This window comes from Anaerosphaera multitolerans (assembly GCF_004006535.1).
In the GTDB taxonomy this organism is placed as follows: domain Bacteria; phylum Bacillota; class Clostridia; order Tissierellales; family Peptoniphilaceae; genus Anaerosphaera; species Anaerosphaera multitolerans.
In genome coordinates this window covers 1-56,760 of sequence record NZ_RLIH01000011.1, presented here as the reverse complement: position 1 = coordinate 56,760, position 56,760 = coordinate 1, and the positions used below count along the sequence as shown (strand labels likewise).

Below are 56,760 nucleotides of genomic sequence, written 5' to 3'. Positions count from 1 at the left end.
GTAATCTTTTTCCAACGTATCTAGGCGGATATAATTTAAAGACAAATTTAAAATATCCTCCAACCTTTTTAATTCCTCATAAAATCCTTTTTTATCAGCCACACTTTCTCCCATTATTTTTAACGAGGTAATTGGAGTTTTCATTTCATGTATCCATTCCTCAATAAATTCACGAGATTCCTTTAATTTTTCATTATTATATCTTATTTCCCTTACCATATCCTGACTTGAAAGTTTCATAAGGTCAAAATACATAGCACCCTCTTCGCTCTTTGGTCTCTTTACCAGCTCGTGAATATAGTAATGATGCTCTATATTGCTTACTAGATTTTTTAATTGTTCCCTTTCTTTCTTAAAAGATAGAAATTTTAATCCAAAATATATAAAATCAAAAACAAAGTATAAAATTATTGTCAAAAGGAACATTTCCAACTTAGCTCCCGACAAAACCATTAAAACTGAAACTAAAACTCTTGTAATCCAAAGGTAAAAGATAATCTCCCAATTATTTTCAAAATATTTTTTTAACAAAACCTTATCCCCTCACCTCTAATAGACTCTATAAAATTCTCATCAGATATCTCTGCCAATGATTTTCTAAGTCTACTCAAACTTACGTTTAGAGCATTTGGATCAACATAGTTTCGATTTTCCCAAAGATAATCCATTAACTCTCCTCTATCTACTACTTCACCTGCTTTATTAATTAAATAGAAAAGCAGTTGAAACTCTATAGATGAAAGCTCCAGAACTTCCTTTGAATTGAGATTTTTTATAATTTGTTTATCTATTTCCAATTCTAATTCTTTATAAATTATTGACTTTCTGTTTTCCATTGACTGTGATTTTAACTGCCTGTCAATCCTTGCAAGTAAAATATCCATAGAAAAAGGTTTTTTTATATAATCATCTCCGCCTATATTAAGCGCCTCTATTTCGCTCTTTTCCGAATCACGTCCTGTAATAAACAAAATTGGAATCTTTGTTTGTTTTCTTAAATTCATACACAACTCAAAGCCGTTATAACTTCCCAAGTTTATATCTAACAAAATAAGATTAGGCATAAAGTTATAAAATTCTTTTTTAAAATTTTCTATATCCTTTAAAATATGTGCTTTGTAATTATTTTCCTCTAATTTTTTATATAAATTTTCAGCAAGATTCACATCATCTTCAATTATTAAAATTTTATCCATACTATTCTCCAATAAACTTAGCTATTAAATATTATTAATTACATATAAGAATATCAATCAACTACTTTATAATTTAATTAAGTTAAACTCTTCCTTTAACTTCTTTATAACTTTCACCCCAGCTATACATTGAATCCAACACAGACTTTAAGCTGTAACCTGTTTCTGTCAGACTATACTCAACCTTAGGAGGAACTTCAGCATATACTTTTCTATTTATGAGGCCCTCTTCTTCCATTTCCCTTAAATTAGATGTTAATACCTTTGCAGAAATGGAACCGATGGATTTTTTTAATTCACCAAACCTCTTAGTCCCTTCTAACAAATCTCTTATAATTAAAACTTTCCACTTATTTCCAATTAATGATAATGTCACTTCTACAGGGCAATTAATTTTTCTATCCATAATACACCTCCATTAGTATCATAAGGTAAGTAAGGAACAAAATTGTTCCTACTTTACAAATATACTATACGGATATATTATAACATTATAGAAATGGTTTTACATTATCAAGGAGGGTTATTATGAAAATTGCTGTTATCGGCGCTAATGGAAAAGCAGGTAAACTTATTGTAAAGGAAGCTATTAGCAGAAATTTAGACGTAACTGCCATTGTACGAGGAAAAAATAATAGCGATGCTCAAAAAAGTATTTTAAAAGATTTATTTGAATTAAAATACGAAGATTTAAATGATTTTGATGTTATAATTGATGCCTTTGGAGCATGGACCCCTGATACTTTACCACAACACAGCACTTCTTTAAAACATCTTTGTGATATTTTAAGCGGTAAGGATAATAGGTTGTTAGTAATAGGAGGAGCGGGAAGTCTCTATGTAGATAAAGAGCACTCAAAAATGCTAATGGATACTGAAAATTTCCCAGACGACTTCAAACCCCTAGCTTCCAATATGGCTAAAGCTCTTGATGAGTTAAGAAAAAGAGATGATGTCAATTGGACTTACATCAGTCCAGCTGCTGATTTTCAAGCTGACGGAAAAAGAACTGGAGACTATATTTTATCAGGTGAGGAATTTTCCACTAACTCAAAGGGCGAAAGTCAAATCAGTTATGCTGACTATGCCATTGCAATGGTAGATGAAGCTATAAAGGGAAAAAACATTAAAAAAAGAATATCTGTGCTAAGTAAATAAGAAGTAAGTTCAAAACTTACTTCTTATTTTAATGTTAAACCACTTATAATTCCTATTACTAATAGATGTAGGGGATAGTATATATAAAATATCCATTTGCTGAAAGGAGAACTGCTTCCCCTTTCCCCATTATAGTATTTAAGTAAAATTATAGGAATAAAAAGTCCGAATTCTGAAAGCATGCTTTTATACATTGGCAAATTGCTTATAAAATCATCTAAACCCAAATATACAATTCTGAAAGGTATATATAAGTAGTTTATTAAACTGCTCATTAAAATTATTATTAAATAATAAAACGATTGGTTTTTAAAATCACCATAGTAAAAGTCAAAACCCATCATAATAACTATCCCTATTACAGCCCAATCTCCTATTGAGGAAAGAGCTAAAAGTAAAGATATCACTCCTACCTTTAATAACACATTATTCACTGTTTTATTTACATGGATTGCCATAACTCCTAAACATATGGTGTAAATCACATTTAGATCAAAAAAATTAATATTTCCTATATTTCCATAAGCTCTAAAAAGCATAAAGGGAAAGTAACTGACAACTGCAAAGATGCCAAGTCTCATTATGTATCTCTTTAAATTACTTGTACGATGGTATCCTTCAACTGCCATATAAAACATTACAGGTCCTGTAATCCTTCCTACAAAATGCATTACTATTCCCAGCCAATGTTCATAGGGTATAAAAGCAGTTGCACAGTGGTCAATTGTCATTGCAATAATGGCAATTAATTTTAATTGATAATTTGTTAAACCTCTTTTTTCAACAGTTAATTCCATCCTCTTCTCCCTTCTACTACACTGTCACAGTACTCTACTCTTTAAAAGACATTTTAGCAAAAAAGAATTAAACATTTTCCGTTTAATTCTTTTCCCCACCTTTGTATTTTTTTTCTTCTCTCGTTAAAAGATAATTTGCCATATAGGCTGAAACTTGAAGCGACAACATTCCTATAATGGCTCCGAAAACACCTATATAATCCCTAAAGATTATTACTATAGCCACATAAATAAAGGTTATAAAATATCTTAAGAGAAAATACAATTGATTTTTTAAATTAGCCTGTTTCTCCTCCATACTTACAATTTTATTTATAGATTTTTCCATGGACACAACTTTGTAAATAGATAGGAGTGTTCCTGTAACCAGCCCCAAGGAAAACTTGTCCATAGGCTCAAATAAATAAAACTTGTTTACTATAAAGGCCAAAGCCAAAAATATAAAAATCAAAGCTATTAAACTATAAATCATAAGTTGTGCCGTTCTTGACAATTTTTTAAACCAATTCATTTTTCACGGTCCTTTTTAGTATTATCATATAGATTTTTAAATGCGGCCATTATCCCAAAAATCGTACCGATTATTAGCAATAGAGGGCTGGTGCCAAGCTTTTTATCTAGAAAATTTCCTGTTATAAATCCTATTATAATAGAAAAAACTATTGAAAATGCAATTCTTGACATTTTTCCCAAGGCCTGCAAAATCTTCCTGTTATTTTCCTCTCTATTGCTCATCTCAATCCTCCTCAGGATAGTAGGTTGAATCGGAAATATTCTTTCCATGTACTAGAGAACTGTGTAATGCAAATTCAGCTCGTTGAATATCCAAATCAAATTGAACTTCTTTTAAGTAGCTTTCCTTTAATTTCTCAATGTACTTGGCTTTTAAACTTTCCGCTTCTTCAGGCAGTGCTGCAAATTCAGCCAGTATTACAAGCTTTTCTTCCTTTACCAGTAGCACTCCGCCTTCAATTAGATATTCCTTTTTTTTCTCTTTATTGGAAAATTTAACTATACCGTCTTTTAAAATCAATATACAATTTTGATGCCCCGCTCTTATTCCCATATCACCTTCTTCAGTTCTTACTAAAAGAAAGTCAATAGGCTCTTTAACTGCTGTCTCTGTAGGAGTTATAATGGAAAAATCTATAGTTTTCATTTAATTTCCTCCTTTTTCCACCTCTCCACTTTCTTTAAAGCGTTCAACCACCTGGTCAATAGTTCCTGTATTAAAGAAAAACTGCTCAGGAATATCATCGTGTTTCCCGTCTAAAATTTCTTCAAAACCTCTAAGAGTTTCCTCTAAAGGCACGTATTCTCCCGGAGTTCCCGTAAAGTTTTCTGCGGAGAAAAAAGGTTGAGATAAAAATCTTTGAATTTTTCTAGCTCTTTCTACAGTTAATTTATCCCCATCAGAAAGTTCATCAATCCCTAAAATAGCAATAATATCCTGTAAATCCTCATAGTGTTGAAGTACTTTTTGAACTTCACGCGCAATGTAGTGGTGATGATTACCTAAAATCATAGGATCTAAGATTCTGGAGCTGGACTCCAAAGGATCTACTGCGGGATATATTCCCTGTTCTACAATTCTTCTAGATAGTACCGTAGTGGCATCTAAGTGAGTAAACGTAGTAGCAGGTGCAGGGTCAGTAAGGTCATCTGCCGGAACATAAACTGCCTGTACGGAAGTTATGGATCCCGTCTTAGTTGAAGCTATACGCTCTTGAAGCACTCCCATTTCATTGGCCAATGTTGGTTGATAACCCACTGCACTTGGCATTCTTCCAAGAAGTGCCGATACTTCAGAACCTGCTTGAACAAATCTAAATATATTATCTACAAAGAAAAGTACGTCCTGATCTTCCACATCTCTAAAATATTCAGCCATAGTAAGACCTGAAAGAGCTACTCTCATCCTTGCCCCCGGCGGTTCGTTCATCTGTCCAAAGACAAGAGCCGTCTTATCTATTACGTTGGATTCTATCATTTCATGGTATAGGTCATTTCCCTCTCGGGTTCTCTCTCCAACTCCTGTAAAAACCGAATATCCTCCGTGAACTGTAGCTATGTTTCTAATTAACTCCATTATTAAAACGGTTTTTCCAACTCCCGCTCCTCCAAAGAGTCCAATCTTTCCGCCCTTTAAATAAGGACAGAGCAGGTCAATGGCCTTAATACCCGTCTCCAATACCTCAGTTCCCTCAGACTGTTCTGTTAAAGAAGGAGCCTTCCTATGAATTGCCCACCTTTCCTCTGTCTTAGGTGCACTTCCACCATCTACAGTTTCTCCCAATACGTTGAAAATTCTACCGAGAGTATTTTCTCCCACGGGCACTGTTATTGGTGAACCTGTATTAATAGCCCTTACTCCTCTTGGCATCCCCTCTGTAGGTCCCATGGCAATACATCTAACCATACCGTCTCCCAGCTGTTGCATTACTTCTGCAACTACTATGTCATCTCCATTTTCTATATTAACTGCATGACTTATTGTGGGAACTCTATTTTCTTCAAATTTTATATCTACAACAGCTCCGATAATCTGTGTAACGTGTCCAACAGAACTTTTTACCATCTGTTTCTTCCTTTCTAAGTAATGGCACTTGCACCATTTACGATTTCAATAATCTCTTGAGTAATGGCACCCTGTCTCAACTGGTTATATTCTAAAGTCAACTTGCCTATAATTTCATCTGAATTTTTAGATGCCGAATCCATGCTCATAACTCTGGCGCTTTGTTCCGACATGGAAGCGTCTATCATTGCTCCAAAAATTATTGAAGCCAAGTAATGAGGAACTATCTCCTCAATTAATTTTTCAAACTTTGGCTCCCACATATACTCAACTTTCATTCCCTCTTCTTGCTTTACATCTATGGGTAAAAGTTTTTCTGCTACGGGATATTGGTCTATCATGGATTTAAATTCCGTATAAACCAAGTAAAGCTGAGTTATTTCGCCCGTTTTATATAAGTTGCAAGCACGTCTTGCTATTACGTGAGCTTCATCGTAGAAAGGTCTTTCTGAAACGCCTTGGTAGTTAGCTCTCATTTCTATTCCCGCTCTTTTAAAAGCGCCCACTATTCTTCTACCAATTCCTATTACGGAAACTTCCTTAAAATCTCGGGCAACTTCAATGGCCTTCTTTGCCACATTTATATTGTAACCGCCACACAGTCCTCTGTCGCTGCTAATTACAATTAAACCCACTTTCTCCTCTTCGCTTTGAATAAAGTAGGGATGCTCCAGTTTCTCGTTGCTGGATACTATGGAAGTCATTATTTCTCCAAAGTTACTTATATAATCTCTCGTGGTTTCCGCATAATCCATTACACTTTGAACTTTGGAAGATGATACCAGTTTCATAGAATTGGTAATCTGTTTAGTTCCTTTAATTCCCCTAATTCTATTTTGTATACTCTGTAGTGTTTCCATTTCATCCCCCTATAGCGTATAACTTCTGTTAAATTCATCTACTACTTTTTTAAGTTTTTCTTCCGCATTTTCAGAAAGTTCTCCTCTTTCTCCAATTTCTTCAAGCAAATCCCAGTCCCAAGTTGCCACATATTCCAATAATTTTTCTTCATAATCCACTATATCTTCCCTTGGGATTTCTTTGGGAATTAATCTATTGGTAACTACATAAAATACCACTATCTGTTTTTCTATATCCATTGGGCTGTACTGTTCCTGTTTTAAAATTTCCACTATTCTCTCTCCATGTTCCAGACGTTCCTTAGTAGAAACATCTAAGTCGGAACTGAATTGTGAAAAAGCTTCCAACTCTCTATATTGAGCAAGTTCCGTCCTAATGGGTCCTGAAATTTTTTTCATAGCATTGCTTTGAGCGGCACCCCCCACTCTGGACACGGATAACCCCGGATTAATTGCAGGTCTATTTCCCGCATGAAAGGCGTCAGATTCCAAATATATCTGCCCATCGGTAATTGATATTACATTTGTGGGAATATAGGCTGACATATCGCCTCCCTGTGTTTCCACAATTGGCAGTGCAGTCATAGAACCTCCTCCATACTTCTTGGAAAGCTTTCCGGCTCTTTCCAAAAGCCTTGAATGTAGATAAAAAACATCTCCCGGATAGGCCTCTCTTCCCGGAGGTCGCCTTAATAACAAACTCATTGTACGGTAGGAAACCGCATGTTTGGAAAGGTCGTCAAATATTACTAAAACATCGTCCCCCGACTCCATCCACTCTTCTCCTATAGCAGCTCCCGAATAAGGTGCCAAGTACTGAAGCGAAACGGGATCCGCCGCACTTGCAGATACAATAGTTGTATATTCCATAGCTTCATGTTCTATTAATACATTTATAATCTCAGCCACCGTTGAAGTTTTTTGTCCTATTGCCACATAGATACACTTTACGCCCTTACCCTTCTGATTTAATATTGAATCTATTGCAATGGCAGTCTTACCTGTCTGTCTATCTCCAATAATCAGCTGTCTTTGTCCTCTTCCTATGGGAACCATGGAATCTATGGCCTTGATTCCCGTTTCCAAAGGAGTATCTACACTGCTTCTTGTAATTACACCCGGCGCCACTCTCTCCACAGGTCTGAAAACAGAAGATAAAATCAATCCCTTTCCATCAATTGGTTCTCCCAGCGCATTGACAACTCTTCCCAAAAGTGGATCTCCTACAGGAACCTGCACCACATTTCCGGTCCTAGTTACCAAATCACCTTCAACTATCCCAACTTCACTTCCCAAAAGTACAGTTCCAATATTGTCACTTTCAAGATTCATAGCAATACCGCTTACTCCGTTTTCAAATTTTAAAAGCTCACCTGTTACAACTTCTTTTAAGCCTGAAACTCTTGCAATTCCATCTCCAATTTCCAAAACTCTTCCGGCTTCATGTACTCTTGGCGACGTATCAAAGGATTTAATTTCATTGCGAATTAATTCACCTATATCTGATGGATTTAATTTCATAATTAAAAATACACCCCTTTGTACAATTGCTCTTTCATTCTGGATAATTTACTCTTTATGGAATTGTCTATTACCTTATTGTCTATAATAATTCTAAGTCCTCCCAACAAACTGGTATCCACATGATTTACAATTTCAATTCGCTTGTTAATTTCACCGGAAAGTTTATTTTCCAAATCACTCATCTGTTTTTCCGTTAAGGGTATGGCTGAAATAACTTCTCCATGAACTATTTTTAGTTCCTCTCTCACCATTTCAATAAAAATGTACAAGGTAGGAAGTATATATTTTTCATCTATAAACTTAAAAAATATCTTTAACTCCTCAGGAGTATCTTCAGTTACTTCAAATTTTTTAGTCTTTAAAATTTCCAAGGCCTCTTCATAAATCTCTTCAATATTGTCCTGCTCTCTGGCTATTTTCATTAAAACTTCCGCATACTGTCTACTTAATTTAGCCATAGACCCTCCTCCCAATCTCCTAACATCTCTTCAATTAGTTGATTTTGAGTTTTTTCATCTATTGAAACCTCTACAAATTGACTTGCCATTAAAGTAGACAACTCAATTAATTGTTTTTTCATATCATCTTCTATATTCTTTCGTTCTTCCTCTATTTCCATAATAGCATGGTTGTAAATATTTTCCGCCTCTTCCTTGGCCTCCATTAAAATATGGTCACTACGCTCCATTGCTTTTTTATAGGCGGTAGAAAGAACTTTCTCCCTTTCGCTGTCAATTTCCTTTAAAAGTTTTTCATATTTTTCCTTTAATTCTTCTGCTTCATCTTGACTGGCACGTGCATTATCCAATCTATTCTTTATGGTTTCACTTCGTTTGTCCAAAAAATTCCGCACAGGCTTGTACAATATAAAAGTAAGTACAAATATTAACACAATTAAATTAATTACCTGTGGAAGAATGGCTTTTAAAAGTTCACTATCAAAAGATATAATGTTTCCATCTGGTAAATCAGCTGAAGCATTCATTATTACTGAACTAAACATTATACTTAACACTTTCATACCTTCTTTCTAAGCTAAAATAGCAGTGAAAGGATTGGCCAAAAGAAGTATTAAGGCTACAATAAGTCCGTAAATTGAACAGGTCTCAGCCAAAGCACAACCTATTAGCATGGTACTTGTAATATCTCCTCTTGCCTCTGGTTGACGACCAACTGCCGCAGCTGCATTTCCCGCAGCTATTCCCTGTCCCAATCCTGAACCCAGTCCTGATAACGTTGCTATTGCTGCTCCTAAAGCAGACATTCCCATTACAAATGCTCTTCCATCCATAGTTATTTCTCCTTTTCTAAATTGTAATTAATTTCCCTTTTGTTGAATCATCGTCATACTAAGTACTGTAAAAATAAAGGCCTGAAGCGCTCCTGCAAATATGTCAAAGTACATATGCAGTGCGGAAGGCAGTACAAAGCTTAAAAAATATGGAATCATATGATAAACTAACCCCAAAATTATAACTCCGCCTAAAATATTTCCAAACAACCTAAATGTAAGTGATAAAATGTCGGAAATTTCCGATATAAAATTAATTGGTAGGAATACGGGATAAGGCTCTATAAAACTTCTTAAATAATGTCCCCTTTGTCTCTTAATACCGGTAATATGTACCAATACAAAAGTACTTCCCGCCAATACAATAGTAGTGGATAAATCAGCAGTAGGTGGTCGTAAACCAATTAACCCGCTGTAGTTTGAAATTAAAATAAAGGCAAATACGGCAAAGAAATATCCCCCGAATTCACGATAATCTTTACCCATGGTATTAGTGGTAAATTTATCCATAACCTCCACTAAACTCTCAACAATATTTTGGAACCCCCTGGGCACTTCTTTAAAATTTTTAAGTTTTATTCTTACAACTATTGCAAAAAGTATTAAAATTGCCATTACAACCCAAGTTGCAATAAGAGTATCCGTTAAATAAAACTTAACACCACCTATTTCAAATAGCACCGCTAAATTCCTATTGGTAAAATCCAAGCTATCACCTAATTTCTATTATTTTTCTTAAGTATATCCTATTTCCCGCCCAAATAACATAAAGAAACTGTTAAGATTTACCCACTCATGCTATAATTATTATGATTAAAAATTGAAAGGAGTAAATTTAATGACTCAAATTCCTTTAGATATTAGCAAGGTAAAAGAGGAGAAGGAACCCAAGATAAATCCAAAGACTATGAACTGGATAATAACTCTTGGACTTATTGTATTGCTTTTAATTGTAACCTTACCCCTTCGCGGAATTTTAGACAGTACAAGTCTAATACTGGTATATACATTGGTAGTACTGGTTATTTCAAATTTAACCACAGGTCACTTCTACGGTTTTTTCTCAGCAATAGTCTGTACTTCCCTCTTTGATTATTTTATTAACTATCCTCAAAACGCCTTTGAGTTTTCAATAAAATTTCCTATAACACTTTTTATAATGCTTGCGGTGAGTTTGGCTAACAGTGCCATAACTGCACATTTAAAAGATATATTAACTTTATCTAAAAAAAGAGAGGAACAAACTTTAGTTATAAATGAAATTTTTCAGGAGCTTGTTGATTCAACAGATGAAAAGGACATTGTAAACATTGCAAATCAAAATCTTGCAGCTCACCTTAAACGATCTGTAATTTTTTATTTGGGAGAGCCCAGTGAAGCAAACTCCTATGTAACTTCTTTTCCAAAGGACTTAAATCCACAGGCCTTTAAAGAAATTTACGAAGTCAGATCTGCAAAATATGCCTTTGAGGAGGGTCGTCCCGCAGGATACGGAACAAATTATAACGGCGACAGAGAAGTTTATTACGCACCCATAAATAGTGATGTGGATTATGGAGTAGTTGGAATATCCTGTCATAACAAACCTTTAAAAGAAGATGATTACGACTTTATAAAATTAGTTCTTTCCCAAGTTCTTTTGGCGCTGGAACGTCAACATTCCCAAAGGCAACAACAGGAATCGAAGTTTGAAACCGAAAGAGAAAAAATGAGAAACAACCTATTAAGATCTGTCTCTCATGATTTAAGAACACCTTTAACCAGTATTTTAGGAGCTAGCGAAACACTTTTAGACGACAGTATTGAGTTTGATCGCAAAGAGAGAAAAAATTTAATTTGTAAAATTAAAGAAGAAGCTCAATGGCTTTCACGTATTGTGGAAAATTTACTTGCCGTCACTCGCATTAGCGATGAAAAAACCTATATTAAAACTGTACCGGAAATGGCTGAAGAAGTAATTGAACAAGCTGTGAGAAATATTCAAAAATGGTATCCCGATTGGTCTATTCATGTAAAAACACCTAAAGAACCTATATTTATACCTATGGATGCAACTTTAATTTCTCAGGTTTTAATAAATCTGTTGGAAAATGCAATTAAACATTCTTCTCCAGATGATTTGATTTTTGTAAATTTAAAAGAAGAGGACAATTATGCCCTATTTGAAGTTAGCGACAACGGCTCAGGTATATCTGAAGATCTTTTGGAAAATCTCTTTGATACACCTGTTACAGGAGCATCACGCTCCATTGATTCCTCAAGCGGCGCAGGCATAGGACTCTCTATTTGCAGCTCCATTATAAGAGCTCACGGAGGTAACATATCAGGTAAAAATAAAGAATCAGGTGGTGCCACTTTCTCCTTTAAACTTCCACTATTAAAAGAAGAGGACAAAAATGAAGCTGAAAAAGAAAATCCTAATAATTGAAGACGATCCTTCTATAACTCAGATTTTAATTTTAAATCTAAAAGGACATTACGAAGTTATAACTGCAGAAAATGGCACTCTAGGTTTTGATAAGTTAATTTCAGAAAGAGCGGATTTAATATTACTTGACTTAGGCTTACCTGATATGGATGGTATGGACCTTTTGGCAAAAATTAAAAAGGATTTCGATACCCCTTTAATTGTAGTATCTGCTCGACAAACGGAAAAAGACATAGTAGAAGCTTTGGACTTGGGGGCCAATGACTATGTAGTAAAACCCTTTGGCACTGAGGAACTGTTGGCGCGAATTCGAAGAAGTTTAAGACACTATTCACCTGAAAAAAGAACCTATGAAGTAGGGGATTTTGCCATTGACTTTGATAAACGACAAGTAAGTATGAAAGGAAATCAAATTCATTTAACTCCCATTGAATACGGCATTGTAGCCTTTCTATCTTCAAAACCCGGCAAGGTCCTAACTCATAATCAAATTATAAACAAAGTATGGGGACCCTATGAATCTGATAATCAAATTCTAAGAGTAAATATGGCAAACATACGCAGAAAAATAGAAAAAAATCCTGCAACGCCCACATACTTTATTACTGACGCCGGTATAGGATATAAAATCATAGATGAGAATGATATAAAATAGAAGTAGACATATTATATGCCTACTTCTATTTTATCTTATTTCTTTCTCACTACTAAATTATCATTTTCAACATCTATTAAAATAGTTTCATTATCTTCAATAGTTCCCTTAATAATCATCTTGGAAATTTCAGTTTCAATATTTGATTGAATAAATCTTTTAACAGGTCTTGCACCATATTGTACATTATAAGCTCTATTTAAGATTAAGTTAAGAGCATCTTCCGTTTCCTCTATTAAAATATTTCTATCCTCAAGTTTTATTTCAATTTCCTTAATTTGAACTTCAATAATTTTAAATATTTCATTTCTTGAAAGCGGTTTAAACATTACAATCTCATCAACTCTGTTTAGAAATTCAGGTCTAAATCTAAGTTTCATTTCGGAATCTACAGCCTCTCTCGCCTCAGAAGTGATATTTCCATCTACTCCAATTCCATCTATTAAATAGGAAGATCCAATATTTGAAGTCATTATAATTACAGTGTTTTTAAAGTCCACTGTCCTACCCTGATTGTCTGTTAATCTTCCGTCGTCTAAAACTTGAAGCAAAATATTAAATACATCCGGATGAGCTTTTTCAATTTCATCAAAAAGTATTACGCTATAAGGCTTTCTTCTAACTGCCTCAGTTAGCTGTCCTCCTTCATCATAACCAACATAGCCTGGAGGTGAACCGATTAATCTTGATACAGAATGCTTTTCCATATACTCACTCATATCAATACGAATCATATTTCTTTCATCGTCAAAAAGTGTTTCAGTTAAAGCCTTTGCTGTTTCAGTCTTACCAACTCCTGTAGGTCCCAGAAATATAAAGGAACCAATAGGTCTATTCTCACTTTTAAGTCCTGCTCTCGCCCTTAAAACCGCATCTGATACTACTTCCACAGCCTCATCTTGTCCAATTACTCTTTCATGTAAGGTATCGGAAAGATTTAAAAGCTTCTCTCTTTGACTTTGATTTAATTTTTCAACAGGGATACCCGTCCATCTTGATACTACTTCGGCAATTTCATCTTCTGTAACTTCCTCTTTTACCATGGAATCTTCGCCCTCTGTCTTCTCTTCAGCAGACTTTAACTCCTCTTCAAGTTTAGGAAGTTCACCATACTTCAACTGAGAAAGTCTTTCAAGGTCATAAGCTCTTTCAGCTTCTTCTATTTCATGTTTAATGTCATCAATTTGCTTTTTTATGTCCTTTACTTTTTCAAGTTCTTTCTTTTCACTTTCCCATTTAGCTTTTAAAATATCAAATCTGGACTTATCCTCTGAAAGTTCCGCCTCCAAATCTTCCAGTCTTTTTTTAGAAGCTTCATCAGTTTCCTTTTTAAGAGCTTCTCTTTCTATTTCAAGTTGTAATATCTTTCTTCTAATGTCATCTATTTCCGTAGGCATAGAATCTATTTCAGTCCTAAGCATTGCGCAGGACTCGTCCATTAAGTCTATAGCCTTATCAGGTAAAAATCTATCGGAAATATATCTATCTGAAAGAGTTGCAGCTGCTATTACAGCAGAATCGGAAATTCTTATTCCGTGATAGATTTCATACTTCCCCTTTATTCCTCTTAAAATTGATATTGTGTCTTCCACAGTCGGCTCTGAAACTAAAACTTTTTGAAAACGTCTTTCAAGAGCAGGATCCTTTTCAATATACTTTCTATACTCATCTAATGTAGTTGCGCCAATGGCGTGTAGCTCTCCTCTTGCCAGCATAGGCTTTAACATATTGGAAGCGTCCATTGCACCTTCAGTTTTCCCCGCTCCCACAATGTTGTGGATTTCATCAATGAACATTAAAATTTCGCCGTCGCTTTTTTCCACTTCTGCAAGCACGGCTTTAAGTCTTTCCTCAAATTCCCCTCTGTATTTTGCACCTGCAACTAAAGCTCCCATATCTAGAGAGAATATAGTTTTATTTTTTAAACCCTCAGGTACATCCCCGCTAATAATCCTTTGAGCAAGACCTTCAACAATGGCAGTCTTACCTACACCAGGTTCACCTATTAAAACAGGATTGTTCTTAGTTCTTCTAGATAAAATTCTAATTACATTTCTAACTTCCTCATCTCTTCCAATTACCGGATCGATTTTTCCTTCCTTTGCTTCCAAAGTTAGGTCCCTGCCGTACTTTTCTAGAGAATCATAAGTTCCCTCAGGATTGTCACTTCTAACATTTTGATTTCCCCTGATTTTCTTTAAAGCTTCTAAGAAACCCTCCATATTTAAATGATACTTTGCAAATATTTTAGATGATTTAGTATTTTTTTGTGATAAAAGCGCCATATAAATATGTTCCACAGACACATAGTCATCACCAAACTGCCCTGAATATTTCAATGCTTTTTCCAAAACTTCAGAATATTCCTTTGATGCATATTGCGTACCTCCACTTTGTTTTGGAAGTTTTGCAATTTCATCATCTACATCCTTTAAAAACATTTCCATTGCAATACCTAAGTATTTTAAAATCTTAGGTATTAAACCATCTCTGTCTTGAATCAACGCTCTGTGAAGATGAATTTCCTCTATTTGAGGGTTGCCATACTCAGTTGCAATTGATTGAGAAGCTTGCACTGCTTCAATTGATTTTTGAGTAAATTTTTCAAAATTCATAACATCACTCCTTACTGTTTTCTATAACTATTCTTTAAATCTTCATAAATTTTTAATTGTTCTTCTGTTAAATTTGTAGGATTTACAATATTAAACCTAATATACAAATCCCCCACATTCCCTGCCAGGTTTTTAAAACCCTTGGAAGGAATTCTCAGTTTACTTCCACCTTTAAATCCTTTCGGAATTTGTACCTTTATCTTTCCACTTAAAGTAGAAACCACTATTTTATCTCCCAATGCAGCTTGCCAAGGATAGATTTCCTCTTCCTTAATAATATTCAACCCATCAAGAGATTCCGTAGTGGATGTGTAAACATCTATTTTAAATAAAATGTCTCCTGTTATTCCATATTTATCCGCTTTAACTTTTATTTTCTTACCGGGTGTAATGCCTGCGGGCACTTTCACCGGTATTTCCACATTTTTACCATTTAAGGAAAGTGAAACATTTCGAGTAGTTCCATGGTATGCTTCATCTAAAGAAATACTTAAATCAGTATTATAACTTTGTCTTTGAGCTGACCTCCTTGACTTCCTATTACTTCCACCTAAATCTGAAAATATGTCGGAAAAGCTAAATCCACTTCCCGTACTTTGCTGATTTGATGAGCCGAAGAACATTTCAAAGAAATCAGAAAAATCTCCACTTCCACCACTGCTGGTATAAGTGTATCCAAATTGTGACGGATCAAAGTTTGCGCCATTTGCAAAATCATAATTTGAACCAAAAGTATCATACTTCTGTTTTTTATCCGGATCAGACAATACCTCATAAGCTTCATTTATTTCCTTAAATTTTTCTTCTTTTTTTTCATCCCCCTTATTTAAGTCAGGGTGATATTTTTTTGCAAGTTTTTTATAGGCTGATTTTATTTCCTTAGCACTTGCATCCTTACTTACTCCTAAAATTTCATAGTAATCTCTATATTCCAAATAATCACTTCCTTAACGTCAATATTTTTGACCTTCTTTGACCTTAATTTATTATAACCCATTCCTAGACCAAAATCAATAGCAATAAGGAACATTTTAAAAATATTTTTCCTGTTTTCCTCTAGGTAATTTGCCTATTAATATCCATTTTTAAAAATTCCAAATAATCTAAAACTAAAAAATTAACTATCTTTAAATATACTATTATCATTTTTCTTTTACCCCTTTAAAAAAAATCTAATAAACATTAATGTTCTAACTTTTGGTCTGAAACTAATACTTTATACTTTAAAATATGTTAAAAAGTAAAATGTAGCCCTAAATTATTCTTAATACAATAAATAGACATAAACAAACGTAAAATTAATTTTTCTTAATTTAAAGATAAATAATTATTTAAAATCTAAAACTTCCCATTTTTCAAGAAATTTTTAAACAATTTCAGTAAATATAAATTTACGTAAATATAATTTGAAATCGGTTATAATTTACCTAATAAAGCTATGTTTACATTTGTAATTCACTTTTGTAAATATAGCTTTATTAGATATATACCAACATATTTTATCTGAAAATATATTTTAAAGGAGGTAGTTAATAAAATACTTAAAGCATCAAAAATTTAATATAAGGAGAGATATTATGAACACAGAAAAAAATCTTGAGAATTTTAAGTTTACACCGTTCCAAAAATTTTTAAATGCACTGGAAAGACTTGGTAATAGGCTCCCCACACCCTATTCAATGTTTTTTGTGCTCTTTTCAATTACCGCCATTGCTTCATTTCTCGTAAGCCTAACGGGAATTGAACTTTTAAATCCGTCTAATGGTGAATTAGTAACTCCAAACAATTTTTTTAGTAGAGATGGTATTGTATGGATACTTCAAAATCTTGTTACAAACTTTACAAGTTACGCTCCTCTGGGGTTAGTTCTCGTAATGACTTTGGGAATTGGTCTTTGTGAAGAAGTAGGGCTTATGAATGCGTTTATTAAACGTGTAATGTCAAATGTCCCCAAAAATATAGTTCCTTTTGCCGTTGTTTTCGTGGGATTATTTGCAAATATGGCCTCTGACTCATCTCAGGTAGTTATACCTCCGCTAGCCGCAATAGTATATTTAGGAGTAGGTAAACATCCAATTGCCGGTATGCTTACAGGGTATGCCGGAGCTTCAATGGGATACGCTTCAAACTTTATGCTTTCAGGAACAGATGCGTTAATGAGTGGAATAACTCAAGCAGTACTTCCAGGAGTTTTGCCGGAATATGTAATGGATGTAACTGCTAATTGGTACATAAAAATAGCATCATCTGTCATTTTATCCATCGTTTATGGTTTTGTATCCATATATTTTATTGAACCTAGACTTGGAGAGTACAAACCAAATGGAACTTTGGGTAAAATAGATACATCTGAAGGTAAAGTTACAAAAAAAGAAAATAAAGCTCTAAGGAATACAGCTATATCCTTAATTATTTTTATTTTTATAATCGCAGTTGGAGTTTTTAGCGGGCTACTTAAAACCGAAGACGGAAAAGTCATCGGCTCACCATTACTTACAGGAATAATTCCTTTGATTTTTCTACTGTTCACTATAACAGGTTTAACCTATGGAATAAGTATTGGTGTAATAAAAAGGGAAGCTGATATTCCAAAAGCTTTAACAAAACGTATGTCAAATATGGGTTCTTATATAGTTATGGTATTTATGGCTTCACAATTTATCAGTTTATTTAACTGGAGTAATTTAGGTACCCTTTTATCCATAAGTGGAGCAAGAGCGTTGGAGTCTATAGGACTTAATGGAATACCTCTAATAGTCTTGTTTATACTTTTAACTGCTCTTTTAGACTTTTTAATAATGTCGGGATCAGCAAAATGGACAATTATGGCTCCTATATTTGTTCCTATGTTTTCATTACTTGGAATAAGTCCCGCTTTTACGCAATTAGGCTATAGAGTTGGAGATGCAGTTTCAAACGTTATGTCTCCTACTAATCCTTTCTTATTTATGATGCTCAACGAAGCACAACAAAAATATGACAAAGACATTAAACTTGGAACATTTCTATCTTGCCAATTTATGTTTTTTATAGCAGGATTCATAGCATGGTCTGTAATAGTTATTGCTTGGATGCTTTTAAATCTTCCTATTGGTCCGGGCTTTAGCGTCTATCTATAATATTTTAAAAGATGTAGACTCTACATCTTTTTTTATTGACGTTTATTACATTCATTATAATTAAAAATTATTATAAATATAAATTATTCTTATTACATTTCATTAGTTTTTCCTTTCTATTAGGGTATTAAAGTAATAATGATATAAATTTAAGGAGGTACTATGAACAGCTTAGTAAAAGAAATAGAAGGACTGGTGGACGTAAATAAGCAAACCTATGAAGAATTGTCCGACTTTTTGTGGAACAACCCTGAAACGGGTTTAGTTGAATACAAATCCGCAAATAAGATTAAATCACTTCTTAAGGAAAAAGGATTTTCTATAGAAGATAGTGTAGGTGAAATTGAAACCGCCTTTATTGCAACCTACGGTTCCGGAAAACCCATAATAGGTCTATCTTGTGAGTATGATGCCCTTCCGGGTCTTAGCCAAAAATCAGATACCTTTGAAAAATGTGCTGTCGAAGAAGGGGCTCCGGGTCATGCCTGCGGACATAACCTACTTGGAAGCGGTGTAGTGGGAGCTGCTTTAGTAATTAAGGATTACATGAATAAACACAATTTAAAGGGAACTATAAAAGTGCTCGGAACACCTTCAGAAGAAAGAGATTCCAGTAAAGTCTTTTTAGGAAGGGACGGATATTTTGACGATTTGGATTTAGCTCTGACATGGCACCCTGAATCTACAAACAGAATTTGGGATGGCGGTTCCTTGGCTAATACTATTGCAGTTTTTAACTTTAAAGGGAAATCAGCCCATGCTGCAGCTGCTCCTCACCTTGGACGCTCTGCCTTAGATGCAGTTGAACTTATGAATGTAGGAGTTAACTATTTAAGAGAACATATTATTCCTGAAGCAAGAGTTCACTACGCTTACTTAGATGTGGGAGGAAATGCACCTAATGTAGTCCAGCCTACTGCAAGTATTTATTATTTTATTAGAAGTCCAAAAATTGAAGATTCTACAGAAATCTACGAGAGGATTATAGACGTTGCAAAAGGAGCTGCTCTTATGACTCAAACTCAAGTTGAAGTAAATTTAAAAGTCGCATTGGCAGACTTTGTTCCGAACCGCGCCCTATCAAAAATTCTCTATAACTCCATAGTTGAATATGGGGTCCCGAAATTTGATGAAAGAGATGCTGAAGTTGCAACTAAATACTTTGAAACCTTTGATCCTGACACCAAGAACGCAGGGATTAAAGCAGTTGAACAATTCTATGGAAGAAATGATTCAAGGTCCATGCTCCAAACTCATCTAGCTTCAAAAATGAGACCTTATAACGGAGAATTTGGAGAGGTAGAGGTTATAACTTCCGATGTCGGAGATTTAAGTCATTATACTCCAACTGCTCAAATGTTTATGGCTACTGCCGCCATTGGAACACCTTTGCATTCTTGGCAAATGGCTGCACAGGCCAACTCTTCTCTAGGAAAAAAAGGTCTTGAAGCAACTGTAGGGGCACTCAGCCTAACAGCTATAAAAATCCTTGAAAATCCATCTCTAATAGATGAAATTCAAAAAGAATTCAAAACAGAAGTTGGCGAATATAATACTACACTTCCTAGAGAAATAAAAATACGTAATCCAAAATTAGAAGATTAAAGGAGAAATGTTATGACTAATAAGAATCAATCACCTTTGAAAAAGAAACAAAAGGGTAATATTAACCCCTATATGCTATTATTTACAGTTATTGTTGTCTGTGGGCTATTAAGTTTCGTAGTAAGCCCCGGAGCCTATGATAGAGAAATTATAAATGATAGAACAGTTGTTGATCCCAACAGTTACCATGTAGTTGAAAGAACTCCCGTATCATTTCTAGACTTCTTTAGAGCCATTCCATATGGATTAATAGGTTCAGGTAATGTTGTCTTTTTAATACTTCTCGTTGGAGGAGTAATTGAAATTTTAAATGAAACAGGTTCTCTTGGAATGGGAATTCATAAGATAATCCAGCTAACAGGAAAGAAAGACAATAACTTAATTATCTGGATATTTATGATTTTCTTTTCAATTCTGGGAGGTTTTTTAGGATGGGTTGAAGCAGCAATACCTTTTGTACCAATAGTGGTACCGATTATAATATCCCTTGGATACGATGCCATGACTGCCGGCGCAGTAGTTATATTAGGACTTTTAGTTTCCTTTGCCGTGGGACCTACAAACGTATATACTGTCGGAATCGCCCACGATGTAGCTGAACTTCCAATGTTTTCAGGAATTGAATTCAGACTTGTAGTTTACATAGTCTTCGTTCTAACAGCAATTCTTTATACTTCAAGATATGCAAAAAAAGTAAAACGAAACCCTGAATTATCTCTGACAAAAGATGTAGACGTAAGCAGACACAAAATTGACTTTTCTCAATTTGAAGACAAAATAATGACTACTGCTCAAAAATTTTCCCTACTTACACTGTTAATCACTTTTATTGTAGTAATGTATGGAATGTTAAAAATGGGATGGAATATAAATGATATGACGGCAGCTTTCTTAGTCTGCGGTATAATCGTCGCAATTATTAATAAAATGGGAGTCAACAAGACTGTTGATACTATGTTGGTTGGAATGAAGGGTTCCCTTGGCGGAGCTATGATAGTCGGAGTTGCACGTGGAGTACAGTGGATTTTAGAAACAGGTGGAACTATTGACCCGATAATCCACGGACTTGCTGAAATGATTTCAGGATGGCCTACTTTTGCCTCTGCCATAGGTATATTTATAGTAGTGTCACTGTTAAACGGATTAGTTCCTTCAGGATCCGGTAAAGCTGTTGCACTTATGCCTTTAATAATTCCTCTTGCCGATTTAGTTGGAATTACAAGACAGACATCAACGCTTGCCTACCAATTCGGAGATGGTTTGACTAATATGGCATGGTTTACTTACGGTACACTTTTAATGTTTCTTAGTATGGCAGATGTGCCTCTTAAAAAATGGTATAAATTTATAATGCCACTCATGTTAATATTAACAGTGTATATTATATTCTTCCTGTTTATCGCAGTAAAAATAGGATATGGTCCATTTTAAAAAAGGTGTGGAAATCCACACCTTTTAAATTGCAAAAATCAGAAGTAATAATATTATCCAATCATATAGCACATGTACAATATAAGTAACAGTTAAATTTTTAGTCCAAATATAACCTAGGGACAACGCAAATCTTATAGTGGCAATTACTACTAAACACTGAAATAAATTATAGGAATATGTCGGCAAATGAAGTATTCCAAAAATTTCAGAACTTAAAAACCAAGCAATAGTTAAAGCAACTTTCTTATTTGTTTTATATTTTAACTTGTTAAATATAAAGAGAAAGGGAATCAAAAAAAGGATTTCTTCTCCTAAAAGTTGTAATATGCTTATAAAAAAATATATTACTACCTTATCTTTACTTAGCATATCTATAATTGGATTATCATTCATTGACACACTTAACTGCGAAACTAAAAAAGCTGCCGCATAAGTAAATAATAAAACTAAAAATATTTTAAATAAATCTCCAAGCTTTAAAGGTTTAAAAACTTTTCTCCAAAATCTTTTATCAAGTAAGTATAGTGAAACAAAACATCCTGCTACAAAAAATACTATGGCTATTATTATATTTTCAACGATACCGCCTACAAATATTAAAAAGAAAGTTAAAAACAAAAGAGTTAACGAAAGAAACCATCTTAAATTTGAAACATTTCCAAAGGGAAAGTCCGTATAATCCTCTGTCCTTATTAAATTTTCATCCATTACTCCACCTCGAAACCAGTATAGCTTATTATAAATAAATCTGCAAAACGAAAAAATTTAATAGATGCTAATATTCTTTTCCTCTTATAATTCTAACTGAACAAAAATAAATTATAAATATTAAAATTACAAAAACTATAACTGCAATTAAAAGCAGAGTATATCCGGTAAATCTTAAATTCCCTGAAAAAAAGGAATAATCTACTTTTATAAGCGTTGGAAATAAGTTTAAAATTAAAAATATTATTATCGCTAAAAGCCCAATTAATAAAACACCAAATAGTAAGAAAGGAATTAAGACCTTCCTATCTCCAAACTTATATCTTAAGGGAATATACAGAGCGTTGATTAAGGTACATACCATATGAAGTAATAAAATATTTAAAATAAAATCCAAATGAAAATACTCAGTCCTACCCTTAACTATTAAATAAGCCAGTAAATGAATAACTAAAGCCAGCAAACTAAAGCCAATTAATATTATAAATTTGGAAAGTACAATTTTAGAATGCTTCACGGGAAGAATACTTAAGTAACTTTCCGTTTTGGAATCAACTTCTAAATTAAATACGGCCATTATCACATTACTTATTACAAAAATGTCCATTATTATAATAGCTGTTGCGGCATTTCCTAAAGCAATTAAAATCAAGTAAAAAATTATAAAAAACATATTATAGAACTTCGCCAATTTAAAACCGTTAATATAACTTCTTAAATCTTTATATAAAAGAGCTTTTACCATATAATCTCCCTCTTTGTTCAACTCTAGATCTATAGTATTATAAGTAAAACTTATAATACTATAGATCTTATTTTTATTTCCTAAAAAACTACAAAAATAAATATATCCATATTGAAAAACTCCTACCTGCTGTTTTTGAGTTATTAAATATCTTATGGTTTTCTATTATTAAAAATTACTTCTAGAGCTTAAATATCCTATCTCTCAACTTAAGACTTTGTTATTCCTAATATTCTTTAGCTTCCAATATTTTTATTGATGATAAATAAGAACCCGCTAATACTGCTAAACATAAAACTAACAAAGCTGATAAAATCATAAAATCGTTTGGCTTGATATTTGGAAATAATTTAATAAATCCCATTACTCCCAAAACTATAACTCCCACTACTGAAAATACTATCACTATAAAAGGAACAGCACTTTTCTTATATCCATACTTAAATAAAATCGGAAAGTATAAGGAATAAATAGTTGTTATGGTAATTTGACTTATAATTATAGCTATATAATCATCTAAACCGTAATTTCTAAAATTTTTTAAGATTAAAAAAAATATACTGTTAACTATGAGAGCGAAAACTCCCATAAATGCCATTATCATAAATTTGGAATTCACTATAGTAGTTTTTTTTAGCGGTGCCGCGCTTAAATAACTTTCTCCCTGACTTTCTCCTTCTAAACTGGATATTCTTGAAAAAAAACTAAAGAGAAATATATTTAATATCATTGAACCCTGGCCACTGTCACCTAAAATTAAAAAACCAAGATACACTACTACTAAAAATACATAGTAGATACTACTACCCTTTGAGGCATTTATAATATTTTTAAAGTCTTTATATATTAGTGATTTAATCATTTTCATCCCTTACTTTCTTCCAAAATTTTTATTGACAGTTTTTGACAACTAAAAAAAGTCAATACGCTTAAAATTAAAATTGAAACCGTTACATATATATTAAAATTTTTAATAGATTCTATTATATTTAAAGTCGTAAATCCTTTCATATTTACAAAGGTGTAGATTAAAACTATGCTGAAAAAAAGTATATAAATTAATTGAGTAACGTTCTTAACCCCGAACTTAAATATCAGTGTCAGAGTAATAAAGCCGAATATTGATAAAGCTGCTGTACTCAATAAAGAAGTATAAATCGCCGATATAATATCCATATCTGCTAAACTCATTAAAATTAGAAATAAAAATAGAATCAAGTAGACAAATAGAGAAAGTAGATACTTACTCTTTACATATTCGGCAGTTCCGGCAGGAGTTACTCTTACATAGTCCAAAAATTTGCTTTCATCATCATAGTATATTGATGCATAGGAAGTATAGAAGATTGCAAATATGAAAATGCTTTTAAATATACTTGCTGCATATTCATTGAAATTCACAGTTAAAATATTAAACAAAACCGGCATAAATCCTATCACTATAGGAATCATAAATCCCTTCCAATTATTCTTTAACAAGTAAATATCTTTTAAAAGTAAAGCTTTCACAATACCACGCCCTTTATATAGAAGACCATTATTTCATCTAAGCTAACTCTATCTACAATTGCATTGGGATACTTAATTTTAAAACTATCCTTATTATTAATTAAAGCTTCCACACTGTATTTTTCTCTCTTAACTCTCTCTACAAAGGAGCTGTCTACTTCTTTAAGTTCATCTTCAGAACATTTTAAAATTCCATAATTTTCCAATAATTCGTCCTTTTCTTTGCTTAAGAGAATCTTACCATTGTCAATAAAGGTAATGTAATCGGCAATTTTTTCCAAATCTGAAGTTATATGAGAAGAAATTAAGATAGTATGTTCTTCATCTTCTATAAATTCGTAAAAGATTTCCAAGATTTCATCTCGAATTACAGGATCCAAACCTGAGGTCGGCTCATCTAAGATTAATAACTTAGGTCTGCTTGCAAGAGCACAGGCTATCTTTGCCTTAACTTTCATTCCCTTGGAATACTTGTTTAATATTTTATCTTGAGGAAGATTAAATTTTTCTACAATATAGTTAAAATATTCTTCATCCCAGTTTCTATAGATACCTGAAAGTACCCTTCCAATTTCTTTTATAGTCAAGTAATTACTTAGAAAGGCATCGTCAAAAACAACTCCAATATCCTGTTTAATCTCCTCGTTAATTTCTCCGCCCAGTACTTTAATATCACCCTCATATTTAATCATTGATAAAATCGCTTTTATAATTGTGGTCTTGCCCGCTCCGTTTTCACCAATTAAACCCATTATAGTTCCCTTCTCCACATTAAAGGAAACATTCTCCAGCTTAAAGTCTCCGTAGCTTTTATATAAATTTTTAACTTCTATTGCATTTATTGCATTTATTGCATTTATTGCCTTCATTCTATTCACCTCTATAAATCAAACTTAAAATATCAATTAACTCCTCTAAAGAAATTCCCGCGCTTAAAGATAAATCTACTGCTTCATTTAATTTACCTTCTATTTTTTTTAAAATTTCCTCTTTTATCATTTCGCTGTTCATTGTTGATACGAAGGATCCTTTACCCTGAGCCGTATAGATAAATCCCTCAGCCTCAAGGTCATTATAGGCTCTTTTAGTAGTAATAACGGAAATTTTTAAATCCTTTGCAAGACTTCTCATTCCCGGCAAAGCATCTCCACTTTTCAATTCACCACTCATTATCATATTTTTTATTTGATTTTTTATTTGTTCATAAATTGGTACTTCACTCGAATTCGATATGATTATATTCATTATTTTCACCCACTGTATATACTGTATATACACATTATATGCATTACCTATATATCTGTCAACATATTTTTAAAATAAAAAAGGAACTACCGAAGTAATTCCTCAATTGATTTTACTTTATATTGTTTTCTATAATTCTGACTATTAGTTTTGATGCTAACCGCATAGACTCAACAGGTATCAGTTCAAATCTACCGTGAAAATTATATCCTCCTGTAAAAATATTAGGTGTAGGAAGACCCATATAGGAAAGTCTTGCTCCATCAGTTCCGCCGCGTATAGGTTGAATTAAGGGCTCTATTCCCAACTCATCCATGGAATTTTTAACTAACTCCACTATTTCCATATGAGGTTCTATCTTTTCTCTCATATTGTAGTAGGTGTCTTTCAATTCCAAATCAATTCTATTACCATACTTTAAATTTAGAAAACCCACTATATTTTGAATCAATTCCTTCTTAGCTTTAAATTTTTCCATTGAGTGATCTCTAATAATGTAGGACATTTCCGTACAATCCACATTGCCCCTCATTTCATTTAGTAAAAAGAAACCCTCATAGTCTTCAGTATACTCAGGCTTTTCATTTACAGGCAACATAGATTCAAGTTCCATCCCTATTCTAAGAGAGTTAACCATTACATTTTTAGCAGTTCCCGGATGGACATTCTGACCGCTTATTTCTATTTTTGCAGATGCGGCATTAAAATTTTCATACTCTAATTCTCCCAGCGGACCTCCATCAATTGTATAGGCAAAGTCGCAGTTAAAATATTCAACATCAAAAAAATCTGCACCCCTTCCGATTTCTTCATCAGGTGTAAAACCGACCCTAACTTCACCATGTTTTATATCGGGATTATTTATTAAATACTCCATAGCATCTAATATTTCAGCAATACCCGCCTTATTGTCAGCTCCTAAAAGCGTATTTCCATCAGTGGTAATTAATTCCTTACCAACTAAATCCTTTAAAAAGGGAAATTCTTCTTCGGTCATAGTATAATTTTCATTTAATTTTATGTCACCGCCTTTGTAGGTAAACTGTCTAGGCTTTACGCCTTTCCCGCTCATATCAGGTGAAGTGTCAAGATGCGAAATAAATCCTATAGTTGGAACTTTTTTATCTATATTTGACTTTAAAGTCCCATAGACATAACCTTTTTCATCTTCCACAACGTCAGTAAGTCCTATGGCTCTCATATCTTCCGCCACTATTTTAGCTAATTGAAGTTGTCCCTTTGTGCTGGGAATACTATCACTTTTCCCGTCTGACGTGGTTTCAACTTTTACATACCTCTTAAATCTCTCAACTATATCCACTTTATACCTCCCTTTAACTTCTACTACAAACTAATATAAATTCATTATAATATATAGAGTTTCAGTTCATCAATAAATAAAAAACCTCCCCTGAGGGAGGTCATGTTAATTAGATAATTCCTCTATTAAATTTACACATTCAATGGCAGATACAGCCGCATCAAAACCCTTATTTCCTGCCTTTGTTCCTGCACGCTCTATGGCCTGCTCTATGGAATCGGTAGTAAGTACTCCAAAAATCACAGGCTTTTCAGATGCTAAACTTACTTGAGCTACACCCTTTGCAACTTCGGCACTTACATATTCAAAATGAGGAGTAGACCCTCTTATTACCGCTCCTAGACAGATTACAGCCGAATATTTTTCCAGCGAAGCACATTTTTTAGCAATTAAAGGAATTTCAAAAGCTCCCGGAACCCAACAAATATCTATTTCATCTTCTTCCACTCCATGCCTTGTAAGTGCATCAACAGCACCTGATACCAATTTCCCCGTTATAAATTCGTTAAATCTACCTGCCACTATAGCATACCTTTTACCTTCTGATAATAATTTACCTTCAAATTTTTTCATTTCTTCCTACCTTTCCATGTTAAATTCCGACAAAATATGTTCCATTCTTTCCGCCTTTGTTCTTAAATAAAATTCATCGTGACAGTTGGACTTTATTTCTATAGGTACTCTTTCCTTAATAGCAAGTCCGTACTGTTCCAAATGATATACCTTGTCAGGATTATTAGTTAGAAGCCTAAGCTCCTGAACTCCCAAATCACTTAGTATCTGAGCTCCTATATAGTATTCTCTTGCATCTTCAGGAAATCCTAGAGCTAAATTGGCATCAACTGTATCATAACCGCTGTCTTGAAGAGAATAAGCCTTTAATTTATTAATCAATCCTATCCCTCTTCCCTCCTGTCTCATATAAAGTAAAATTCCCCTTCCCTCTTTTTCAATTTGTTTCATAGCTTGATGTAATTGATCTCCACAATCACATCGAAGGGAACCGAAACAGTCTCCGGTTAAACATTCCGAGTGAACTCTGCAAAGTACGTCTTTTCCATCTGAAACATCGCCTTTTACCAGCGCCAGGTGGTGTTCACCGTTTATTTTATTAACATAACCATATACTTTAAAATCACCAAATTTTGTAGGCATATGAGTCACTATTACACACTCTACTAAATTATCGTAATTCTTCCTATACTCTTGAATCTGCTCAACTGTTATAAAAACTAAATTATGTTCTTTTGCAAACTCACTTAAGGCCTTTCCGCGCATCATCTCTCCCTTATGATCCATAATCTCACAACAAAGACCACACTCTTTAAGGCCGGATAATCTCATTAAATCAACAGTTGCCTCTGTATGTCCGTTTCTTTCCAAGACTCCGCCCGCTCTTGCAACTAAAGGAAACATATGGCCTGGTCTTTTGAAATCTTCCGCCCTTACTCCCTCTTCAACTACTTTTCTAGCTGTAAGTCCTCTTTCCACTGCTGAAATTCCCGTAGTCGTATCAATATGGTCAATGGAAACAGTAAAAGCGGTACCGTGAGAATCCGTATTATTCCTAACCATTTGATTTAAATTTAAATGAAGAGCTAAACTTTCACTCATAGGCATACAAATCAACCCCTTGCCATAAGTTGCCATAAAGTTTACGTTCTCAGTTGTGGCAAACTCAGCTGCAACTATTAAGTCCCCTTCATTTTCCCTGTCTTCATTGTCTGCCACCAATATAATTTCACCTTTTTTCAAAGCATTAATAGCTTCTACAACCCTATTCATACTATATCCTCCTAAAAATCATATTTCTTTAAAAACTCCTCAGTAATTCCCTTTTCCTTGGTATCATCGGCTTGAACCATGAGTTTCTCCACATATTTTCCTATAATGTCACACTCAACTGTTACGATATCTCCTTCTTTTAACTCTTTTAAATTTGTTTCTCTTAAAGTTTCAGGAATAATTGAAAGCGTAAATATATTTCCACTTATTTCCGCAACAGTTAAACTAATTCCATTTACTCCTATTGAACCCTTTGAAACTATATACTTCACATATTCGGAAGGAACAGAAATCTCCAAGAGAAATAGATTATCTCCATAGGTTATTCTCTCAACTCTACCCCCGCAGTCCACATGTCCCTGTAAAATATGTCCTCCCAACCTATCTGTTGGAAGTAAGGCTCGCTCCAAATTTATAAGACTTCCCGGAGTTATGCTATGAATACCGGTTAATTTTGCAGTAACATCCATAATATCAGCCTTATAATAATTATCTCCATATTCCACTACAGTTAGACATATGCCATTAGTAGATATGCTGGCGCCGATTTTAATATCCTCCAATACCTTGTTACACTGAACTTTAATTCTGTAACCCTTACCATTCTTCACAACCTCTTGAAGTTTCCCAACCTCTTCAATTAATCCCGTAAACATTTTCTCCTCCCAACAAGTTTTATATCAGGTCCAACTTTCTCAACAGAAGAAAATTCCAATTCCATTGCATCCTTTAAACTTTCTATTCCAATTCCCTCAATGGAACTCCTCGCTGCTTTGCCACCTATTAACTTAGGCGCAATATAATAAACCACTTCGTCTACAAATCCGCTTTTAAGAAAACTCCCATGGACCTTAGAGCCTCCTTCAACTAACAGCTTGTAAATTCCTCTTTTATAGAGTTCCTTTAAAATTTCCACTATACTTAACCCGCCATATTCATCCCTATTTACCTTTACAATTTCCGCTCCCCCAGCTTCCAAAAGTTTTTTCTTTTCAATATCCAAAGACGAAGTAAAAATAATAGTTTTTGCATTATCTTTAATATTTAATATATTTGCATTAAGAGGTACTTTAAGATTGGAATCCAAGACAATTCTATTTGGATTTTCTCCAACTCCACTTCTATTAGTAAGACTTGGATTATCACCAAGAACAGTTCCTATCCCCACTAAAATCCCATTATATACAGCTCTATACCTATGGGAATCCATTCTTGACTCCTCACTTGTAATCCACTTGGATTCTCCCTTTGAAGTTGCAATCTTGCCATCTAAACTGGTCGCAGATTTAAGCAGTATATAGGGCCTTTTTTTGCTCATGGAGAAGAGAAACTCTTTATTCAACTCGCTACACTTTTCCTTTAAAACATCTAAAGTAACCTCTATTCCCCTGCTCTTTAAATATTCTACGCCCTTTCCCCTAACTAAAGAATTAGGATCTAAACAGCCCACTACTACTCTTTTAATTTTTGCCTTCTCTATTGCAAGTGTACAAGGCGGTGTCTTACCAAAATGGCAACAGGGTTCCAAGGTAACGTACATTGTCGCTCCCTCCGGAGATTCTCTGCAATCTTTTAAAGCCTCAATCTCTGCGTGGTCTCCTCCAAAATTTTTATGATATCCTCTCCCAATACATTCTCCCTCTTTTACAATTACTGCTCCAACTATGGGATTTGAGCCTGTATATCCCCTACCTTTTAAGGCAAGATTTACAGCCTTCTCCATCCATAATTTATCTTTTTCCAATCCATCCACTCCTTTAAATTAAGGGCAAAAAAAATAGAGTTCTCCTCAGAACTCTACTAGCATCAAAAAAAGACTACACCTAATAAAAAATAATTATTAAGCTTTATCTTATTTCTCCTCCCATCCGGACTATACCGTCGGTATCGGAATTTCACCGATTCAATCTTTCGAGTTGTGGACTATCACCACCGGTGAGGAATTGCACCTCGCCCTGAAGAAATTAAATTAATATTCAATTGAATTATAATATATCACTTTATAAGGCTAATGTAAACCCTTTCTCAACAATATGTGCTTTCATATAAAATTTGAGATCATTAATTAACTATTTATTTCACTTTTCAATAAGGAATATTTAAATACGGGTATAAAATATTTATTTAAAAACACTCTATAACCTTTTAAAATTATATAATTATTTTCCTTAACCACTGTTATACTATACTTTTTTTTATCTTCACTGACAGTCATTGAAAATGGACCTCTATCTAAATTTCCAAGTAAGTTCTTATTCTCTTTTAATATTTTTATTAACTCATCTTTTTTCATTATTACACCAACTTGTCTTTACAACTAGATTTTAAAATTTTTTATTATTTACTCTTTGCCTTAACCCCCTTGTCCTTTAGTTCAGGAATTGCTCCTCCCGCCACTGCCCATAAGTATAAACTTGCAACACTACCATAGGGACTATACCTTTTTTTATATTTTCTAAAAGTCTGCTCTGTTACTTCTCTATGACCGTAAAGCATTCTCAAACCTCTTACTATTGCCAAATCTCCATAACTTAAAACATCAGGTCTTTGCAGCCCGAAAATCAAAATCATCTCCGCAGTCCAAGGACCGATACCCTTTAACTTAACAAGCTCACTTATAATCTCCTCATCACTTTTAAAAATTAAATTTTCAATATCAAACTCTTTTAACCTGACTTTTTCCGCAAAGTCCTTAATATACTCGGCTTTTCTAAAAGTTATACCGTTGCTTTGTAAATCTTCAACACTTGTACTTGAAATTGTAATTTCATTAATCTCTCCCAGGGAATTTTTCATTCTATTCCAAACAGTTCTCTGAGCTGCCGTTGAAATTTGCTGTCCAACTATATGGTGAACTACGGAAGAAAATATATCTTCATCTACCTCACGCCTTATAAATCCCACTGTATCTATAACATCTGACAGTTTTTTATCTTTTTCCTTTAAATGATTTAATTCCTTTTCCCCATATTTAAAATACATTGTCCACCTCATTATTTTTTGTTTTTAAATTCCTGAAAGAATATTAAAAATATACAACATAACAATATAAATCCTATTATAAAAACCAGAACCGGTTTATATCTAGCTAATTCCATTATAAATCTTTCCTTTATTATTTCTTAAATAGAATTATAGCACAATTATTTAGTTCTCTAAAAAATAAAGGGAGCGGCTATACCACTCCTAGTAATTTTTCCTTATTAAATAATTCCTCGAATATCTGAAATGTTATTTAACTTTTCCCTCTCTGCATAGTCTCTCATTTTATCTATTATATCCAAGGAGATTGAAGGCTTTATAAAACTTGCTGTACCTACTTGTACAACTGTTGCCCCGGCCATTATAAATTCCACCGCATCTTCCCAAGTGGTTACTCCTCCAAGTCCCATTACAGGTATCTTTACCGCCTTTGATACTTGGTTTACCATCCTTAGAGAAACTCTTTTAACAATATATTTTTACTTAAAACTATAGCTATTAGAGAGGCAATCTCTTTATAAATCAAAATATTTTATAATAAAAAAAAGACGGGTACTCCCGCCTTTATTAATCATTGTTGTCATTCCAGTCATTTTCATTCCAGTTATCGTCATCCCAGTTGTTATTATCATCCCAATCGTTATTGTCGTTATTCCAATTATTGTCCCAACCGTTGTCATCGTTCCAATTGTCATTCCAATCATTATCCCAGTTATCATTATCGTCATTGTCCCAATTATTATCATCCCAATCATCGTTATCATCCCAGCTTTGTTGAACCGGAATATTAACTTGAACAGGTTGTTTCTGTTGAGTAGGAATATTCACATAATCGTCATCAATATCATCAACTTCCATTTCCAAAACTTTCCCTGTTACGGCATCAACTTCATATTCGTATTTTTTACCATTTTCTATAAACTCAATTTCATACTTTCCGTCATCAATGTCGTATTCTTTTTCAATAATAGTTATATTATTTTTATTTAAACTGCTTTTTAAAATTTCTTCAGCCTTGGTTTTATTTACATATCCTTTATCTCTATACTTCTCACTGTAATCATCATTATTAATTTCTAAAACCTTTGAATTCAATTTCCTCTCAGCAACTAATTTATTTATTTCCTCTGCAATTTCATTTAGAAATTCATCTTTTATTTCCTGAGAATTAGGCTCTAATTTAATTACTATATTTTTTCCGCTTCCATCTTCATTTACTTTGAAATATCCCTTTTTATTTATTTCCTCTACAAGTTCTCTTATAACTTCCTTACTTTCTTTTCCAACATAACTCTTATACTCATTTAAAATATTTTTCCCATCATCGTTTACACCTAAAAGCTCCACTACTTTTCCATCTTTATCATAATTTAACTTAATTTCAGGATTAACACTTAGAAGTAAACTTCCCACTACCTTAGTATTCTCATCTACTGCCTCACTTTTTAATTCTTCTCCCTTACAGCCTACAAGACCTACTAATAACAATAAACTTGCTAAAACAACTGTTAAATTTTTTAAACTTTTCTTTTTCATTTCCATTCTCCTTTTTGTTTTTTTAATTCCTGTTATTAGTAGTATACGAAGGCGGTTATTTAAAATCGGGGTCGAAATAAAAAAATTAAAAGTTTTTAATCGTTATTGTTGTTTTCCTCATTATTATTATCTCCATAATAATTATTTTCAGTTTTTACATCATTAAAGCTATTGTTATAGTTATAGTTATTGTCGTTGTCATTATAATTATTGTCATTATAGTTATCATTATCGTTATTATCATCGTTATAATAGTTATCGTTGCTGTTATCATAATCATTACCATGATATCCATCATTTATAACCTTTGGTGAACTGCGAATAACATCTTCTTTTCTAGTTGGTTCAGTGGATTTAACTGTGTTACTTGGTTCTACAACGGGTATGGTTATAATTTTTTCTTCATTTCCTTCTATATCTTCCTCTTCAATAAAATCTTCATTATATATTTTTATATTCCTATTCTCTAAATGTAAATTTAAATTATCTATAATATTACTTTCAACTTTATCTTTCCACTTGGCATTCTTTGATATAGTCACTACAGAGATTTTTCCGTCATCTTTTAAAATTTCTCTTTCTAAAGCTCTGTCTGCTAAGTCCTCTATAACTTCAATATCATTTTTGCCCTTAATGTCATAATCTCCTATAAGCTCTTCGCCGGATTTATTTTTCCCTTCTAATTTAAGAACTTTTTCCCTCTTGTTTAAAGTTATAGCCACACTTGGATTTATTTTTAAGTTTACAGTACCATAAGGCATAAAATTTACCCTATAGACGCCTATTGCAACTATACAGATACAGGCTACTGAGGCTAAAAGAGAGAATATTCTGCTATTTAATTTTCTTTCTTTTACTTCCAGAGGAACAATTTCCTCTACGGTACTTCCAACTTCATAATTTAAATTTGCCGCCCTTAAAAATCTTCCTTCCTCATCTAGTGCCACTACATAGGCGGGATGTACCTCAACTATTAAATATTTCATTCTCTCTCACCTTCTTTCTTTTGCGCAATTTGATACAAATGACCTCTAATAATTTCATATCCATTTGAAAAAGCTAAAATAATGGCCATTATATACTTCCTATGACGCTCTATAGTTTTCTTATTTATATTTGAACCCTTTGCCAAATCCGTTATGGGAAGTTTTTTACTTTCTAAAAGTCTATCAATTAAAACAGGCTTTTCTATAGCATGTCTTAAAACCTCTTGACAGGCTTTAAGAGTTCTTTCCTGTTTGGGACAGTGCTCCGCCACCTCTACAAAGGAAAGTCCAAAACTTTTTAATTGTTCCCCAAATTCTTCAATTTCCCTTTGAGTTGCCTCTCTGTTTTCTCTCTCAACTATTTCATTACGCTTATCTTCTATATTTTCAATTAATTCTTCATCCTCTTCATTAATAGTTGTATTTAAGGAAAGAGTCTCCTTATTTCGTTTTTCTTTTCTATAAAAGTCAATTAATCTATTCTTTATACTCCTCGAAGCATACTTAATAAAATTTCCTCGGGAACTATCATATTGTAAAATGGATTCATAAAAAGCAAACATGGCAATGGACAGTTCATCGTCTTGTCCCTCTACCGGTATCTGTCCTATAAACTTAGCTGTCTCAGCTCGTATAAAGCCCATGTACTGACTTATAAATTCATCAGCAGCTTGAGAATCAACTTTCGCCTTATGTATTTTTTCGACAATTTCATGTTCTCTTAACATAATCTCCTCCCTTAAGTAGAATACGAAAGATTTTTCTTATTTTCAAGGTCTAAAGGAGATTATTTAAATAAAAGAGAAGTAAAACACTTCTTTAATATAAAAAATTAAGAAGTCCCCGAGGAGGGGGACTTCTTAAAACATAATTAACAAGAGGAATAATTTATTGAGTTCTCAATAAACTAGCTTCATAATAATGTAGTTCTGTGCAATTTTTATAAAATACATGTGTAAATTTAATTAAAAACTTCAAAGATTTCCCTAAGGATTTCTAAAAAGTTTCTAAATTGTTTCTATGGGATTTGGCGGTGCTTTCTTTAAAACCTCAAACTTCCCCTCACTATAGCTTGCTATGTTAAACTCTCCGTTTCTTCTAACCCTGTTGGACCAAAAATTCTCTATGGGTACATTTTCCATTAAGTTAAAAATAGATATAATAGTTACACCGTGACTGACAATTAAAATTTTTTCATCAGTGCTTTTAAAGACATATCTTTCAAAAAACTCCCTAACCCTTTTATTTAAGTCATAAAAACTCTCGCCGTCTTTTCTTTTATATTTTTCAGGATTTTGATGATAGGTTTTATAAAGTTTATCTTCTTTAATATCTGTAAAAATTTTTCCACTCCAACTTCCCACATCAATTTCTCTTAAAAGCGGTGTCTTTATTATTTTTCTTTCAGGCACTATTAATTCAGCAGTCCTATAAGCTCTTTCCAAATCAGAGCTATAAACTTTGTCAAATTCAATGGATTTAGCCTGCTCTCTTAAAGCAATACCCATTTCAATTCCACTTTCCGTCAGCGGTGAGTTTAAATGCCCTTGAATTCTATTTTCTCTGTTCCAAACAGTTTCACCATGTCTTGTAAAATAAATTTTCATGTTTTATCCTCTATTAGTTTTTTTGCCATTTTTTTAGAACCCTCAACTATCTCCTTTGGATATCCCTTTATATTTAAAATTTCAATGGCATTTCTACTAGTTGCCGGTCCTTCCTTTAATAAATAATCAAATTGTATATCATCCTTTAAAATTTCCTCTTCAAAATGGTAATTTTTAAAATCTTTACTTAACAATTTTGTCAACTCAATATCATGAGTAGCTGCAAAGACCTTACTTCTCTTTGATAGGTAAGTAAGAGTATTATAGGCGGCAGAAATTCTATCAATAGTATTCGTACCCTTAAATATTTCATCTAAAATCAACAGTTTTTTTACATTACTCTCTTCCAACATCCTTTTAATTGCCAAGGTTTCCGCAAGGAAGTAACTAACCCCACTGGCTATGGAATCCTCAAGATTAACAGCACTTTGCAAGTAGAGAAATGAAGTTTCGTATTTTTCAGCTATTACAAAGCCCAAAGTCATTGCCATTACGTTGGAAATACCTATATTACGTAGAAAGGTGGATTTACCTGAGGCATTTGAGCCTGTTACCAGTACATTTTCTCCGTTGAAGTTAAAGGTTAAGGGCACTTGTACTTCTTTATCTATAAGAGGGTGGTAGAGATTTACACCATTTAAATCAAAATCTCCATCGCTGTACTTTACATCACAACAATTTGCAGAAATATAATAAGAAACTAGCCCAACTGTTGAATCTATATAGCCAAGCAAATTATAAAGTTCCCATAGGTATGCTCTGTTTTCATTTACAAAGTCTACAACCTTAAAATATTTCCTTCCCTACATCATAGTAAAAATATCTATCATTTCTGAAATCATATTCATTTCCAAGGTACCCATATTGGCACCTATGGTTTTAGATGACTTTCTTAGAAATCGCAGTTTTTTATTTAATTCCATAACTCTATTTAATTCAGTTTCTAAAACCTCGCATTTCACTTTTCCAATAGAAGCTCCTAAATTTAAAACTCGAGATAAATTTGATAGGTCCTCTATCTTTCCCTCAGTTGCCTTTTTCATTTGTCGAGAAACACCAGTATTAATAAGCATAAGTATTAATGCTATAAAAAAAGCTCTTATTCCCAAAATAAAATAGGAGACTATTACTATGGGAATGCTGAAAGTAAGTATATAAACCGGCAGTTTAAATTTTTTAAATAATTCATAGTCCATTCCATTTACTATAAGTTCCAGTAAATTACCTTTTATATTTCCAAGTCTTGCAAATTCAAACTTTATATTCTTAGCTTCATCAACATTATCCAGAAAATAATTTCTTATGCCACTTTGTCTTTTATGGTGTTCTCTATTAAAAACCGGCATCCTCAAGGTTTTATATAGATATTGCGTTCCAAGTATTGAACCTGTATGGTCTAACTTTCTTAACACATCGTCCATATTTAAATCTTTATGGGTTATATTATCTATAAAAATTTCCTTTTCTGAACTTTCAAAAAGCATCTCAATTCTTTTTAAATCAATTTCATTTTCTTTTGCCACTTTCCCGAATTCATCATTTACCTTTTCCCTTAAATATTTTAAATATTTTTGTTCACTTAAATAAACATAAATATAAGTAAATCCAAATATAGCTACAACAATTAATACGGGCACAAGAATTTCATTCATAATAAGCCTCCTAATAACAATTTTTAATCGGCTCTTATATTATATCATTTATTAACATAAAAAAAGGTAGCCTAAGCTACCTTTACAATAAAGATATTTTAACTACAGGTTAAAAACCTTCTTAACATTTTCAATTACCAATCTACCAATGTCATCTTGAGCATCATGAGTAGATCCACCTACGTGTGGACTTATATATACTCTATCAAGTTCAAATAATGGAGATTCAATATGAACGTCTTGAGTATCAAGACCGCCTGTTCCAAGTTCATCTGCTAAAGTATCTAAGTTTGCTCCACCAAGTTTACCATTTTTAATATATTTATAAAGAGCTTCTTCATTAACTACTCCACCACGAGCACAGTTAATAATTACAGCGCCTTCCTTCATAGCTTCCATTTCCTTATCGGAAATCATATCCTTAGTATCTGGAGTAAGAGGCACATGAAGAGTTACTACGTCTGAAACTTTTATTAATTCATCAAAGTCAACTATTTTAACATAGTCGATTTTATTATCTTCCGGCTTAATAAACGGATCGTAAGCTACTATGTCCATATGGAATACATTAGCTATTTCAGCAACACGTCTACCTATAGCTCCAAATCCTATAATACCCATAGTCTTATTTCTAAGTTCTCTACCAATCCATCTATATTTATTCCAAATGTTTTTGTATTTTACTTCGTTGTTTGCTTGAACTGAATTTCTATATAAATCTAGAGCTTTTAGTATTACAAGTTCAGCTACAGCATTTGCATTTAATCCAGGTGAATTGTGAATTGCGATTCCCTTTTCCTTAGCATATTCAAGGTCAATGTGGTTTGTTCCCACTGCACCAACCATAATTGCCTTAAGATTTTTTGCTGCATCTATAATTTCCTTATTTATAAACGGGTCAACTCTCATAACAAGTAAATCATAAGGTTCTATAATTTCAGCAAGTTTTTCTCCTGTTGGAAGTAATACCTTGTCCACTTCAAAACCAAGTTTTTTTAATTCCTCATCAATAATATTAGACATTTGGTCAATAATTAAAGCTTTCATAATAAATCTCTCCTTTTTTATTTATGTATCTTCTACTATCCATTACTTATTGTACATAAACTAACTTTTTATTTCAACTTTATTTCACTTGTAAGTTGTTTTATTTTCTGCTCTATTTCCTTTTCAATTCCCTCGTGATATTATTATAACCAAAGCCAGAAAGGAGAATATTATGAAACTGAGAAACAAGTTTAAAAAACTACCTGTTCTAATGGCTCTTGTATTTTTTTTAAATATAAATGTCATTTTTGCACAGGAGGAGCTTCAAGCTCCCATTGTAAGCGATTGGTCTGTACTGGCATTGGATAACGCACAAAAAAAGGGGATTCTTCCTCTTTCAACGTCACCTATAGACTATAGGGAAAACATAAAAACCGAGGAACTAAAAAACCTTAATGATAATACACTTGAAAAACTCCAAAGTTTTAGCCTTCAACCAAGTAAGGAATTTAAACCCTTGGAACTTAAAAACAACCTTACCAGAGAAGATGTACTTATTAATATCTTTAATATAATTGGGACTTATGATGAAGAAATAGGTGAGAGTACTGACCCGATTAAATTTTTACAGGAGAAAAACATTTTAGTGGGCAATGGAGAGAATTTACAATTAGATAGAGCTGCAAGTTATGAAGAAAGTGCCACTTTTTATAACAGAGCTGTAGATTATCTTGCCTACAAAAATAATTTAGGCTCAAAGGGTTATTTCTACAAAGCGGAAAATAAAGGTAACATTGTATATATGTTGGGTTCAATTCACTTAGGTTCAAATGATATGTATCCTCTTAAAAAAGAAATAGTTGATGCCTTTTATAATTCCGATGAACTTTATGTAGAAGTAGACATATCTAATGAGGAGTCCTCTTATATGGCGGACTTAATGCCCCGAACAGACGGAACCACACTTAAAGATGATCTGGGAGAAGAAGTTTATTCAAAGCTTAAAAAATATATGGACAATTACGAAATACCCGAGGAGAATTATAATAATTTAAAACTTTGGGCTGCCTACAATCAAATTTCCAATATACCAATATTTGTAAACCAACCTTTAGGTACAAGTTTGGGAATTGACAGTCACTTTATTTCCCATGCTAAACTTTTAGGTAAACCTGTAAAAGAATTGGAAAGTATAAAGCTTCAAGCTGACACTTTAGCAAGCTATGATGAAAATGAATATAAAAAAATGTTAATCGACTTAATTGAAGATTTAGATGAAAATGGAGAAAAAAATCATATTGATTCCTTAAACTATATGTATAAAGCTTGGATTGATGGAAATGAAGAGTATATGAAATTAAGTTCTGACCCAAACAACCCATTTTCACAACTGCTACTTAAGGATAGAGATCCTAAAATGGCAGATCAAATAGAGGAGATGCTCAATTCAGAAGAAGGAAAAACCTACTTTGTAGTGGTGGGTTCCTTACACTACGTCCCTGACAATAGTGTCTTAAAATATTTAGAAGACAAGGGCTTTGAAATTGTAAATTTAAATAACTAAAAATCTGTATAATAGAATTTATATAAAGCTTTTATAAGTAGTCGCCACAGTATTAACTGTAGCGACTTTTTTAATTTTTTAGCACTTGTAAACTTAAAAACCTATACCGCGAAATCTTCCTATTTAATAATTGTTTAGAGTTTTTAGTAACTGTATAATAAACATATGTGATTCCTTATAAAAAAATTCTGAAATTATAACAATATTTAGTTGGTAGCTACAATCAGATGTTGTTTTACATAGTAGGAGGTATTAAATGTTTGAAATTAAATATTCAACAGAAGCTGATAAAACATTTTGGTTTTCTCTTGATACACACATTAGTAATGAAGAATTTTTATTGAAAGTTCGAGATAAGCGCAGTTATATTATTTACAATAATTCCAAACCCATTGGCATAATGAGATATAATTTATTTTGGGATAACATACCTTTCCTTACGCTTATTTGCTTAGATAAATTCCATTTAAGAAAAGGTTTTGGTAAACAAGCCCTATTGTTCTGGGAGAAAGAGATGAGAGAACTGGGATACAAACTGGTTGTAACCTCCACGCAAATTGACGAAGATGCTCAACATTTTTATCGAAAACTCGGATATGTGGAAAAAGGCAGTCTATCTTTTGATAACACACCACTTGAACAAGCAATGGAAGTGTTTTTCCTAAAGAATTTATAGATTAACGTCTTTCCAAATCAGTTTTATTTTTAGCCAAGCCTACTCAATTTACTATTTTAACAATTTAAAAATTTATTTTTAGATAAAGAATAGTTTCGAAGTTAACAACAATAAATAACATATTCTAAAAAAATAAAAATAAATTATGTCTACTATAATAATGTTTTAACACCTCACTTTATTTGTAACTTTTACAGTTTATTAGGGTATATTTTTAATATATGGATATATGATAGCCTACAATTTAACTTGTCGAAAATGTAATGTAATATAAATGAAGCGGTAAGTATAAAGGAGGTACTATTATGCTGAAAAATGACGTAACTCGTAGAAAAGAACATGAAGCTGTTCGAAATAGTGTTGGATTTTATGACTTTACTCACCAACTATTGGAAGTTACAGGAGTTGATTCACCAAGCTTCCTTGACAAAATATTTGTGGCATATCTAAGTAAGGCTAAAGTGGGAGATGCAAAATACACCACTATGCTTAATGAAGACGGTATAATTATTGATGACGTAATAGTGTTTAGAATTGAAGAGAAAAAATATTGGATTTCTACACTCTACATTGCTGAGTTAATTGCTTGGTTTGATGCACATAAGGGTGATTTTAATGTATCCTATGAAGATATCACAAGTAAAACTACAATGTATGCAGTTCAGGGACCAAATTCCAAAGCAGTACTAAATGATTTCCTTAAAACCAATTTAGACTCTATGAAATTCTTTACAATAGCTGATAATGCCATTGATGACGTACCGGTTAAAATAGCTCGTAGCGGCTATACAGGCGAACTGGGATATGAAATTTACTGTAATCCCAAAGATAAAGAGCTTGTAGAATCCAAGCTTATGGAATGTGGCAAAGCATTTGATATTTTAAATATCACCACTGATGTAATTGTAACCAGTCTACCAAGAGAAAAAGGATATACCTTGATGAGTGACTTGGCAGGAGCCAATCCTTTGGAAGTGGACTTTGGATGGACTGTTGGATGGAGTAAGGACTTTATCGGTAAAGAAGCCTTAGAAAAAGTAAAAGCGGAAGGAGCAAAGAGAAGACTACTCGGCTTTACTGTTAATGACGATGCTGCTGAAATTGAAGCGGGGGCAGCTGTAAGCTTTAACGGAGAGGAAGTAGGCAAGGTTACTGTTTTTACCTATGGCTACACCGTAGAAAAAAACATAGGCTTTGCTTTAGTTGAGCTGGATAAAGTAAAAATAGGCGATACTGTAGATATAGGCGAATATAAGGCGCAGTTAAGCGAAAAAGTTTTTTATGATCCGGAAAATGAAAGAGTAAGAGGTTAGTAAAAAAGCCGCCCTAAGGACGGCTTTTTTATTAAAGCATTTAATACACAAAAAAACATTGGAAGAACCAATGTTTTTGTTTTCGAATTATCTCTTTGAAAATTGTGGAGCACGTCTTGCTTTTTTAAGACCGTATTTCTTTCTTTCCTTCATTCTAGGGTCTCTAGTAAGGAAACCAGCCTTTTTCAAAATTGCCCTGTGTTCAGGATCAACTTCAAGAAGAGCTCTTGCAATACCGTGTCTTATTGCTCCTGCTTGTCCGGTAAATCCGCCGCCTATTACTTTTACAATAACATCAAATTGACCTATTGTTTCTGTTAATACTAAAGGGGATTTAGCTACTGTTTTCAAAGTTTCATAATCAAAATATTCGTCTATATCTCTACCATTAACAGTGAATTGTCCATTACCTGGTAATAATCTAACTTGAGCAACTGAAGTTTTTCTTCTTCCAGTGCCTCTATATTGTGATTTATCCATCTATATCCTCCTCAATTAAAATTCATAAACTTCTGGTTTTTGTGCTTCGTGTGGATGCTCAGCACCTGCATAAACCTTTAATTTAGTGTACATTTTTCTTCCAAGTCTATTCTTTGGAAGCATTCCCTTAACAGCATATTCAATTACTCTTTCAGGGTTTTTTTCTCTTAATTGATAATAAGGAATTTCTTTTCTTCCTCCTGGATAACCAGTATGGTAAGCATGGACTTTATTGTTCCATTTATTTCCTGTTAATTTTACTTTGTCAGCATTGATAATAACTACAAAATCGCCTGTATCTACATGTGGAGTATAGATCGGCTTATTTTTTCCTCTAAGTATGTTAGCTACCTCAGTTGCAAGTCGACCAAGAACTTTTCCTTCAGCATCTATTACATACCATTTTCTATCTACTTCATTGGCTTTAGCCATATAGCTTTTCATGGGATAATACCTCCTGTGTGATTTAAAAAATTTTCCGGGGCTTTTTAAACACTTCAACTATTTTAATACAGTAATATTAATGTGTCAAGTGATATTTAGCTGTTTTTCACAGTTTCTTAAATTTCTTTTTCAATTAAATCATTGCTTAAAGGACTTTGAACTTTTGAATCCTTAGTAAATTTAGCAATATTTTTCTTTACTCTATCTACAGAAGCAATGGTACCTACTCCGGCTACGCATCCTCCGGGACAAGCCATGCCCTCTAAAAGATAACCATCTAACCTACCCGCCTTAGCAATCTTTAACATCTTAATACACTCGGAAAGAGTATTTGCCCCTTGGACATTGATTTCCCTATCCGGATCCAATTCCTTTGCAACGCGTTTAACGGCCTCTGCCACACCGCCTGCAATCGGATAGGCTCTGCCCAGCGCCGAAGCATCTTCCAATTCCTTTGTAACTTCAATTTCCGAAGGCTCTATTTTTTTAGCTACAAACATACCCATTAGTTCTTCAAAAGTAATTACAAAATCTACGCTGGATTTAACTTCAGTATCTAAAGCTTCAAGTTTTTTAGAAGTACAAGGTCCTATAAATACAACTACTGCCTCAGGATCAAGCTTACGAATATATTCAGCAGTGTATCTCATTGGAGAACCTGAGTCCGAAATTTGTTCCGACAATTCAGGAAATTTATTTTTTATCATCAATGACCAAGAATAGCAACAGCTTGTACCCATAAAGGGAATTTCCTCAGGGACACGCTTTAAATATTCCTTGGCCTCATGAACGGTGGTAACATCAGCTCCAAGTCCCACTTCTATTACATCTTTAAAACCCAATTGTTTTATAGCCTCTATAACTTGAACCGGTGTAGTCATTGCACCAAATTGACCTATAAAAGACGGAGCTATTGCACCGTAAACTTTTTTACCCGCTTTTATTGCCTTTATCAATTGAAAAATTTGAGTCTTGTCCGCTATTGCACCAAAAGGACAGGTGGCAATACACCTTCCACATGCAACACATTGTTCATGATCTATTTCAGCTCTTCCGTATTGGTCAGAGCTTATGGCATTTACACCACATGCCGCAGCACAAGGTCTTTCATACATGACAATAGCACTGTAAGGACAGGCATCTTTACACCTTCCGCACTTTATACACTTTTCCTTATCTATTACCGCCCCACTTCTCGTCATGGAAACGGCATTGACAGGGCACACGTTGGTACAAGGATGAGCCATACACTTTCTGCAGTTATTAGTTACTAGGTAAGCTTTTTCCGGACAGGATTCACAGGCGAATTTAATTACATTAATTAACGGTCTTTCATAAGCATTCGTATCAATATCCACTTTATCAAAACCGTCAGTTAATTTTCTATATTCACTTATCTTTCTAACGTCCATTCCCATAGCAAGTCTAAGCCTTTCATCTGCCACGGCACGTTCTCTAAATATGTCCTCTCTATATTTGGGAACTTCACCGGGAACTATTCTATAGCTGGAATCTTCCAGTTCCGAAATATCACAGTCCTCATAGGCAATTCTTGCAACTTCGGCAAAAACCTTTCTTCTTATATCTAGTATAGTACGATAATTTTCCTTCATAATTTACTTATATCCTCAATCTATCTATTAATTTCTCGCTAATCTCCTGAGCAGTTGCTTTGAAGATAACTTCATCATCAATTACAACTACCGGAGCTATGCTTTTTTCACCTTTACAATAATTTAAACAAGTGGACAGTTCCACTTCTAAATCTTCAGCAGAACATACATTTGAATCAGGCCCACATACATTTTCTTTTAAGTACTCAACAGCATCGTAAATGCTGTCCGCTCCCATTAATGTGCATCTAACTCCCGTACATATTTTTACCTTCATATTGTCTCCCTCTTCTCTTCCTCATTTTTTATTATCTCTATTATTTAGAACCATTATGCGCCATTCTAGACGCAGCTGCAGCTGCCACAGCCGCCACTATATCATCGGCAAAGGTAGTAATATCTCCGTTTGCCTTCTTCCTCTTATCTAAATCCTTTATAATACCGACTTTTTCCTTATCAAGATAACCGAAGTTTGTAAGTCCTATTGAACCATAGACATTTACTATTCCCAATGCCATAATTTCATCAATTCCATAAAGTCCTTCATCATTTTCAATTATAGATTGAATTGGTTCAGGAAACATTTTCCGGCCCACCAATTCATCTATGGCAAGTCCGGTTAAAACTGCATGTATTACTTCCCTTTTTTTAAGAACCTCTCTTACATTTTCCTCACAATTTTCCATTGTAATGTTATCAATATAGGGTTTTTGTAAATCATACACTATTAAAGCAATATCTTTAGGTGTCACATTTATTTTTTCAAAGGCCTTTAAAGTTTCCTTATAAAGATCTTCAGAACTGTAATTGTACATTTAGCTTATCTCCTCTTGTAGTTCCATTTTTATTAATTTCCCACATGCCTGTCTCTTCTATTCTAGCTTCATTTTCAATTTCTTGAAATATATTTTCATATTTAATATCAGGTTCAAAGGTATATTTTCTGGCATAACCCTTTTTAAGTAAAATTGCAGAAAGATTTTTAGTTTCTATTTCTTTTTTACTTAGCTCTTTTGGTATTTCAATCCAAATATATCTCAAAAGTCTTTCATATTGGTCCCTATCTGATTTATCCTTTTCCAAATAGACCTTCTTCCCCTCTATTAAATCTTTAACATATGTATGGGCTTCTTTCCCAAGTTTTTCTTTATCTTTTTCAGGAGTATTTATTCCTATTATTCTGATTTTTTCTCCCGAACTTAATCTTACAGTATCTCCATCTATTACACTATCAATAATTACACTTTCAAAATTTTCTTCTACCTTCGAATTACAACTGTTTAAAAGAAATAAAGATAATAAAAGTAAAAGTATTACCAACGATTTTGATGTTTTTATCATCTTCTTCTCCTGCTTCTAATCTGTCTCAGTTTCATAAGTCTTTTCTTTTTCAATATTTTTGCACGTGACCTCTTTATGGAAACGCCATAAAGAAATCCCGGTAATATTGCAGCAAGAAGAGCTGTAAACATATTATATCCTATATTATACATTTGAAATATATATAATTGCGGCATTAGGAAAAAGTCTAAAGGAAATCTCCACATAGTCCCTGCCACAGGAGTATTAAAAACATCAGACTTTAAACCTAAAAAAGCAAATACAAGTAAAACCACTGCTATTAAAAATACAATATTTCCTGTAAAAAAGTCTAAATTTTTCGATCCCCTTTTACTCATGGCCTTTCCGAAATTATAGTATAAAAAAATTGGGATTAAAGAAAGAATTGTTCTAAAAATTATATTTCCATAGATTATTTCTATTAATGAATCGCTTAGGTTTATTAATAGCGCCATAATAAATACTATTAAAATAATAATCAAATGAAATATTAATCCCCTGACATTGTTTTTCATTTAACCCCCTCCATCATCTGTCTTGCTCCTTGAGTACTTTTTATTTCTCCATTTTGAAAAAACCAAATTGCATCTACTTTTAAATCTTCACATAATTTCAGTCCATCTTCATAGTCCATTAAAAATAAAGCTGTCGATAGATAATCACATAACAGAGAATCTTCCTCAATTACACTTACTGATCTGAACTTATCGGCAACCATAAAACTTTCAGGGTCAATTATATGACAGTACCTTTGATTTTCATAGGTGAAATACCTTTGATAATCCCCACTTGTAACTACAGAATTATCCTTTATATTTAGTACGGTTATATAAGGATCCTTGCTTTCATCCTCTATATTTTCAGGATTTTGAATTGCGATTTTATAATAATCTTTAGTTACAGGCTCTCCAATAGTCTTAACATTTCCACCTGCCGATACCATACCCGAAGCTATTTCCAGTTCATCTCTTCCGTACTGGCACAACAACTCCACTGCATAGCCTTTGGCACAAGCTCCCACATCAAGTTCCATGCCCTTTTCTTTTAAAAATACGCTTTTATCTTCTTCATTTAGCACCAATTTATCTAAGTCCACAAGGGACTTAAATTTAATTAAATCCTCTTCTTGCGGAATGGCGCTCCCAAGTTTTTTTATTACTTCGTCTTTAGAATGACCTGTATTATAAAGATCTCTATACTCTCCCCAATAATCCACAACTGGTCCTATTAAAATATTTACCTTGTCACTAATGGTTTCATTATAATAAACTGACTTCTCCAATAAGTGATAAAGCTCTTCACTTACTTTGACAGATTTTATTCCTGCATTATCATTTATAGTCTTTACATTATTCACATTCTCATAGTTGTTATATCTGTCAAACTGTCTATGCAATTCCAAGTACTTTTCCTTTAGCTTTAACAGCTTTTTATTTGCTTCATTTTCATCTCTTTCATATATAATAATAGAGGTGACTGTATCAAAAGCATCAAATACTTTTAATTCATATTTTTCATAGCCTTTTTCACATCCAGTTGGTAACAGTAGAAGTATAAATAAAAGGATTAACTTTCTCACACTTATCACCTTTTAATATATTACCATTAATAGTTAATAGATTAAAGTAAAAAAATTCTTAGCCCCTAGAATTTAATATTTTACTTTAATAAATTTTATTAAACTTTGCTGTTTTCAATAAAACTTCAATAAATAATTGGCTTTTTTCAACTTCTTAATGTATAATATTCTAGTGAAATTTGATAATACTGGAGTGTTTTTGATGAGTAAATCAAAAAGCGTTGTTTTAGGAATGAGCGGCGGAGTTGATTCTTCTGTTAGCGCAGCTCTTTTAAAAGAAGAAGGTTACGATGTAACAGCTGTCTTTATGAAGAACTGGAGTGAAGAAGATGACGATGGAGTTTGCACAGCAGCTGAAGATTATTTAGATGTGGTAAGGGTTTGTGAAGAACTTGGGATTAACCACTATACCGTAAATTTTGAAGAGGAGTATAAAGAAAGAGTCTTTTCTTATTTCCTTTCAGAATATGAAAAAGGTCGTACACCAAATCCTGACGTAATGTGCAATACTGAAATAAAATTCAAAGCTTTTTTGGATTTTGCAATGAAACTTGATGCCGATTACATTGCAATGGGCCACTACGCCAGAACTCTTAAAAAAGATAATCACACCTATCTTTTAAGAGGAGTAGATGAAAATAAAGATCAGAGTTATTTTCTATCCCGTGTAAATGAAGAAGCTCTTTCTAAAACTCTGTTTCCAATAGGAAATTTTAAAAAAGAAGAAGTTCGAAAAATAGCTGAAAAGTACAATCTTTCCACTGCAAAGAAAAAAGATTCCACAGGAATATGTTTCATTGGTGAAAGAGACTTTAATAAGTTCCTTGACAGTTTCCTTTTCACTAAAAAAGGAGATATTTATTCCGTTGATGGAGAATATCTAGGTGAACATTCAGGCCTTATACACTATACAATAGGGCAAAGGAAAGGTATTGGAATCGGTGGAGTAGGCAGTGGTGAGCCTTTTTTTGTTGCTGATAAAGATTTGGAAAAAAACAGACTAATTGTTGCTCAAGGATTAGGTAACCCAGCTCTGTATAAGAGCGAAACTATTTGTGAAGAGCCTTTTTGGATTACTAAGACACCTACCTTCCCGCTTAGATGTACGGGCAAAATAAGGTATCGTGCAAAGGATGAGCCAATGGTAGTAGATGTTTTAAATGATGAACTAATAGTCAAATTTGATAATCCCATAAAAGGTGTCACTCCTGGTCAAATTTTAGTCTTTTATGATGGAGACATTTGCTTAGGTTCTGGTATAATAAAATAAACAAGTTCGTTATGGAGGTGCGAAATGTCAAGTATTAAATTAACACTTGAAAAAAGAGAAGAATTAGGAAAAAACCAAGTAGATAAATTAAGACAAAAAGGAAGTATTCCCGGAGTTATTTATTCAAAAGGAAATGAAGCAAAAAGCGTAATCGCAATTGAAAAGGAACTTTTAAAAGTATATGAGCAAGCAGGAACTTCAAATATAGTTGAAGCAACTATGGGTTCAGATAGTCAAATGGTTCTATTTAAAGATGTTCAAAAACATCCTTACAAAAACCAAATACTACACTTTGATCTATACTTAGTTGATATGAGTCAAAAATTAAGAGTTACTATTCCTGTAGTGCTTGAAAACAGAGATTCTATAATAGTTCAACCATCTAACTTAATTCAAGTACTAGATGAAATTGAAATAGAATGTTTCCCTGCTGACTTACCTTCTGAAGCAATTTTCGATGTTGAGCATATGCAAATCGGAGATATAGTTACAGTTGAAGATTTAGACGTGAGCAAAAACGAAAAAATTGAAGTTCTTACAGATTTAACTGAAACTGTTGCAACTCTTCAAGAGCCAAGAGAAGAAGTTGAAGAAGAGGAAGTAGTTGAAGACGTTTCTGCTGCTGATATCCCTACAGTTTCTGAAACTGAAAGTGAAGAAGAATAAAAGCGGTGTAAAAATTACATCGTTTTTTATTTAAACAAAAATAAGACCCGCTTAAGCAGGTCTTATTTTTAATTAGATAAGGGTAAATCTAACTAAAATTAATCTTTAAATATATAACTAACTTTCTTATAAGTTAGTAATGTCACCAAGGACACTATAAATCCCTTTATTAAATTAAAAGGCAGTACAGAATAAAGCATCATACTCCAAAGATCTGTAATCCTTGAAGTTATTGCAGCTCCTGCATTAATAATAGCCTCCATAGGCATTAACTTTGAATATAGCGGAAATATAAAATAATAATTTGAAATAAGAGCGCATACAGTCATTAATATAGTTCCCACAAATAATCCTATAACTGCTGTTTTAAATGTTTTATTTCTCTTGTATATCATTCCCGCTGATACTGCAAAAACACTTCCTACAATAAAGTTAGATAACTCACCAATTCCACCTGTTGAACTTCCATGTATGGCAAAGTGTAAAATATTCTTAATAAGTGATATTAACACAGCCGCCATAGGTCCCATAGTAAAAGAGCCAACTAATACAGGCAAATCTGAAACATCAAGTTTTAAAAAAGTTGGAGCTATAAAAGTTAAAGGCACTTGAAAATACATTAAGATAAAGGCCAATGAACTTAACATCCCCACTCTGGTTATCATTCTAACCTTGTAGCTACTACGACTTACACTATTCATAAATAACCCTCCAAAGATATATTAGGGCATTAAAAAAGCCCCTTTTCCTCGGGGCATAATTGCATAAAAAAACCTGCAATCTTCTTTCATCCAGACTATACTGTCGGTATTGGAATTTCACCAATTCGGTTCACAAGAACTCGCGGACTTTACCGCCGGTCAAGGATTTTCACCTCGCCCTGAAGATATTTATGGTTTAATTATAGCACAATGTTAATTATAATACAATAGTTTTGTTAAAAAAATAACTAATCCCTAAGGGCTTTCAACTACTCCCATTTCAACAACTTCACTTTCCTGAGGTAAACTTGAATCATAAACCACTACACCCATTCCCACAAAGGCATTGTCATAGATATTCTTCATAGCTGAACTTTCAATATTTATACACCCGTGAGAACCATTAGTTAAATATAGATCTCCTCCAAACTCATTTCTCCAACTTGCATCATGAAGTCCTACACCCTTCCAATTAATAGGAAGCCAGTAATCTACAAAACTTTTATAATCCTCTCCCGTTAAATAACGCTTTGTCTCCTTAGACCAAATTTTTTCAGTTCCAAGAGGAGTTCCATTTTCTCTATTGGGGTTACCTGAGACAAAGTCCGTTTCCAATACCAGCTCTCCCTCTTTATAAAGCCATAGATGCTGCCTTCCAAGGTCAACTTCAATATAGGAATTTCCTAAATCATTAAGTGTCCTTGAATTTGCAGTTAATCTGTATATGGGAATTAATGTTACACTTTCCGTATTTTCCAAAGCCTTTACAAGTTGATCTGTAGTTTTTTCAATATCAGTCCACCAACCGTAGATTCCACCCTCAACCTTAATAGGTCCTAAACCTGTTGCATAAAAATCTCTAGTTCCCATATAGGTATCGTACTTACCGGCCAAAGTTCTTACATATTCTTTTACCCTATCTCTATCAGGTACCAATAGCCCCTCATCATTTTCCCTATACAAACTTAATAATTCTTCATTTTTTATAACTTCTTTTCTATCTTCAAAATCATAGGTTATTTCAAAAGAGTTAAGTTTATTCATCTGACTTACCTTATTATTTAAATAGGTATCGTCTGAAAATACAATGGGACTGTAGTAGATTTCCTCATCCTCTAAATTTAAGGTCTTTCTTCCTTCATTTATATAATCTAAAACCTTCTCCTCAAAGAGTTTCTTGTTAATTTTATTTCCAAGAACTTCTTTTTCAATTATAAATCGCCTTCCGTTAAATACTATTTTTGCATTTTCAGGCTCAACAGTTTCCCCTTTAAAAAAGTCCAACTTATTAATAGTGTCTAAAAACTTTTGATTATCATAGGTTATTTTATGATCCAAATTATATTCTTTCTTTGCAAATAAAGAAAAAATCCACAAAGTTGGATTTTGTTTAACTGTCTGTCCTCTTTCCAAAGTATCCCTATATTCAAAATCAGATAATTTTAAACTTTCTTTCACATCTCTACCAACTATCTTTAACTCAAAATCATCATGTAATGAATTGTAGTTTTCATATAGTTCAGCAATTTGAGTAAAACTCATATCTCTTTCGTTTATTTTTGTATTAGGGAGAAAATAACTTTTAAAGTAAAAAACTCCTGCTAAATATATTGCAAAAACAACAAATAAAATGAAAGCTGTTGAATATTTAAAAAATTTTTTCATCTCTTCCTCCAAGTCAACATCTTTATATTAACAACAAAAAAAGTAGTTGTAAATAGAAGTTCCAAGTTGTAAATAATTTGTAACCCTTTAGTTTTACTAAGTTTAAAATAATTATTTAATTACCTTTTCAAGGGTATACATAAATTAATTCCCAAATTTTTCAAATTAAAACTTTTAGTAATTAAAGAAAGGTGATATTATGAAACTTTTAAACAAAGTAATTATTGTAACCGGAGCTACGTCAGGAATAGGCTCAGCATCAGCTAAATTATTTGCCAGTGAAGGAGCTAAGATTATTGCCACAGGAAGAAATATAAAAAGAGGTGAAACTCTTATTGAATATATTAAATCTCAAGGTGGAGAGGCAACTTTTGTACAGGCTGACATGGCAGTGGACAGCGACATGGATAAAGTAGTAGATAAAGCCATTAAAAAATATGGTAGGATAGATGCTCTCTTTAACAATGCAGGTATCTCCATCTCCCGTACCCTTGAGGATTTTGATGAAGAATCTTGGGACAAATTACTAGATACAAACTTGAAAGCACCATTTAAACTCGTTCAAAAAGTAATGCCACACCTTGTAAAGACAAAGGGAAATATTTTAAATACCGGTTCCGTTGCCGCCTTTAAACCTACCCCAGCCTCTTACGGATATGGTCCTTCTAAAAGTGGGCTTATAAATCTTACAAAAGTAGCTGCATATAATTACGCTTCTAAAGGTGTTAGGGTGAATGCTCTATGTCCTGGAATGACCTTAACTCCAATTTTAGAGTCCGTTCCTAAGGAAAACTTGGAAAAATTACAAAGTACAATACCCATGGGTCGTTTGGGTAAGCCCGAAGAAATGGCTAAGACAGCATTGTTTTTAATTTCCGATGACGCATCCTATATTACAGGCCAAGCCATAATCGTTGATGGAGGATTTACACTTTAAGAAAAGGCTGTTGCAAATAATATTATTTGTAGCAGCCTTTAATAATTTTCATAGATTTTTAAAATTAATCTCCACAATCTTTTACAGTCCATAAAAGTTCTCCTTGATTTTCAAGGATTTTTCCCGCAATTTCAATTTGACAGTTTATGCAATAGTCACTTGAAACTAGAGCATTACCTCTCACGTGACCTACGCCAACCCCTTGAGAAAAGAATTTTGAAGCAGTCTTACTAATTTCGGAAATTGACTCCTTCGCAAATCTGTTAATTTCAAATCCTACATTTCTCAGTTTACTTACCTTTACTTGATCCTTTAAACGCTGTGTCAAAACATTGCATTAACATCCTTAAAAAATGTACTATTACTTTATATTTTCTGGCAAGTATAATGTCTCAATTAAAAAACTGTTACAATGGCTTTGCTTATTTTTGTAACAGTTCTATCTATTTTAACTTAATTAAATACTTTCATAAACTCACGAGGATACCAATTTACCATTAAAATAATTAAAGCGGCAAGTAAAAGAAAGAGGAAAATTATTATAAGTACCATAAGCCATGTTTTACTTTTGGTTTTCTTTTCAACTTTAACTTCACTATTTTCTGTATTAATATCAACTTCCTCTTTCCCATTGCCCTTTAAGATATAATCCATACTTACATTATAAAGCTCTCCAAGTTTTACAATATTATTTAAATCAGGATTTGAAGTTCCCTTTTCCCACTTTGATATAGTTCGGCGTGAAACTCCTAAGTAATTTGAAACTTCTTCCTGAGAAAGCCCTTTATCCTTCCTCAGCTTCTCTAGTCTTTCATTTAATCTCATTTTCCACCTCCTGATTTAAGGGTAAACTTTTTATCACTTGCATACCAAAAACTTAAATTATCATTGCAACTTACAGTTGCAATTTGCTATACAGTATAATCAACTCCAACTTAAGTTTTTATAGCCCTCTTCTCTTACCTTTGAATTAATTAAATATCTGTGGTTAACCATTTCAAGCATAGGTCTGTCAGCCGAATAGGAATCGGAATAACCTTCTGAAATCTCATAATCTATTTCAATTCCAACCTTACCTAAATGTTCTTGTATTCTCTTTACCTTAGCCCTGTGTTTGTTATTTTCGCCAACTAATTTAAAATTTTCATCAAGTTCAGTTCCAATTACCACATCAAAATTAAGATACTTTGTAATATATTTCAAATAATTTATAGGAGATGCAGATACCAACATTTTATATCCCTCCCCTAAATTATTAAAATAAACTTCCCCTTCTTTTAATATGTGATTTTCATAAATATAATCTACAAAATTTTTTAAATCCTCTTCACTTAAGTATTTTAAAACGGAACACATCTCTGTCTTCATATATTTAAAATTACCCAAAGAAAAAATATATTTAAAAGCCCCTAAAATCATTTTACCTATATAGTAAAATCTCGATATTCTTTTCATTTTAATAGCATATTCCCAAAGTAAAAAAATACTGTCTTCATCAGTAAGTGTCTTATCAAAATCAAATAAAAAAACTCTTGTCTTCATCTTTCACCTCTCAACTATTATAACAATTCCCAATAAAATAAAAAGCTCAATTGACATTTTTCCAGTATATTATACTATTATTATAGGTGAGAAATATGAGAAGTAAGAGAAATAATATTATCCATGTAGATATAGATGCCTTTTACGCCTCTGTAGAAGAGCTTGACAACCCTGCTCTTATTGGCAAACCAATGTGCGTGGGGGGATTAAGTGAGCGTTCCATTATAACAACCGCTAACTATGAAGCCAGAAAATACGGTATTCACTCTGCCATGCCTGTATTTATGGCAAAACAGCTATGTAGCGATTTAATTATAGTTCCTATGAGAAGGGCGAGATATGTAGAAAAATCCAAGGAAGTTTTTAATATAATTCAAAAATATTCCGATATAGTTGAAAAAGTTTCAATTGATGAGGCCTATATTGACATTACCGGGAAAAAGGCCGAACCTGTGGACATAATTTATTCTCTTAAAAAAGATATTAAAGACAGTACAGGACTTACTATTAGTGCAGGGCTTTCCTACAATAAATTTTTAGCTAAGCTTGCCTCGGACTGGAATAAGCCAAATGGTATGATGATTATTACAAAATCGGATATACCAGACATTTTAATGCCTCTAGATATTAATAAAGTCCACGGCCTAGGCAAAAAATCTCAGGAAAAACTTAGGGACATTGGCATAAACACAATAGAAGAACTGTTAAGTCTTTCTGAAGAATTTCTCTTTGAAATGTTTGGAAAAATGGGGATTGAAGTTTACCATCGAATTAGAGGAATTGATAAAAGAAAAGTCGAACCTGATAGAGTTAGAAAAAGTATGGGCGTTGAAAGGACTTTTTTAGATACTAACGATACCAACACCCTCACTGAATATATTAAAAACTTTTCTAAGGAATTATCTGAAGATTTAAAGGCTAAGAACTTAGGTTTTAACACTATTACCTTAAAATTAAAAAAAAGCAACTTTAAAACCACCACCCACTCCAAAACTTTCACTTATACAATTAAGGACTTTGAAGAAATTTACGACATCTCCATGAAAATTTTTAATGAAGAGTACACAGGAGAAAAATTAAGACTTGTAGGTATAAGTGCTTCCAATCTGGTGGATTTAAATTTTGAACAATTAAGTTTTTACAATTTAAAAAAGAGCTGAATTTTCAGCTCCTCAATCTCCATTGAACTCAACTACAGATTTTACTCTATATCCCTTTAACTTTTCACGTCCCTTTAAATCCACTAATTCAATTAAAAAACTAAGACCTACAATTTCCCCTCCCAGTTCCTCAACTAAATTAACAGATGCTTCAGCCGTTCCTCCCGTTGCCAATAAGTCATCTACGATTAAAACTTTTTGTCCCTTTTTTATTGCATCACTATGCATTTCAATACTGTCAGTTCCATATTCCAACTCATATTCAGAAGATATTTTCTTAGCCGGCAATTTACCCGGTTTTCTTATAGGAACAAAACCACATCCCAAGGAATAAGCCACAGCCGCTCCTATAATAAAACCTCTTGCTTCAATTCCTACAACTAAATCAATATCCTCTTTAAATGATTCTGTAACAGCATCAATTGAAGCCTTAAAGGCATCTCCATCCTTTAAAAGCGTTGTAATATCTCTAAAGATTATGCCGTCAATTGGATAATCATAAATAGACCTAATCTTGCTTGCTAAATCCATAATAGCCTCCATTTCCTTTATGAAAATAGTATACCATATGAAAATATTAGTTAAAAGTAATAGAATTACACTTTTTAATCAACTCCAAGAGTATCAAGCTTGCCAATATCAAATTTTAATTTAAACTATTAAATATAATTATTCATATTCATATGATAGATTGTAGAATTTAATACACCTTAGAAAAATTTTTATATAAATTAAATAATTTGGAGTAGTGTTGCAATAATTATTGTAATTCAACATATAAAAAACCTCTCATATTCTACAAGAGGCTTGATATTAATTTAAGTATATTATGTTCTTACATCAAATTTATGTCCGCATTTTTTACACGTAACCCTAATCTTACCTTTTTTTCTAGGCACTCTAAGTTCCTGTTTACAACTTTCACACTGAATATACTTATATTCTTTCCTATCTTTTAGATTTCTCTTCGTTCTCTCAAAAGTTTTTCTCACAGGGGCTGTAACCATTAAAAATTTTTGATTTTCTTGATAACGTGCAGTAATATTTTTAGAAAACAATCTAAAATATAAAAGTACTAAAAGCAGTACCATCCCAACATTAGTTATAATAGGATTATTTAAAAATACAGATGCTATTACCAAAACAATCATAAAGCCGAATATAAATTTTGAAAGTGCATCCATACCGTAATGGGCGCCATATCTTCCCTGCATAAACCTATAAAATTTTTCTTTCAAGTTTAATCACTCCTTAAAATATATTATACCCTAAAATTCTCAGGATAAAGATAAATAAATATTTTTTAAAAAGCATTGACAAAATTTTATAAACTATGTATAATAATCTTTGTTAATTGTTCGCGGGAGTGGCGGAACTGGCAGACGCGCTAGACTTAGGATCTAGTTCCTTTGGAGTGGGGGTTCAAGTCCTCTCTCCCGCACCAATTAAATATTTGAAATATGAAGTTTGGTTTTATACCAAACTT

Annotated in this window: 65 protein-coding genes, 1 tRNA gene and 2 riboswitches (1 of these 68 only partly in view); of the genes, 14 read left to right on the top strand and 52 right to left on the bottom strand. The window is 33.0% G+C overall.

Annotated features, from left to right (window positions below; genetic code table 11):
* From EF514_RS07950 to EF514_RS07940, 3 genes are all read right to left on the bottom strand, one after another.
* Positions 1–531: the 5' portion of a sensor histidine kinase gene (locus EF514_RS07950; protein WP_127724909.1), read on the bottom strand. 477 nt of this gene lie to the left of the window's left edge; only the first 531 of its 1,008 coding nucleotides appear in the window; the start codon lies at positions 529–531; its stop codon lies beyond the left edge, outside the window.
* Positions 525–1,196, bottom strand: coding sequence for a response regulator transcription factor (locus EF514_RS07945; protein WP_127724908.1), 672 nt, complete (start codon positions 1,194–1,196; stop codon positions 525–527). Before EF514_RS07945 ends, EF514_RS07950 begins: the two co-directional genes overlap by 7 nt.
* Positions 1,197–1,278: 82 nt before the next feature.
* On the bottom strand, positions 1,279–1,602 hold the full coding sequence (locus tag EF514_RS07940) for a winged helix-turn-helix transcriptional regulator (RefSeq protein ID WP_127724907.1): 324 nt from the start codon (positions 1,600–1,602) through the stop codon (positions 1,279–1,281).
* Between the two features lie 122 nt (positions 1,603–1,724).
* Between EF514_RS07940 and EF514_RS07935 the strand changes: the two genes are divergently transcribed.
* The gene (locus EF514_RS07935; protein ID WP_127724906.1) at positions 1,725–2,354 is read left to right on the top strand and encodes an NAD(P)-dependent oxidoreductase; all 630 of its coding nucleotides are present in this window, start codon (positions 1,725–1,727) and stop codon (positions 2,352–2,354) included.
* A 23-nt stretch (positions 2,355–2,377) separates the two neighbouring features.
* Here EF514_RS07935 and EF514_RS07930 read toward each other — a convergent pair whose 3' ends face one another.
* From EF514_RS07930 to atpB, 11 genes are all read right to left on the bottom strand, one after another.
* On the bottom strand, positions 2,378–3,151 hold the full coding sequence (locus EF514_RS07930; protein WP_127724905.1) for a TraX family protein: 774 nt from the start codon (positions 3,149–3,151) through the stop codon (positions 2,378–2,380).
* Between the two features lie 82 nt (positions 3,152–3,233).
* On the bottom strand, positions 3,234–3,662 hold the full coding sequence (locus EF514_RS07925) for an ATP synthase subunit I (protein WP_127724904.1): 429 nt from the start codon (positions 3,660–3,662) through the stop codon (positions 3,234–3,236).
* Positions 3,659–3,886: an AtpZ/AtpI family protein gene (locus tag EF514_RS07920; RefSeq protein WP_205666397.1), complete on the bottom strand. Its 228-nt coding sequence runs from the start codon at positions 3,884–3,886 to the stop codon at positions 3,659–3,661. Before EF514_RS07920 ends, EF514_RS07925 begins: the two co-directional genes overlap by 4 nt.
* A 1-nt stretch (position 3,887) precedes the next feature.
* Positions 3,888–4,310 carry a FoF1 ATP synthase subunit delta/epsilon gene (locus EF514_RS07915; RefSeq protein WP_127724903.1) on the bottom strand — a complete coding sequence of 141 codons (423 nt, stop codon included), beginning with the start codon at positions 4,308–4,310 and terminating at the stop codon, positions 3,888–3,890.
* A complete protein-coding gene (gene atpD / locus EF514_RS07910) occupies positions 4,311–5,729 on the bottom strand; it encodes a F0F1 ATP synthase subunit beta (protein WP_127724902.1) in 1,419 nt (472 codons plus the stop codon).
* A 14-nt stretch (positions 5,730–5,743) separates the two neighbouring features.
* The gene (gene atpG, locus EF514_RS07905; protein ID WP_127724901.1) at positions 5,744–6,589 is read right to left on the bottom strand and encodes an ATP synthase F1 subunit gamma; all 846 of its coding nucleotides are present in this window, start codon (positions 6,587–6,589) and stop codon (positions 5,744–5,746) included.
* 9 nt (positions 6,590–6,598) lie between these two features.
* Positions 6,599–8,110, bottom strand: coding sequence for a F0F1 ATP synthase subunit alpha (gene atpA, locus EF514_RS07900; protein ID WP_127724900.1), 1,512 nt, complete (start codon positions 8,108–8,110; stop codon positions 6,599–6,601).
* 2 nt (positions 8,111–8,112) lie between these two features.
* Entirely contained in the window at positions 8,113–8,571 is a 459-nt protein-coding gene (gene atpH / locus EF514_RS07895) for an ATP synthase F1 subunit delta (protein WP_127724899.1), read from the bottom strand.
* A complete protein-coding gene (gene atpF, locus EF514_RS07890; protein ID WP_127724898.1) occupies positions 8,559–9,134 on the bottom strand; it encodes a F0F1 ATP synthase subunit B in 576 nt (191 codons plus the stop codon). The genes atpH and atpF overlap by 13 nt, the downstream gene beginning before the upstream one ends.
* 9 nt (positions 9,135–9,143) lie before the next feature.
* On the bottom strand, positions 9,144–9,404 hold the full coding sequence (atpE, locus tag EF514_RS07885; RefSeq protein ID WP_127724897.1) for an ATP synthase F0 subunit C: 261 nt from the start codon (positions 9,402–9,404) through the stop codon (positions 9,144–9,146).
* Between the two features lie 27 nt (positions 9,405–9,431).
* Positions 9,432–10,112 carry a F0F1 ATP synthase subunit A gene (atpB, locus tag EF514_RS07880; RefSeq protein WP_127724896.1) on the bottom strand — a complete coding sequence of 227 codons (681 nt, stop codon included), beginning with the start codon at positions 10,110–10,112 and terminating at the stop codon, positions 9,432–9,434.
* 130 nt (positions 10,113–10,242) lie between these two features.
* On the opposite strand from atpB, the gene EF514_RS07875 reads away from it, so the two are divergent.
* Both EF514_RS07875 and EF514_RS07870 read left to right on the top strand, forming a co-directional pair.
* The gene (locus EF514_RS07875) at positions 10,243–11,832 is read left to right on the top strand and encodes an ATP-binding protein (protein ID WP_127724895.1); all 1,590 of its coding nucleotides are present in this window, start codon (positions 10,243–10,245) and stop codon (positions 11,830–11,832) included.
* Positions 11,801–12,487, top strand: a complete 687-nt coding sequence (locus tag EF514_RS07870) for a response regulator transcription factor (RefSeq protein WP_127724894.1) — start codon at positions 11,801–11,803, stop codon at positions 12,485–12,487. Before EF514_RS07875 ends, EF514_RS07870 begins: the two co-directional genes overlap by 32 nt.
* 35 nt (positions 12,488–12,522) lie before the next feature.
* On the opposite strand, the gene clpB is transcribed toward EF514_RS07870, so the two are convergent.
* A complete protein-coding gene (gene clpB / locus EF514_RS07865; protein ID WP_127724893.1) occupies positions 12,523–15,102 on the bottom strand; it encodes an ATP-dependent chaperone ClpB in 2,580 nt (859 codons plus the stop codon).
* An 11-nt stretch (positions 15,103–15,113) separates the two neighbouring features.
* Positions 15,114–16,037 (bottom strand): DnaJ C-terminal domain-containing protein, encoded by a 924-nt coding sequence (locus EF514_RS07860; protein WP_127724892.1) that lies wholly within the window; start codon positions 16,035–16,037, stop codon positions 15,114–15,116.
* A 642-nt stretch (positions 16,038–16,679) separates the two neighbouring features.
* Here EF514_RS07860 and EF514_RS07855 point away from each other — a divergent pair.
* The 3 genes from EF514_RS07855 (at position 16,680) to EF514_RS07845 (ending at position 21,257) form a co-directional block, all read left to right on the top strand.
* Positions 16,680–18,221 (top strand): AbgT family transporter, encoded by a 1,542-nt coding sequence (locus EF514_RS07855; protein WP_127724891.1) that lies wholly within the window; start codon positions 16,680–16,682, stop codon positions 18,219–18,221.
* 162 nt (positions 18,222–18,383) lie between these two features.
* The gene (locus EF514_RS07850; protein ID WP_127724890.1) at positions 18,384–19,826 is read left to right on the top strand and encodes an amidohydrolase; all 1,443 of its coding nucleotides are present in this window, start codon (positions 18,384–18,386) and stop codon (positions 19,824–19,826) included.
* A gap of 12 nt (positions 19,827–19,838) precedes the next feature.
* Positions 19,839–21,257 carry a YfcC family protein gene (locus tag EF514_RS07845; protein WP_127724889.1) on the top strand — a complete coding sequence of 473 codons (1,419 nt, stop codon included), beginning with the start codon at positions 19,839–19,841 and terminating at the stop codon, positions 21,255–21,257.
* Between the two features lie 24 nt (positions 21,258–21,281).
* Here EF514_RS07845 and EF514_RS07840 read toward each other — a convergent pair whose 3' ends face one another.
* From EF514_RS07840 to EF514_RS07740, 21 genes are all read right to left on the bottom strand, one after another.
* On the bottom strand, positions 21,282–21,968 hold the full coding sequence (locus tag EF514_RS07840) for a CPBP family intramembrane glutamic endopeptidase (RefSeq protein WP_127724888.1): 687 nt from the start codon (positions 21,966–21,968) through the stop codon (positions 21,282–21,284).
* A 67-nt stretch (positions 21,969–22,035) separates the two neighbouring features.
* Positions 22,036–22,734 carry an ABC-2 transporter permease gene (locus EF514_RS07835; RefSeq protein WP_164845577.1) on the bottom strand — a complete coding sequence of 233 codons (699 nt, stop codon included), beginning with the start codon at positions 22,732–22,734 and terminating at the stop codon, positions 22,036–22,038.
* A 205-nt stretch (positions 22,735–22,939) separates the two neighbouring features.
* A complete protein-coding gene (locus tag EF514_RS07830) occupies positions 22,940–23,581 on the bottom strand; it encodes an ABC-2 transporter permease (RefSeq protein ID WP_127724886.1) in 642 nt (213 codons plus the stop codon).
* Positions 23,578–24,222 carry an ABC-2 transporter permease gene (locus EF514_RS07825; RefSeq protein ID WP_164845576.1) on the bottom strand — a complete coding sequence of 215 codons (645 nt, stop codon included), beginning with the start codon at positions 24,220–24,222 and terminating at the stop codon, positions 23,578–23,580. Before EF514_RS07825 ends, EF514_RS07830 begins: the two co-directional genes overlap by 4 nt.
* Positions 24,219–25,091 (bottom strand): ABC transporter ATP-binding protein, encoded by an 873-nt coding sequence (locus EF514_RS07820; RefSeq protein WP_240649038.1) that lies wholly within the window; start codon positions 25,089–25,091, stop codon positions 24,219–24,221. The genes EF514_RS07825 and EF514_RS07820 overlap by 4 nt, the downstream gene beginning before the upstream one ends.
* A 1-nt stretch (position 25,092) precedes the next feature.
* Positions 25,093–25,467: a GntR family transcriptional regulator gene (locus EF514_RS07815; RefSeq protein WP_127724884.1), complete on the bottom strand. Its 375-nt coding sequence runs from the start codon at positions 25,465–25,467 to the stop codon at positions 25,093–25,095.
* Positions 25,468–25,579: 112 nt separating this feature from the next.
* Entirely contained in the window at positions 25,580–26,782 is a 1,203-nt protein-coding gene (gene pepT, locus EF514_RS07810; RefSeq protein WP_205666399.1) for a peptidase T, read from the bottom strand.
* Between the two features lie 111 nt (positions 26,783–26,893).
* Positions 26,894–27,361, bottom strand: coding sequence for a 6,7-dimethyl-8-ribityllumazine synthase (ribH, locus tag EF514_RS07805; RefSeq protein WP_127724882.1), 468 nt, complete (start codon positions 27,359–27,361; stop codon positions 26,894–26,896).
* 6 nt (positions 27,362–27,367) lie between these two features.
* Positions 27,368–28,573 (bottom strand): bifunctional 3,4-dihydroxy-2-butanone-4-phosphate synthase/GTP cyclohydrolase II, encoded by a 1,206-nt coding sequence (locus EF514_RS07800; RefSeq protein WP_127724881.1) that lies wholly within the window; start codon positions 28,571–28,573, stop codon positions 27,368–27,370.
* 11 nt (positions 28,574–28,584) lie between these two features.
* Positions 28,585–29,229 carry a riboflavin synthase gene (locus EF514_RS07795; RefSeq protein ID WP_127724880.1) on the bottom strand — a complete coding sequence of 215 codons (645 nt, stop codon included), beginning with the start codon at positions 29,227–29,229 and terminating at the stop codon, positions 28,585–28,587.
* On the bottom strand, positions 29,214–30,317 hold the full coding sequence (gene ribD / locus EF514_RS07790) for a bifunctional diaminohydroxyphosphoribosylaminopyrimidine deaminase/5-amino-6-(5-phosphoribosylamino)uracil reductase RibD (RefSeq protein ID WP_127724879.1): 1,104 nt from the start codon (positions 30,315–30,317) through the stop codon (positions 29,214–29,216). Before ribD ends, EF514_RS07795 begins: the two co-directional genes overlap by 16 nt.
* Before the next feature lie 108 nt (positions 30,318–30,425).
* Positions 30,426–30,540: riboswitch (FMN riboswitch) on the bottom strand.
* Positions 30,541–30,638: 98 nt separating this feature from the next.
* Positions 30,639–30,866: a hypothetical protein gene (locus tag EF514_RS07785; protein WP_127724878.1), complete on the bottom strand. Its 228-nt coding sequence runs from the start codon at positions 30,864–30,866 to the stop codon at positions 30,639–30,641.
* A 44-nt stretch (positions 30,867–30,910) separates the two neighbouring features.
* Entirely contained in the window at positions 30,911–31,555 is a 645-nt protein-coding gene (locus EF514_RS07780; RefSeq protein ID WP_127724877.1) for a DNA-3-methyladenine glycosylase family protein, read from the bottom strand.
* A gap of 221 nt (positions 31,556–31,776) precedes the next feature.
* Positions 31,777–32,028, bottom strand: coding sequence for a nitronate monooxygenase (locus EF514_RS07775; protein WP_276317181.1), 252 nt, complete (start codon positions 32,026–32,028; stop codon positions 31,777–31,779).
* Between the two features lie 94 nt (positions 32,029–32,122).
* On the bottom strand, positions 32,123–33,091 hold the full coding sequence (locus EF514_RS07770; RefSeq protein ID WP_164845575.1) for a PepSY domain-containing protein: 969 nt from the start codon (positions 33,089–33,091) through the stop codon (positions 32,123–32,125).
* A gap of 95 nt (positions 33,092–33,186) precedes the next feature.
* The gene (locus EF514_RS07765; protein ID WP_127724874.1) at positions 33,187–34,077 is read right to left on the bottom strand and encodes an anti-sigma-I factor RsgI family protein; all 891 of its coding nucleotides are present in this window, start codon (positions 34,075–34,077) and stop codon (positions 33,187–33,189) included.
* On the bottom strand, positions 34,074–34,805 hold the full coding sequence (locus EF514_RS07760) for a sigma-70 family RNA polymerase sigma factor (RefSeq protein WP_127724873.1): 732 nt from the start codon (positions 34,803–34,805) through the stop codon (positions 34,074–34,076). The genes EF514_RS07765 and EF514_RS07760 overlap by 4 nt, the downstream gene beginning before the upstream one ends.
* 279 nt (positions 34,806–35,084) lie before the next feature.
* On the bottom strand, positions 35,085–35,684 hold the full coding sequence (locus tag EF514_RS07755; RefSeq protein ID WP_127724872.1) for a histidine phosphatase family protein: 600 nt from the start codon (positions 35,682–35,684) through the stop codon (positions 35,085–35,087).
* The gene (locus EF514_RS07750; RefSeq protein WP_127724871.1) at positions 35,681–36,418 is read right to left on the bottom strand and encodes a MutS-related protein; all 738 of its coding nucleotides are present in this window, start codon (positions 36,416–36,418) and stop codon (positions 35,681–35,683) included. Before EF514_RS07750 ends, EF514_RS07755 begins: the two co-directional genes overlap by 4 nt.
* 69 nt (positions 36,419–36,487) lie before the next feature.
* Positions 36,488–37,336: a hypothetical protein gene (locus EF514_RS07745; RefSeq protein WP_127724870.1), complete on the bottom strand. Its 849-nt coding sequence runs from the start codon at positions 37,334–37,336 to the stop codon at positions 36,488–36,490.
* Between the two features lie 102 nt (positions 37,337–37,438).
* Complete coding sequence (locus EF514_RS07740; protein ID WP_127724869.1) at positions 37,439–38,383, bottom strand: D-2-hydroxyacid dehydrogenase; 945 nt, start codon at positions 38,381–38,383, stop codon at positions 37,439–37,441.
* A 172-nt stretch (positions 38,384–38,555) separates the two neighbouring features.
* Between EF514_RS07740 and EF514_RS07735 the strand changes: the two genes are divergently transcribed.
* The 3 genes from EF514_RS07735 to EF514_RS07725 all read left to right on the top strand — a co-directional run bounded on the left by EF514_RS07735 (position 38,556) and on the right by EF514_RS07725 (position 41,876).
* On the top strand, positions 38,556–39,887 hold the full coding sequence (locus EF514_RS07735) for a TraB/GumN family protein (protein WP_127724868.1): 1,332 nt from the start codon (positions 38,556–38,558) through the stop codon (positions 39,885–39,887).
* Between the two features lie 256 nt (positions 39,888–40,143).
* Entirely contained in the window at positions 40,144–40,563 is a 420-nt protein-coding gene (locus EF514_RS07730; protein WP_127724867.1) for a GNAT family N-acetyltransferase, read from the top strand.
* Positions 40,564–40,868: 305 nt separating this feature from the next.
* Complete coding sequence (locus EF514_RS07725) at positions 40,869–41,876, top strand: aminomethyl transferase family protein (protein ID WP_127724866.1); 1,008 nt, start codon at positions 40,869–40,871, stop codon at positions 41,874–41,876.
* A gap of 87 nt (positions 41,877–41,963) precedes the next feature.
* On the opposite strand, the gene rpsI is transcribed toward EF514_RS07725, so the two are convergent.
* From rpsI to EF514_RS07685, 8 genes are all read right to left on the bottom strand, one after another.
* Positions 41,964–42,356, bottom strand: coding sequence for a 30S ribosomal protein S9 (gene rpsI / locus EF514_RS07720; protein ID WP_127724865.1), 393 nt, complete (start codon positions 42,354–42,356; stop codon positions 41,964–41,966).
* A gap of 15 nt (positions 42,357–42,371) precedes the next feature.
* Positions 42,372–42,800 carry a 50S ribosomal protein L13 gene (rplM, locus tag EF514_RS07715; RefSeq protein WP_127724864.1) on the bottom strand — a complete coding sequence of 143 codons (429 nt, stop codon included), beginning with the start codon at positions 42,798–42,800 and terminating at the stop codon, positions 42,372–42,374.
* A 116-nt stretch (positions 42,801–42,916) separates the two neighbouring features.
* Positions 42,917–44,413, bottom strand: a complete 1,497-nt coding sequence (locus EF514_RS07710; protein WP_127724863.1) for a 4Fe-4S dicluster domain-containing protein — start codon at positions 44,411–44,413, stop codon at positions 42,917–42,919.
* A gap of 7 nt (positions 44,414–44,420) precedes the next feature.
* Positions 44,421–44,690, bottom strand: a complete 270-nt coding sequence (locus EF514_RS07705; protein WP_127724862.1) for an NAD(P)H-dependent oxidoreductase subunit E — start codon at positions 44,688–44,690, stop codon at positions 44,421–44,423.
* Between the two features lie 40 nt (positions 44,691–44,730).
* The gene (locus EF514_RS07700) at positions 44,731–45,228 is read right to left on the bottom strand and encodes a phosphatidylglycerophosphatase A family protein (protein WP_127724861.1); all 498 of its coding nucleotides are present in this window, start codon (positions 45,226–45,228) and stop codon (positions 44,731–44,733) included.
* Positions 45,209–45,754, bottom strand: coding sequence for a thermonuclease family protein (locus EF514_RS07695; RefSeq protein ID WP_127724860.1), 546 nt, complete (start codon positions 45,752–45,754; stop codon positions 45,209–45,211). Before EF514_RS07695 ends, EF514_RS07700 begins: the two co-directional genes overlap by 20 nt.
* The gene (locus EF514_RS07690) at positions 45,751–46,269 is read right to left on the bottom strand and encodes a hypothetical protein (RefSeq protein WP_127724859.1); all 519 of its coding nucleotides are present in this window, start codon (positions 46,267–46,269) and stop codon (positions 45,751–45,753) included. The genes EF514_RS07695 and EF514_RS07690 overlap by 4 nt, the downstream gene beginning before the upstream one ends.
* The gene (locus tag EF514_RS07685) at positions 46,266–47,333 is read right to left on the bottom strand and encodes an FAD:protein FMN transferase (RefSeq protein WP_164845574.1); all 1,068 of its coding nucleotides are present in this window, start codon (positions 47,331–47,333) and stop codon (positions 46,266–46,268) included. Before EF514_RS07685 ends, EF514_RS07690 begins: the two co-directional genes overlap by 4 nt.
* A gap of 202 nt (positions 47,334–47,535) precedes the next feature.
* Here EF514_RS07685 and mnmA point away from each other — a divergent pair, with 202 nt between their 5' ends.
* Together mnmA and EF514_RS07675 are read left to right on the top strand one after the other, a co-directional pair.
* Positions 47,536–48,603, top strand: a complete 1,068-nt coding sequence (mnmA, locus tag EF514_RS07680) for a tRNA 2-thiouridine(34) synthase MnmA (RefSeq protein ID WP_127724857.1) — start codon at positions 47,536–47,538, stop codon at positions 48,601–48,603.
* 24 nt (positions 48,604–48,627) lie between these two features.
* On the top strand, positions 48,628–49,269 hold the full coding sequence (locus EF514_RS07675; RefSeq protein WP_127724856.1) for a 50S ribosomal protein L25: 642 nt from the start codon (positions 48,628–48,630) through the stop codon (positions 49,267–49,269).
* Between the two features lie 98 nt (positions 49,270–49,367).
* Here EF514_RS07675 and EF514_RS07670 read toward each other — a convergent pair whose 3' ends face one another.
* Positions 49,368–49,970, bottom strand: coding sequence for an ECF transporter S component (locus tag EF514_RS07670; protein ID WP_127724855.1), 603 nt, complete (start codon positions 49,968–49,970; stop codon positions 49,368–49,370).
* 74 nt (positions 49,971–50,044) lie between these two features.
* Positions 50,045–50,161: riboswitch (FMN riboswitch) on the bottom strand.
* Positions 50,162–50,225: 64 nt separating this feature from the next.
* On the bottom strand, positions 50,226–51,635 hold the full coding sequence (locus EF514_RS07665; RefSeq protein ID WP_127724854.1) for a L,D-transpeptidase family protein: 1,410 nt from the start codon (positions 51,633–51,635) through the stop codon (positions 50,226–50,228).
* A 199-nt stretch (positions 51,636–51,834) separates the two neighbouring features.
* On the opposite strand from EF514_RS07665, the gene EF514_RS07660 reads away from it, so the two are divergent.
* A complete protein-coding gene (locus tag EF514_RS07660; protein WP_127724853.1) occupies positions 51,835–52,572 on the top strand; it encodes an SDR family NAD(P)-dependent oxidoreductase in 738 nt (245 codons plus the stop codon).
* A gap of 64 nt (positions 52,573–52,636) precedes the next feature.
* Here the strand turns inward: EF514_RS07660 and EF514_RS07655 are convergent, their stop codons facing one another.
* The 3 genes from EF514_RS07655 to EF514_RS07645 form a co-directional block, all read right to left on the bottom strand.
* Complete coding sequence (locus tag EF514_RS07655; RefSeq protein WP_127724852.1) at positions 52,637–52,900, bottom strand: putative immunity protein; 264 nt, start codon at positions 52,898–52,900, stop codon at positions 52,637–52,639.
* 125 nt (positions 52,901–53,025) lie between these two features.
* Positions 53,026–53,397, bottom strand: coding sequence for a helix-turn-helix domain-containing protein (locus tag EF514_RS07650; RefSeq protein WP_127724851.1), 372 nt, complete (start codon positions 53,395–53,397; stop codon positions 53,026–53,028).
* A gap of 99 nt (positions 53,398–53,496) precedes the next feature.
* Positions 53,497–54,114, bottom strand: a complete 618-nt coding sequence (locus EF514_RS07645) for an HAD family hydrolase (protein ID WP_127724850.1) — start codon at positions 54,112–54,114, stop codon at positions 53,497–53,499.
* 95 nt (positions 54,115–54,209) lie between these two features.
* Here EF514_RS07645 and EF514_RS07640 point away from each other — a divergent pair, with 95 nt between their 5' ends.
* The gene (locus tag EF514_RS07640; RefSeq protein WP_127724849.1) at positions 54,210–55,274 is read left to right on the top strand and encodes a DNA polymerase IV; all 1,065 of its coding nucleotides are present in this window, start codon (positions 54,210–54,212) and stop codon (positions 55,272–55,274) included.
* 12 nt (positions 55,275–55,286) lie between these two features.
* On the opposite strand, the gene EF514_RS07635 is transcribed toward EF514_RS07640, so the two are convergent.
* Positions 55,287–55,805 (bottom strand): adenine phosphoribosyltransferase, encoded by a 519-nt coding sequence (locus tag EF514_RS07635; protein ID WP_127724848.1) that lies wholly within the window; start codon positions 55,803–55,805, stop codon positions 55,287–55,289.
* Positions 55,806–56,101: 296 nt separating this feature from the next.
* The gene (locus EF514_RS07630) at positions 56,102–56,512 is read right to left on the bottom strand and encodes a zinc ribbon domain-containing protein (RefSeq protein ID WP_127724847.1); all 411 of its coding nucleotides are present in this window, start codon (positions 56,510–56,512) and stop codon (positions 56,102–56,104) included.
* 122 nt (positions 56,513–56,634) lie between these two features.
* Here EF514_RS07630 and EF514_RS07625 point away from each other — a divergent pair.
* Positions 56,635–56,718 (top strand) — tRNA-Leu (locus EF514_RS07625).
* Positions 56,719–56,760: the final 42 nt, after the last annotated feature.

What these genes read in the sequence shown, in the direction of transcription:
- EF514_RS07945 (WP_127724908.1), bottom strand. Translation starts at nt 1,196, where the DNA reads ATGGATAAAATTTTAATAATTGAAGATGATGTGAATCTTGCTGAAAAT.
- EF514_RS07940 (WP_127724907.1), bottom strand. Translation starts at nt 1,602, where the DNA reads ATGGATAGAAAAATTAATTGCCCTGTAGAAGTGACATTATCATTAATT.
- EF514_RS07935 (WP_127724906.1), top strand. Translation starts at nt 1,725, where the DNA reads ATGAAAATTGCTGTTATCGGCGCTAATGGAAAAGCAGGTAAACTTATT.
- EF514_RS07930 (WP_127724905.1), bottom strand. Translation starts at nt 3,151, where the DNA reads ATGGAATTAACTGTTGAAAAAAGAGGTTTAACAAATTATCAATTAAAA.
- EF514_RS07925 (WP_127724904.1), bottom strand. Translation starts at nt 3,662, where the DNA reads ATGAATTGGTTTAAAAAATTGTCAAGAACGGCACAACTTATGATTTAT.
- EF514_RS07920 (WP_205666397.1), bottom strand. Translation starts at nt 3,886, where the DNA reads ATGAGCAATAGAGAGGAAAATAACAGGAAGATTTTGCAGGCCTTGGGA.
- EF514_RS07915 (WP_127724903.1), bottom strand. Translation starts at nt 4,310, where the DNA reads ATGAAAACTATAGATTTTTCCATTATAACTCCTACAGAGACAGCAGTT.
- atpD (WP_127724902.1), bottom strand. Translation starts at nt 5,729, where the DNA reads ATGGTAAAAAGTTCTGTTGGACACGTTACACAGATTATCGGAGCTGTT.
- atpG (WP_127724901.1), bottom strand. Translation starts at nt 6,589, where the DNA reads ATGGAAACACTACAGAGTATACAAAATAGAATTAGGGGAATTAAAGGA.
- atpA (WP_127724900.1), bottom strand. Translation starts at nt 8,110, where the DNA reads ATGAAATTAAATCCATCAGATATAGGTGAATTAATTCGCAATGAAATT.
- atpH (WP_127724899.1), bottom strand. Translation starts at nt 8,571, where the DNA reads ATGGCTAAATTAAGTAGACAGTATGCGGAAGTTTTAATGAAAATAGCC.
- atpF (WP_127724898.1), bottom strand. Translation starts at nt 9,134, where the DNA reads ATGAAAGTGTTAAGTATAATGTTTAGTTCAGTAATAATGAATGCTTCA.
- atpE (WP_127724897.1), bottom strand. Translation starts at nt 9,404, where the DNA reads ATGGATGGAAGAGCATTTGTAATGGGAATGTCTGCTTTAGGAGCAGCA.
- EF514_RS07875 (WP_127724895.1), top strand. Translation starts at nt 10,243, where the DNA reads ATGACTCAAATTCCTTTAGATATTAGCAAGGTAAAAGAGGAGAAGGAA.
- EF514_RS07870 (WP_127724894.1), top strand. Translation starts at nt 11,801, where the DNA reads ATGAAGCTGAAAAAGAAAATCCTAATAATTGAAGACGATCCTTCTATA.
- clpB (WP_127724893.1), bottom strand. Translation starts at nt 15,102, where the DNA reads ATGAATTTTGAAAAATTTACTCAAAAATCAATTGAAGCAGTGCAAGCT.
- EF514_RS07855 (WP_127724891.1), top strand. Translation starts at nt 16,680, where the DNA reads ATGAACACAGAAAAAAATCTTGAGAATTTTAAGTTTACACCGTTCCAA.
- EF514_RS07850 (WP_127724890.1), top strand. Translation starts at nt 18,384, where the DNA reads ATGAACAGCTTAGTAAAAGAAATAGAAGGACTGGTGGACGTAAATAAG.
- EF514_RS07845 (WP_127724889.1), top strand. Translation starts at nt 19,839, where the DNA reads ATGACTAATAAGAATCAATCACCTTTGAAAAAGAAACAAAAGGGTAAT.
- EF514_RS07840 (WP_127724888.1), bottom strand. Translation starts at nt 21,968, where the DNA reads ATGGATGAAAATTTAATAAGGACAGAGGATTATACGGACTTTCCCTTT.
- EF514_RS07830 (WP_127724886.1), bottom strand. Translation starts at nt 23,581, where the DNA reads ATGAAAATGATTAAATCACTAATATATAAAGACTTTAAAAATATTATA.
- EF514_RS07820 (WP_240649038.1), bottom strand. Translation starts at nt 25,091, where the DNA reads ATGAAGGCAATAAATGCAATAAATGCAATAAATGCAATAGAAGTTAAA.
- EF514_RS07815 (WP_127724884.1), bottom strand. Translation starts at nt 25,467, where the DNA reads ATGAATATAATCATATCGAATTCGAGTGAAGTACCAATTTATGAACAA.
- ribH (WP_127724882.1), bottom strand. Translation starts at nt 27,361, where the DNA reads ATGAAAAAATTTGAAGGTAAATTATTATCAGAAGGTAAAAGGTATGCT.
- EF514_RS07800 (WP_127724881.1), bottom strand. Translation starts at nt 28,573, where the DNA reads ATGAATAGGGTTGTAGAAGCTATTAATGCTTTGAAAAAAGGTGAAATT.
- EF514_RS07795 (WP_127724880.1), bottom strand. Translation starts at nt 29,229, where the DNA reads ATGTTTACGGGATTAATTGAAGAGGTTGGGAAACTTCAAGAGGTTGTG.
- EF514_RS07785 (WP_127724878.1), bottom strand. Translation starts at nt 30,866, where the DNA reads ATGAAAAAAGATGAGTTAATAAAAATATTAAAAGAGAATAAGAACTTA.
- EF514_RS07780 (WP_127724877.1), bottom strand. Translation starts at nt 31,555, where the DNA reads ATGTATTTTAAATATGGGGAAAAGGAATTAAATCATTTAAAGGAAAAA.
- EF514_RS07770 (WP_164845575.1), bottom strand. Translation starts at nt 33,091, where the DNA reads ATGAAAAAGAAAAGTTTAAAAAATTTAACAGTTGTTTTAGCAAGTTTA.
- EF514_RS07765 (WP_127724874.1), bottom strand. Translation starts at nt 34,077, where the DNA reads ATGAAATATTTAATAGTTGAGGTACATCCCGCCTATGTAGTGGCACTA.
- EF514_RS07760 (WP_127724873.1), bottom strand. Translation starts at nt 34,805, where the DNA reads ATGTTAAGAGAACATGAAATTGTCGAAAAAATACATAAGGCGAAAGTT.
- EF514_RS07755 (WP_127724872.1), bottom strand. Translation starts at nt 35,684, where the DNA reads ATGAAAATTTATTTTACAAGACATGGTGAAACTGTTTGGAACAGAGAA.
- EF514_RS07745 (WP_127724870.1), bottom strand. Translation starts at nt 37,336, where the DNA reads ATGAATGAAATTCTTGTGCCCGTATTAATTGTTGTAGCTATATTTGGA.
- EF514_RS07740 (WP_127724869.1), bottom strand. Translation starts at nt 38,383, where the DNA reads ATGAAAGCTTTAATTATTGACCAAATGTCTAATATTATTGATGAGGAA.
- EF514_RS07735 (WP_127724868.1), top strand. Translation starts at nt 38,556, where the DNA reads ATGAAACTGAGAAACAAGTTTAAAAAACTACCTGTTCTAATGGCTCTT.
- EF514_RS07730 (WP_127724867.1), top strand. Translation starts at nt 40,144, where the DNA reads ATGTTTGAAATTAAATATTCAACAGAAGCTGATAAAACATTTTGGTTT.
- EF514_RS07725 (WP_127724866.1), top strand. Translation starts at nt 40,869, where the DNA reads ATGCTGAAAAATGACGTAACTCGTAGAAAAGAACATGAAGCTGTTCGA.
- rpsI (WP_127724865.1), bottom strand. Translation starts at nt 42,356, where the DNA reads ATGGATAAATCACAATATAGAGGCACTGGAAGAAGAAAAACTTCAGTT.
- rplM (WP_127724864.1), bottom strand. Translation starts at nt 42,800, where the DNA reads ATGAAAAGCTATATGGCTAAAGCCAATGAAGTAGATAGAAAATGGTAT.
- EF514_RS07710 (WP_127724863.1), bottom strand. Translation starts at nt 44,413, where the DNA reads ATGAAGGAAAATTATCGTACTATACTAGATATAAGAAGAAAGGTTTTT.
- EF514_RS07705 (WP_127724862.1), bottom strand. Translation starts at nt 44,690, where the DNA reads ATGAAGGTAAAAATATGTACGGGAGTTAGATGCACATTAATGGGAGCG.
- EF514_RS07700 (WP_127724861.1), bottom strand. Translation starts at nt 45,228, where the DNA reads ATGTACAATTACAGTTCTGAAGATCTTTATAAGGAAACTTTAAAGGCC.
- EF514_RS07695 (WP_127724860.1), bottom strand. Translation starts at nt 45,754, where the DNA reads ATGATAAAAACATCAAAATCGTTGGTAATACTTTTACTTTTATTATCT.
- EF514_RS07690 (WP_127724859.1), bottom strand. Translation starts at nt 46,269, where the DNA reads ATGAAAAACAATGTCAGGGGATTAATATTTCATTTGATTATTATTTTA.
- mnmA (WP_127724857.1), top strand. Translation starts at nt 47,536, where the DNA reads ATGAGTAAATCAAAAAGCGTTGTTTTAGGAATGAGCGGCGGAGTTGAT.
- EF514_RS07675 (WP_127724856.1), top strand. Translation starts at nt 48,628, where the DNA reads ATGTCAAGTATTAAATTAACACTTGAAAAAAGAGAAGAATTAGGAAAA.
- EF514_RS07670 (WP_127724855.1), bottom strand. Translation starts at nt 49,970, where the DNA reads ATGAATAGTGTAAGTCGTAGTAGCTACAAGGTTAGAATGATAACCAGA.
- EF514_RS07665 (WP_127724854.1), bottom strand. Translation starts at nt 51,635, where the DNA reads ATGAAAAAATTTTTTAAATATTCAACAGCTTTCATTTTATTTGTTGTT.
- EF514_RS07660 (WP_127724853.1), top strand. Translation starts at nt 51,835, where the DNA reads ATGAAACTTTTAAACAAAGTAATTATTGTAACCGGAGCTACGTCAGGA.
- EF514_RS07650 (WP_127724851.1), bottom strand. Translation starts at nt 53,397, where the DNA reads ATGAGATTAAATGAAAGACTAGAGAAGCTGAGGAAGGATAAAGGGCTT.
- EF514_RS07645 (WP_127724850.1), bottom strand. Translation starts at nt 54,114, where the DNA reads ATGAAGACAAGAGTTTTTTTATTTGATTTTGATAAGACACTTACTGAT.
- EF514_RS07640 (WP_127724849.1), top strand. Translation starts at nt 54,210, where the DNA reads ATGAGAAGTAAGAGAAATAATATTATCCATGTAGATATAGATGCCTTT.
- EF514_RS07635 (WP_127724848.1), bottom strand. Translation starts at nt 55,805, where the DNA reads ATGGATTTAGCAAGCAAGATTAGGTCTATTTATGATTATCCAATTGAC.